General features: G+C 42.0%; 47 protein-coding genes (1 of these 47 running past the window's edge). 25 read left to right on the forward strand and 22 right to left on the reverse strand.

Annotated elements, in window-relative coordinates:
- Positions 1-221 precede the first annotated feature (221 nt).
- Positions 222-1,664: an ATP-binding protein gene (locus H6F42_RS00420; protein ID WP_190397376.1), complete on the reverse strand. Its 1,443-nt coding sequence runs from the start codon at positions 1,662-1,664 to the stop codon at positions 222-224.
- Between the two features lie 213 nt (positions 1,665-1,877).
- On the opposite strand from H6F42_RS00420, the gene H6F42_RS00425 reads away from it, so the two are divergent.
- Positions 1,878-2,354 carry a Uma2 family endonuclease gene (locus H6F42_RS00425; RefSeq protein ID WP_190397377.1) on the forward strand — a complete coding sequence of 159 codons (477 nt, stop codon included), beginning with the start codon at positions 1,878-1,880 and terminating at the stop codon, positions 2,352-2,354.
- Between the two features lie 201 nt (positions 2,355-2,555).
- On the opposite strand, the gene H6F42_RS00430 is transcribed toward H6F42_RS00425, so the two are convergent.
- Positions 2,556-4,487, reverse strand: coding sequence for a DUF2779 domain-containing protein (locus tag H6F42_RS00430; protein WP_190397378.1), 1,932 nt, complete (start codon positions 4,485-4,487; stop codon positions 2,556-2,558).
- Between the two features lie 280 nt (positions 4,488-4,767).
- Here H6F42_RS00430 and rpe point away from each other — a divergent pair, with 280 nt between their 5' ends.
- Positions 4,768-5,457 carry a ribulose-phosphate 3-epimerase gene (gene rpe, locus H6F42_RS00435; protein ID WP_190397379.1) on the forward strand — a complete coding sequence of 230 codons (690 nt, stop codon included), beginning with the start codon at positions 4,768-4,770 and terminating at the stop codon, positions 5,455-5,457.
- A 93-nt stretch (positions 5,458-5,550) separates the two neighbouring features.
- Here the strand turns inward: rpe and H6F42_RS00440 are convergent, their stop codons facing one another.
- The 3 genes from H6F42_RS00440 to H6F42_RS00450 are packed head-to-tail and all read right to left on the reverse strand — an operon-like array spanning position 5,551 to position 9,049.
- On the reverse strand, positions 5,551-6,873 hold the full coding sequence (locus H6F42_RS00440; protein ID WP_190397380.1) for an after-VIT domain-containing protein: 1,323 nt from the start codon (positions 6,871-6,873) through the stop codon (positions 5,551-5,553).
- A 5-nt stretch (positions 6,874-6,878) separates the two neighbouring features.
- Complete coding sequence (locus H6F42_RS00445; RefSeq protein WP_190397381.1) at positions 6,879-7,430, reverse strand: DUF3038 domain-containing protein; 552 nt, start codon at positions 7,428-7,430, stop codon at positions 6,879-6,881.
- Positions 7,427-9,049, reverse strand: coding sequence for an AAA family ATPase (locus H6F42_RS00450; protein WP_190397382.1), 1,623 nt, complete (start codon positions 9,047-9,049; stop codon positions 7,427-7,429). Before H6F42_RS00450 ends, H6F42_RS00445 begins: the two co-directional genes overlap by 4 nt.
- 539 nt (positions 9,050-9,588) lie before the next feature.
- On the opposite strand from H6F42_RS00450, the gene H6F42_RS00455 reads away from it, so the two are divergent.
- The gene (locus tag H6F42_RS00455; protein ID WP_242018283.1) at positions 9,589-10,050 is read left to right on the forward strand and encodes a hypothetical protein; all 462 of its coding nucleotides are present in this window, start codon (positions 9,589-9,591) and stop codon (positions 10,048-10,050) included.
- 244 nt (positions 10,051-10,294) lie between these two features.
- Here the strand turns inward: H6F42_RS00455 and H6F42_RS00460 are convergent, their stop codons facing one another.
- Positions 10,295-11,395: a hypothetical protein gene (locus H6F42_RS00460; protein WP_190397384.1), complete on the reverse strand. Its 1,101-nt coding sequence runs from the start codon at positions 11,393-11,395 to the stop codon at positions 10,295-10,297.
- A gap of 957 nt (positions 11,396-12,352) precedes the next feature.
- Here H6F42_RS00460 and gnd point away from each other — a divergent pair.
- The gene (gene gnd, locus H6F42_RS00465) at positions 12,353-13,777 is read left to right on the forward strand and encodes a decarboxylating NADP(+)-dependent phosphogluconate dehydrogenase (protein WP_190397385.1); all 1,425 of its coding nucleotides are present in this window, start codon (positions 12,353-12,355) and stop codon (positions 13,775-13,777) included.
- Positions 13,778-13,978: 201 nt separating this feature from the next.
- On the opposite strand, the gene H6F42_RS00470 is transcribed toward gnd, so the two are convergent.
- Both H6F42_RS00470 and H6F42_RS00475 read right to left on the reverse strand, forming a co-directional pair.
- Positions 13,979-14,845, reverse strand: coding sequence for an FkbM family methyltransferase (locus tag H6F42_RS00470; RefSeq protein WP_190397386.1), 867 nt, complete (start codon positions 14,843-14,845; stop codon positions 13,979-13,981).
- 359 nt (positions 14,846-15,204) lie between these two features.
- On the reverse strand, positions 15,205-16,407 hold the full coding sequence (locus H6F42_RS00475) for an acyltransferase (RefSeq protein WP_190397387.1): 1,203 nt from the start codon (positions 16,405-16,407) through the stop codon (positions 15,205-15,207).
- A 75-nt stretch (positions 16,408-16,482) separates the two neighbouring features.
- Here H6F42_RS00475 and H6F42_RS00480 point away from each other — a divergent pair, with 75 nt between their 5' ends.
- Positions 16,483-17,604: an anhydro-N-acetylmuramic acid kinase gene (locus tag H6F42_RS00480; RefSeq protein ID WP_190397707.1), complete on the forward strand. Its 1,122-nt coding sequence runs from the start codon at positions 16,483-16,485 to the stop codon at positions 17,602-17,604.
- A gap of 43 nt (positions 17,605-17,647) precedes the next feature.
- Here H6F42_RS00480 and rpsB read toward each other — a convergent pair whose 3' ends face one another.
- The 4 genes from rpsB to H6F42_RS00500 all read right to left on the reverse strand — a co-directional run bounded on the left by rpsB (position 17,648) and on the right by H6F42_RS00500 (position 21,517).
- The gene (rpsB, locus tag H6F42_RS00485; RefSeq protein WP_190397388.1) at positions 17,648-18,427 is read right to left on the reverse strand and encodes a 30S ribosomal protein S2; all 780 of its coding nucleotides are present in this window, start codon (positions 18,425-18,427) and stop codon (positions 17,648-17,650) included.
- A 285-nt stretch (positions 18,428-18,712) separates the two neighbouring features.
- On the reverse strand, positions 18,713-19,561 hold the full coding sequence (locus tag H6F42_RS00490) for an Rpn family recombination-promoting nuclease/putative transposase (RefSeq protein ID WP_190397389.1): 849 nt from the start codon (positions 19,559-19,561) through the stop codon (positions 18,713-18,715).
- 116 nt (positions 19,562-19,677) lie between these two features.
- Positions 19,678-20,364, reverse strand: a complete 687-nt coding sequence (locus tag H6F42_RS00495) for a PIN domain-containing protein (protein ID WP_242018284.1) — start codon at positions 20,362-20,364, stop codon at positions 19,678-19,680.
- A gap of 76 nt (positions 20,365-20,440) precedes the next feature.
- Positions 20,441-21,517: an Mrp/NBP35 family ATP-binding protein gene (locus tag H6F42_RS00500; protein WP_190397390.1), complete on the reverse strand. Its 1,077-nt coding sequence runs from the start codon at positions 21,515-21,517 to the stop codon at positions 20,441-20,443.
- Between the two features lie 198 nt (positions 21,518-21,715).
- Here H6F42_RS00500 and H6F42_RS00505 point away from each other — a divergent pair, with 198 nt between their 5' ends.
- Entirely contained in the window at positions 21,716-22,039 is a 324-nt protein-coding gene (locus H6F42_RS00505; protein ID WP_190397391.1) for an STAS domain-containing protein, read from the forward strand.
- Between the two features lie 179 nt (positions 22,040-22,218).
- Here H6F42_RS00505 and H6F42_RS00510 read toward each other — a convergent pair whose 3' ends face one another.
- Positions 22,219-23,373, reverse strand: coding sequence for a SpoIIE family protein phosphatase (locus tag H6F42_RS00510; protein ID WP_190397392.1), 1,155 nt, complete (start codon positions 23,371-23,373; stop codon positions 22,219-22,221).
- 207 nt (positions 23,374-23,580) lie between these two features.
- A complete protein-coding gene (gene psbP, locus H6F42_RS00515) occupies positions 23,581-24,129 on the reverse strand; it encodes a photosystem II reaction center PsbP (RefSeq protein WP_190397393.1) in 549 nt (182 codons plus the stop codon).
- A 444-nt stretch (positions 24,130-24,573) separates the two neighbouring features.
- Here psbP and H6F42_RS00520 point away from each other — a divergent pair, with 444 nt between their 5' ends.
- The 3 genes from H6F42_RS00520 (at position 24,574) to H6F42_RS00530 (ending at position 27,507) form a co-directional block, all read left to right on the forward strand.
- Entirely contained in the window at positions 24,574-24,765 is a 192-nt protein-coding gene (locus tag H6F42_RS00520; protein WP_199288879.1) for a hypothetical protein, read from the forward strand.
- Positions 24,766-24,985: 220 nt separating this feature from the next.
- A complete protein-coding gene (locus H6F42_RS00525) occupies positions 24,986-27,046 on the forward strand; it encodes an endonuclease MutS2 (protein ID WP_190397395.1) in 2,061 nt (686 codons plus the stop codon).
- 8 nt (positions 27,047-27,054) lie between these two features.
- Positions 27,055-27,507 carry a nitrate reductase associated protein gene (locus H6F42_RS00530; RefSeq protein WP_190397396.1) on the forward strand — a complete coding sequence of 151 codons (453 nt, stop codon included), beginning with the start codon at positions 27,055-27,057 and terminating at the stop codon, positions 27,505-27,507.
- Positions 27,508-27,667: 160 nt separating this feature from the next.
- On the opposite strand, the gene H6F42_RS00535 is transcribed toward H6F42_RS00530, so the two are convergent.
- On the reverse strand, positions 27,668-28,345 hold the full coding sequence (locus H6F42_RS00535) for a response regulator transcription factor (protein WP_190397397.1): 678 nt from the start codon (positions 28,343-28,345) through the stop codon (positions 27,668-27,670).
- A gap of 348 nt (positions 28,346-28,693) precedes the next feature.
- Between H6F42_RS00535 and hemL the strand changes: the two genes are divergently transcribed.
- Together hemL and H6F42_RS00545 are read left to right on the forward strand one after the other, a co-directional pair.
- On the forward strand, positions 28,694-30,001 hold the full coding sequence (hemL, locus tag H6F42_RS00540) for a glutamate-1-semialdehyde 2,1-aminomutase (RefSeq protein ID WP_190397709.1): 1,308 nt from the start codon (positions 28,694-28,696) through the stop codon (positions 29,999-30,001).
- Between the two features lie 352 nt (positions 30,002-30,353).
- Positions 30,354-30,983: a hypothetical protein gene (locus H6F42_RS00545; protein WP_190397398.1), complete on the forward strand. Its 630-nt coding sequence runs from the start codon at positions 30,354-30,356 to the stop codon at positions 30,981-30,983.
- A 58-nt stretch (positions 30,984-31,041) separates the two neighbouring features.
- Here H6F42_RS00545 and lipB read toward each other — a convergent pair whose 3' ends face one another.
- Positions 31,042-31,737, reverse strand: a complete 696-nt coding sequence (gene lipB, locus H6F42_RS00550) for a lipoyl(octanoyl) transferase LipB (RefSeq protein WP_190397399.1) — start codon at positions 31,735-31,737, stop codon at positions 31,042-31,044.
- Positions 31,738-31,913: 176 nt separating this feature from the next.
- Positions 31,914-32,915 (reverse strand): FecR domain-containing protein, encoded by a 1,002-nt coding sequence (locus H6F42_RS00555; RefSeq protein WP_190397400.1) that lies wholly within the window; start codon positions 32,913-32,915, stop codon positions 31,914-31,916.
- 139 nt (positions 32,916-33,054) lie between these two features.
- Here H6F42_RS00555 and H6F42_RS00560 point away from each other — a divergent pair, with 139 nt between their 5' ends.
- Positions 33,055-33,846, forward strand: coding sequence for an ATP-binding cassette domain-containing protein (locus H6F42_RS00560; RefSeq protein WP_190397401.1), 792 nt, complete (start codon positions 33,055-33,057; stop codon positions 33,844-33,846).
- A gap of 8 nt (positions 33,847-33,854) precedes the next feature.
- Here H6F42_RS00560 and H6F42_RS00565 read toward each other — a convergent pair whose 3' ends face one another.
- Entirely contained in the window at positions 33,855-34,862 is a 1,008-nt protein-coding gene (locus tag H6F42_RS00565; RefSeq protein WP_190397402.1) for a PleD family two-component system response regulator, read from the reverse strand.
- A 730-nt stretch (positions 34,863-35,592) separates the two neighbouring features.
- On the opposite strand from H6F42_RS00565, the gene H6F42_RS00570 reads away from it, so the two are divergent.
- The 10 genes from H6F42_RS00570 to H6F42_RS00615 all read left to right on the forward strand — a co-directional run bounded on the left by H6F42_RS00570 (position 35,593) and on the right by H6F42_RS00615 (position 47,804).
- On the forward strand, positions 35,593-36,339 hold the full coding sequence (locus H6F42_RS00570) for a BMC domain-containing protein (RefSeq protein ID WP_190397403.1): 747 nt from the start codon (positions 35,593-35,595) through the stop codon (positions 36,337-36,339).
- Between the two features lie 462 nt (positions 36,340-36,801).
- Positions 36,802-37,110 (forward strand): carbon dioxide-concentrating mechanism protein CcmK, encoded by a 309-nt coding sequence (locus H6F42_RS00575; protein WP_009625737.1) that lies wholly within the window; start codon positions 36,802-36,804, stop codon positions 37,108-37,110.
- Positions 37,111-37,293: 183 nt separating this feature from the next.
- The gene (locus tag H6F42_RS00580) at positions 37,294-37,635 is read left to right on the forward strand and encodes a BMC domain-containing protein (RefSeq protein ID WP_126384540.1); all 342 of its coding nucleotides are present in this window, start codon (positions 37,294-37,296) and stop codon (positions 37,633-37,635) included.
- A 162-nt stretch (positions 37,636-37,797) separates the two neighbouring features.
- Entirely contained in the window at positions 37,798-38,106 is a 309-nt protein-coding gene (locus H6F42_RS00585) for a EutN/CcmL family microcompartment protein (protein ID WP_190397404.1), read from the forward strand.
- A gap of 228 nt (positions 38,107-38,334) precedes the next feature.
- Positions 38,335-40,386 (forward strand): ribulose bisphosphate carboxylase small subunit, encoded by a 2,052-nt coding sequence (locus H6F42_RS00590; RefSeq protein WP_190397405.1) that lies wholly within the window; start codon positions 38,335-38,337, stop codon positions 40,384-40,386.
- Between the two features lie 101 nt (positions 40,387-40,487).
- Positions 40,488-41,378 (forward strand): hypothetical protein, encoded by an 891-nt coding sequence (locus H6F42_RS00595; RefSeq protein WP_190397406.1) that lies wholly within the window; start codon positions 40,488-40,490, stop codon positions 41,376-41,378.
- A gap of 559 nt (positions 41,379-41,937) precedes the next feature.
- Positions 41,938-42,117, forward strand: a complete 180-nt coding sequence (locus H6F42_RS00600; protein WP_190397407.1) for a hypothetical protein — start codon at positions 41,938-41,940, stop codon at positions 42,115-42,117.
- Between the two features lie 190 nt (positions 42,118-42,307).
- Positions 42,308-44,389, forward strand: a complete 2,082-nt coding sequence (locus H6F42_RS00605) for a ribonuclease R family protein (protein ID WP_190397408.1) — start codon at positions 42,308-42,310, stop codon at positions 44,387-44,389.
- A 76-nt stretch (positions 44,390-44,465) separates the two neighbouring features.
- A complete protein-coding gene (locus H6F42_RS00610) occupies positions 44,466-44,780 on the forward strand; it encodes a DUF3067 family protein (protein ID WP_190397409.1) in 315 nt (104 codons plus the stop codon).
- Between the two features lie 243 nt (positions 44,781-45,023).
- Complete coding sequence (locus tag H6F42_RS00615; RefSeq protein WP_190397410.1) at positions 45,024-47,804, forward strand: GAF domain-containing protein; 2,781 nt, start codon at positions 45,024-45,026, stop codon at positions 47,802-47,804.
- A gap of 72 nt (positions 47,805-47,876) precedes the next feature.
- Here H6F42_RS00615 and rlmN read toward each other — a convergent pair whose 3' ends face one another.
- Positions 47,877-48,935 (reverse strand): 23S rRNA (adenine(2503)-C(2))-methyltransferase RlmN, encoded by a 1,059-nt coding sequence (gene rlmN, locus H6F42_RS00620; protein WP_190397411.1) that lies wholly within the window; start codon positions 48,933-48,935, stop codon positions 47,877-47,879.
- Between the two features lie 282 nt (positions 48,936-49,217).
- Between rlmN and H6F42_RS00625 the strand changes: the two genes are divergently transcribed.
- The gene (locus H6F42_RS00625) at positions 49,218-52,727 is read left to right on the forward strand and encodes a P-loop NTPase fold protein (RefSeq protein ID WP_190397412.1); all 3,510 of its coding nucleotides are present in this window, start codon (positions 49,218-49,220) and stop codon (positions 52,725-52,727) included.
- 38 nt (positions 52,728-52,765) lie between these two features.
- Here H6F42_RS00625 and H6F42_RS00630 read toward each other — a convergent pair whose 3' ends face one another.
- Entirely contained in the window at positions 52,766-53,710 is a 945-nt protein-coding gene (locus H6F42_RS00630; protein WP_190397413.1) for an Rpn family recombination-promoting nuclease/putative transposase, read from the reverse strand.
- 115 nt (positions 53,711-53,825) lie between these two features.
- On the opposite strand from H6F42_RS00630, the gene H6F42_RS00635 reads away from it, so the two are divergent.
- Positions 53,826-54,827 (forward strand): metallophosphoesterase, encoded by a 1,002-nt coding sequence (locus H6F42_RS00635; RefSeq protein ID WP_190397414.1) that lies wholly within the window; start codon positions 53,826-53,828, stop codon positions 54,825-54,827.
- Positions 54,828-54,920: 93 nt separating this feature from the next.
- Positions 54,921-55,676, forward strand: coding sequence for a GvpL/GvpF family gas vesicle protein (locus H6F42_RS00640; protein WP_190397415.1), 756 nt, complete (start codon positions 54,921-54,923; stop codon positions 55,674-55,676).
- A gap of 35 nt (positions 55,677-55,711) precedes the next feature.
- On the opposite strand, the gene H6F42_RS00645 is transcribed toward H6F42_RS00640, so the two are convergent.
- On the reverse strand, positions 55,712-57,298 hold the full coding sequence (locus H6F42_RS00645; protein ID WP_190397416.1) for a mercuric reductase: 1,587 nt from the start codon (positions 57,296-57,298) through the stop codon (positions 55,712-55,714).
- Between the two features lie 60 nt (positions 57,299-57,358).
- A protein-coding gene (locus H6F42_RS00650) for a TVP38/TMEM64 family protein (protein WP_190397417.1) crosses the window boundary here: on the reverse strand, positions 57,359-57,671 show its end. 428 nt of this gene lie beyond the right edge of the window; only the last 313 of its 741 coding nucleotides appear in the window; its start codon lies off the right edge, out of view; it ends in the stop codon at positions 57,359-57,361.

Genomic DNA, 57,671 nt, shown 5'->3' on the forward strand with positions numbered 1-57,671 from the left:
AAACTACTGATTAGGTAATCTGAGTATAGGTCTAAGAACTTTCTGTCCATACCTTTCAACCTCTGTCGGAGTCTATCTTTACTCTACTCTGTTTTCCTTCCACGTAACATCAGTCAAATAAGTAGAGATTTGGTTTTAGGCGATCGCGGGTTGTTGAGATTGAGATTGAAGTAGAGGGGTGATCGCTTTTTGATTAATTGTATTTTAGGCGATCGCCCAACCTAAAAATCGAAAGAAGTAGACAATATATTCGCTCCCAGAATATGAGCATAGAGACTAGAGGGACAAAATTCAAACTCTACTCCTTTGTATTGAATGTTTTTATCTGAAATAGTTTGGCTAGTTACCAAAATTGGTTGAGAGATAGCAGGATGCTTGTTGGCAAATTCGATACAATTATCTAGTTCTGCAAGAGTCCTATAGGGGCGATCGCTCCACTTAACTTCAACAATCCACGAAGGCTGTTGATTAATCTTATCTAAATGCACGATATCAATCTCTCCCGACTTCCATCTTGCATAATAAAGTTCAACAACCTTATTGTGTTGCCATTGACTGAAAATTGCAGTTTCAGTCATCGCTCCCATAGCTTCAGAATTTGCATCAATCTGTCCAAATAAAGCTGCCCTCATAGATGGATTAGTTAAGTAAACCTTGAAACATATTGCTCTTTTAAATCTCTTCGCATTGTTGTCTATTCGCTCAACTCGCCGAATTAGGAATGCAGCCTCAAGATATTCCAGATAACGTTTGATCGTATTTTTAGCAACACCAGAGGATTTAGATAATCCATCTAAACTTACCTCATTTCCAGAATTGTAAGCTAGGGTCGTAAATAGTCTATTTAATTCTTGAATGTCGTTAATACCGTAAAGGCTTGGGAGATCTCGGAGTAATACCTTATCGATAATGTCACTTTTGATATACTGACTAGGATTTTGCCTGATAGTTTCCGAAAAAACTGCCTCTGGATATCCACCAAAGTTTAGGTAGTTTATAAACTCTTCATTGAGGGCTTTGATATTTGTAACAGAGTATTCATTTTTCTCTAAATCAAAATCTTTAATTGTCGTAAACTTTATCAGTTCAGATTCTCGCCCAATAAACATTAAGTACTCAGCGAAAGTTAGCGGCGGCAGAACATAATCGCTAAAGCGTCCAGCACCAGACTCATTACTTTTTAACCTTAGTGCGGCGGCAGCAGAACCTGTGGCAATAAAGCGATAGTCTGCATAAGAGTCAACTAGAGATTTAAGATGTACTTCCCAATTACGAAAATACTGAATTTCGTCAAAGAAGACAAACAGTTTTGCATTGCGTTTATGTTCAAAGAGTTTCTGGAAATAATTAAGTATTCGTTCCAAATGAAGTCCAGTATAGATAGGAGTTTCAAGGGAAATATATAAAATATTTATTGCTTCTACACCAGAGTCTAAGAGTGCGCGAATGGTGTGATAAACCATAACTGTTTTACCAACGCGCCTTGGTCCCATTAAAACGATCGCTCGACGAACGTTTATATCCAAAATATTTTCATAAAAAGTCTCAAAGTACTTACGTCGAGGAGTATTTTCGTAAGTTATTTTCCCTTCTACGCCTTGTTCCCACCAAGGATTATCAAACCTAAGTCGGGACAAAATATCTACTTCTGAAATTTCTAGCATAGATCTAAAATAAGATTAGTTAACTAATCTTATTTTATCTTGACTTTACATTTAAGGTCAATCAACTAATCTTATTTTTGCCTTGTAGGTTTAGCGATCGCAGAAATTTAATTGCGTAGCGATCGCCTTACAGCATCTAAAAATTCAATTTAAAATGGGGGCGAACGCTTTTTGATGGGTTATGATTACACTAATTGCTCTAGGTAATTGATTATGAAATGGGAAGAAGTTTGTGAGAATAAACAGCTACAAGATTTACCCTTCAAAATTGAGTTGAATAAGTGGGGGCAAATCGTTATGAGTCCTGTCAAAATCAAACATTCTTTTCATCAAGGAAGAATCCAACGTTTATTGGAGTCTTTATTAAGTAATGGAGAAGTAATGCCAGAATGTGCGATCAATACTACAGACGGGGTTAAAGTTGCTGATGTTGTTTGGTGTTCGGAAGCAAGATTTGACAAAATCCAAGATGAGGTATCAGCATCTATAGCCCCAGAAATTTGTATAGAAGTTAAATCTATTGGTAATATTTTGGGTGAAATGGAATTCAAGAAAAATCTTTATTTTGAAGCCCAAGCTCTTGAAGTATGGCTATGTAATGAGCAAGGTGAAATAAGGTTTTATAATGAGCAGGGAGAATTAGAGCAATCCTTGTTAGTCCCTGATTTTCCGAAGCAAATTAAACGGTAGTTTGTTTTTTATTTTTAATGGGTTAGATTTTAGACGATCGCGGATTTTGAGATTTATTGGGAGGCGATCGTTTTCATGTTAACTCCAGAAATTATCATTTATACAGGGTGTGAATATCGTGATCAAATTCCCACAAATCAGGAAATTTATATTGTGGATAATCTTCTGTAACTTCCTTAAGAGCATCCTTCCAAATATTATCTAATGAGAATTAGCATTGCTGCATAAATTATGCCAATGCGTCCAAATAATTACCATTGCCATCGTGTCAAGGCGACAGTATTGATAAAGCAATTCTTGCCATTGCGATCGCATTTCTGGATTGTGCAGACAAAGCTCACGGCTTTCACCATACATTAAATCTTGATAGGCAAGCATAGCCCCCGCGCCTTCATTAACAACATAGGTGCGATCGCCAATTTGCAATTCAGACAGAACATCGTAGGGGCTTAAAATTTCACCATCAACATCGCGAAAATATTCCTTAAACCAAGGAATTTCATGCAAATAGGAATTAGTTTTCCAAACGGCAGGAAGAACGCATTTGAGCGAAGTTCTTCCCTTCATTAATGGGTGAAAGTAATACTTCAGAGTTAAAGCATTCATATCTACTAAGGTGGATTTACCCTTATGCCCACCTTTGTGATTCAGCTTCGCGGTATTCGCTAGCCATGTCTGCAACTCAGGATTTTGATAGTCATAGGCTTGCATTTGATAATAGATATCGCGCAAAACACTATTTTCATGGGTAGCCCATGTCAAAATCGTGCCGCGATCGCCTAGACATTCCATGAGAGATTCCGCAAATTGGAAATTCGGGAAATTATTGTCCAGATCGAGCCATTCTGTTTGGACAGGTGGCGCGTCAGGTTCAGAAATCGTGTGACAACTCCATTGGAAGGCAACCTGCTCATAGGGTTGCCTTCCTGCGCGATAGGGAATCGCCATCCGTGAAGTCTCAAAATCAATAAAATGAATGGGATATTCGATCTCCTGCATAATTTTAGGAAGATGTTCCGAAATCCATTCTTTATTTTTTTGAGTATATTCAATCTGAATTAGCTGACGATAGCTGTAGGTATAGTCATTGAGTTCATCTAGAGGCACATCAAACATACTTACCTTCTTTTGTTGAATTAGTTCATTCACTAAAGGCGTATCATTCCCACCAATTCTTCCCATTTGATAAAGATCTAAGACATGAAATTCTTCATCGGCAAGATCACCCCAACATTCTTTAAATCCATCACGCGAGTCGCGATCGCTAGCGCGATATTCGCAACCTTTACAACTTTTGCTGATCGGTGCAAAAATTTGGGTCGATCGCTCTATTAGATAATTAATATATTTTTGTGCTGAAGCGATCGTTGGCTCGATTAGTTCATCAACTTCCGCAGCAATACTCACTTTAGTAAGAAATTGATCTTGATGAATTTGTTCAATATCACCAGTAAAGTTAACCTTAATTCCATTAAATTTAGAAAGGGAATTGCGATGGGTAGATAAACGCTGAATTTGAAAATAGGAAGCAAGATTATCGATGCTTGTAGTTTTGGCTTTATCAGGAACTATTAAATAAGGAGATATCACCACTTCCAGATTGGGAAGATGCTCTGCTAGCATTTCTTGCAAAATCCCAACTTGATAGGAAACATCTTCAATGATATGTCTCCATTCGCCGCCGACCTTGCCTGTCCGCTTATTGCGAAAGAGCGAAAGATTACGATATTTAATCAAATCCTCATGGGCGCTACTATCAAAAGCCTTAGATTTGATTTCAATAATTTCAAGGCGATCGCCTTGCTTAACGAGAATATCCGCACGCGCCAACTTATGTTGAGAATAGAAAACAGGCTCAAATAGAACTACATTTTCTTGTTGTAGATAATTGATTGTTTCTTGAACAGCGTGATTAATATTCTCTTGGGAGCTAAAATTTGCCGAAATATAAATACCTTCAGGATAAAGAAGGTGAGCGATCTTACTAATGATAAAGTTCCCATCTGATAAGATTCTGGTGTAAGAATCGACGCGATCAACTGTTGGATAACCTAACTTTTTGTAATAGAGTTTGGTTGAGCAACTGCGGGCAGTCTTGAGATCGGATTTCGTCAGATAAATTGGATGGGACATACTGCCTAAAAAACTTCGCTTTATAAATCTAGCACGAACAATCATTAAACCAAAGGTAGAGGCGGCGCTTCGCGCCGCCTCTACCTTTGGTTTAATAGTTTTGCTGTAAAGATTTTTGATGACTCGACAAAGTAGCGTCATCAAAAATCTGGTTCTTTAAACTGTAATTCTGGCGCTTAAAACTGCTAAATTTAACTAATAATTAAGGTAAGACTGTACTTAAAATTACTTTTACCTACTGTTTTTTAGATCTTTGTTAAGCTAAGCCCCCGTAAATCATATGCCTAAAAAGTCCACAGTTATTTCCCCCTCGATCCTGTCTGCTGACTTTAGCCGTTTGGGTGACGACATTCGTGCAGTTGATGCGGCGGGTGCAGACTGGATTCACGTTGATGTGATGGATGGTCACTTTGTCCCCAATATCACCATTGGGCCATTAATCGTTTCGGCGATTCGTCCTGTCACCACTAAAATTTTAGATGTGCATTTGATGATTACTGAGCCAGAAAGATATGTAGCTGATTTTGCTAAAGCTGGTGCTGATATCATCACTGTCCATGCTGAGCATACTGCTTGCCCTCACTTGCATCGCAATCTTTCTCAAATTAAGGAACTAGGTAAACTTGCTGGCGTTTCCCTTAATCCTTCTACACCTTTGAGCTTTATTGAGTATGTTCTCGATCTTTGCGATTTGGTCTTGATCATGAGCGTTAACCCCGGATTTGGTGGTCAAAGCTTTATTCCTAACGTAATTCCTAAGATTGCGAAGTTGCGTCAAATGTGTGACGATCGCGGGCTTGATCCTTGGATCGAAGTCGATGGTGGTCTGAAGGCAAATAACACTTGGCAAGTTTTGGAAGCTGGTGCAAATGCGATCGTCGCTGGTTCCGCAGTATTTAATGCTCCTGATTACGCGAAGGCTATTACCGATATTCGCAACAGCAAGCGTCCTGAATTGGTCACCGCTTAAAATTTTTTGAAAACGTTGCCCAGCAACGCTTTCAAAAATATCTTGATTTAGTTTTGAGCAAAATAACAAAAGCCTCGCGACGCGAGGCTTTTGTTATTTTTGGATTTGCAATACTAGGCGAATTTTGCCTGATGCAGGATTAGCCGATCGCCACTTTCTGACTAGATTTTCAATTGAGGCGATCGCCTGAGTATTTTTAAGCGTTGAGGATGGGATATCTGTAGAGATATTCACGACCTGTCCATTGCTAATTTCTAACTCGACAATGAGAGTTCCTTGAGATTCGAGGCTAATAGGCTCCTGTTGCAGATATTTGACCAAATCGTTAGTGATCTCGTTGGATAGCTCTGATTGAATTTGCAGAACTTTAATGTTAGTGGGGGTTATGTTGTTTGTTCTTGCGGCAGCAGGGGGTACGATTTTAGGAGATGAGGCAGCAGGGGAAACTGGCGATGACTCAGCGATGGTAGTTCCCGCCTGATCCTTGTTAGGAATTTCAGAAGGCTTAGATGATTGGGTGGCAGGGCTATTTTCTAGGGTAATTCCAGAGGGTACTCCCCCGTTAATGCGGAATTGATCGCTTACTTTGCCATCAGTACTACCAGTTATGACTTCTGGGGCGATCGCTACTCGATCTTGGGCGACTTTACGCTCCTCTCGAATGTCATTCCTAGACCTAGATGGACTTGGAGCCGATCGCTCATTGGGGGCGATCGCGCTATTTGGGTTTGATGTAATGCTTGGTAAATTATTTTGATTATTAGGGGATGTAGGCGATCGCAAGGCATCATCGCCAGTCTTAGCCGATCCCGCTACCTTGGCGCTATCTTTGGATGTACTTTCAGGCTTGGAGTTGGTTACTGCGGGAGGATTAGCAGCTTCGGGGGGCAATGCGTTAGGCGTAGAGGCAACTTGAAATGCTGGTTGATCGCCAAACCGAGGCGAAATTAAGCGAATTGTGCCGATACTAACGCCCATGATGGCGATCGCTGCCGCGATTAACTTTAGCCAATTTGGGCTGAGGCGGCGCACTTCTAAGACTACATTGGGCAAAATCACAAACTCATTGGCACAGAGTTCTAAACTTTCGTAGAGATCGAATAATTGCAGGGTAGAAAGTTTGAGCTTGGATAGTTTGGGAATATTAATGGCATGATCTAGCTTCCCAAAATCATCTTGCGCGAGCCAGCGATCGCAATATTGAGTGATTACTTCGATTAAGCTAGCAATTTGTTGCTGGTTGCCTTTAATCACCTTATTGCCATTGGCTAACTGCAACCGAAAGCGCAAATTTTGAGCCACGATCTGCGATTGCCAGTCAGATAAAGGCGATCGTTCAGTCCAAACCTCTAGCAAGCAGGTGGGTAGCTCATAGCGACGATTCAAGATATTTGATTCTGCTGCTGAGTAGGTCATGGGTTTTATTGACTGCGCTCAAATAGGGCAACCCAGAGGCGGCGTGAGCCAATTTGAGAGCTATAAAAAAGTAAATCTATTAATAATTTTAACGCTAATTTCTGGATTGCGTCGGGTTTAGCCTGTTCTTCCTCAGCCATGCGTTCTTGATATAAAGTATTAAAGCGATCGAGATAATCCCCGAGAATCGGTTCACGATAGGGAAGGCGTTTTAGGGCAGTACTTTTTTCTAACTGAGCAACCGCATTTCGGATGGCAAACTGTTGCTGTGAGGCTAGAGTACAACTAATTAAAGTCATCGCTCTCGCCTCATCGACATCTAGTTTTTTTCGTCCTTTGCCCTTGCGTAAGGGGCTAGCCTGCCGCAATCGCCATAAGGTAATGCGATCGCTAAGGATTTCTTCTAATCCCAGCTTTTCGGCTACGACAAGCATTTCATCGGAGCCAATACCCGTCAAAGCTTCCAAGGCAAGCAACACTAAGTCCAAATGCGCTTTAATCGCCTGCAATTGCGGCAAATCTGGATTATCGAAGGAAGTTGCGGGATGAGAAGTCATGATTCTGAGTTGGATTTAAGCTGAGGTAATGGCGGTAAGGGTAAAGGACGATGTTTGTTCTTGGACTTTTCCAGTGCAGATTTAGTTGCGGATTCCACCACATTAACATCACTAATCTCCGCAAATTCTCCCCGTGATGCACTTCTTGCCCTACCTTGGGTTGCCCATGCTTGCATAAAGCTAATTTGCTCTCTGGCGGTACTGGCGAGGGGATAGGTATCTTTGATGGCGGCGAGAATGTCACTGGTCATCACATCCCGTTGCTCATGAAAAGCGCGATACATCCCTTCGACGATCGCCTGTTCGATCTCCGCGCCACTAAATTCCTTGGTGATTTCCGCCATTTTATCAATATCAAAATTGCGGATTTCCATTGGTCGAAAGCGCTTGAGATGCAATAAAAAGATTTCCTTGCGTTCTGCATAGGTGGGCAAATTGATAAAAAACAATTCATCAAATCGACCTTTTCGCAATAGTTCGGGAGGCAAGGCATTAATATTATTTGCCGTAGCAACTACAAATACAGGGCTAGATTTCTCCTGCATCCATGTGAGCAATGTACCTAACACACGCTGGCTCGTTCCCGAATCACCCATACTATTAGCGATACCGCCAAAGGCTTTATCAATTTCATCAATCCAGAGAATACAAGGTGCAAGAGCTTCGGCTAGCTGGATCGTCTGACGGGTGCGGCTTTCGGACTGTCCAACTAAACTCCCAAATAACCGCCCCACATCTAAGCGAAGCAACGGTAAGCGCCATAAATTCGCGATCGCCTTAGCGCATAAGCTTTTCCCCGTTCCTTGGATGCCTAATAATAAAACACCACGCGGATTTGGTAAGCCAAAGGCGCGAGCCTCATCGGAAAAGGCTTGCTGACGCTGCATCAACCATAATTTAAAATTATCTAAGCCTCCAATACTATCCAAAGTTTCATTGGGAGTAAAAAATTCGAGAAATTCCGTTTGCCTGATTCTTTTTTGCTTTTCCAACAAAACCCGATCAATATCCGATTCATTGAGAAAATGCTTTTGGACGATGGACTTAGAAAGCGTATGGCAAATGCGATCGCGAGTCATCCCCATGCAAGCCTTGACCAACTGCCCAAGGCTATTCCCTTCCATTCGCAACTGCTCAGGTGGAATCATCTGCTCAATAATATGCCGAATCTCGGTAGTCTCAGGCAATGGGAAATAGAGTACCGAAACTTGCTCTTCTAATTCCGAAGGCATTTCTAGCAATGGACTCAGCAAAATTAGCGTTTTTCGCGAATTCCGAAAACTGCGGTAAAGATTACGAAGTTGCCGCACCAAAATTTCATCTAAACGTTGGGTTGCTAAACGTCGATGTAAATCACGAAATATATAAATTGTGGCTGTTTGGCGATCGCTATTTTCCACAATTTGCAAAGCTTGCAGCAAATTGTTTTTCCCCTCCTGATTATGTTCAAACCCTCGGACTAAGTCGTAATAAAGTGTCTGACGTGGCGGCGTACATTCCTGTGCAACTTGAGCAATCGTCTTTTCGGCACGCTCTTCTTCCCATGTCACGACATAAATGATCGGACATTTAGCACGGATTAGCAGACTCAATTCTTCTTGGAAGTTAAGAGGTTTCATTAGTGAGGAGGATCTTGGAGCGATAACTTTGAGCTATAAAAATATGTCCCGCGTGTTTTTATAGCAGTTTTTCGCGCAGTACTCAAACTAATATAGCTGTCGCCCGCCACCTTGTACCAGATCACAAAATGGCTCCGCCATTTTGTGCTTTTAAAATCCTTACTGAGTTTGATTTTTAATTCCCAAAAGTGTGTCAACACTTTTGGGAATTGATATTATACCAAAGCACAAAATGGCGGAGCTATTTTGTGCTTTTAAAATCCTTGCTGGGTCTGGTTTTTGATATACAAAAGTGTTGTCGCACTTTCGTAAAACTGGGTTCATTTCCAAAAAGAAGAGTGGCGCAAAGCACCACTCTTCTTTTTTGGAAATCAGCGTCAATTTATAGATTTGTTATAATAAACAGTAGAACCTAAAAAATTTAGAAGTAGTTTTTAACTTACCAAACCGCCAACCATAAAATAAAACTTACGAAAAATAAAATCTAATCCGTGATCCCAACGCTTGATCTCAAATATGCTTACTCCATGGTTCTGGGAATGCTAATTGCATTGACAGGGGTATCCGTGTGGCATCGCATCGCCCCTCTACCCTCCCGCGAACCTTCCGAAACCATTGAAGTCCAAAAAGTCGTTATTGCTCCTTTACCCACCACCTTTGCCCGCCCTACTCTCAATGATGGGACAAACATTGGCAGCCTCAGAGTGGGCAATCGAACCGATCGCCCTGTGCGGATTGTCTTATTCTCACGAGTTACTGCCCAGAATGTCTGGCAAGCGATTGAGCCGCTGAACTGGGATTTCGCGCCTAATGAGGGCGGTAAAGAAGGTTTATTACTATCATTACCTAATTACAAAATCGCGATCGGTAAAGGTGATGTAATTTTTGCCTTTGCGACCGATGGTTCCCGCACCTATTGGGGACCCAACATAGTCGGTGAAACCGATGCCCCATTTTGGGACAATCCAAATAAAGAGTGGAGCATGGTTTTACAACCCTAAAACAAAAAGAGAGAGGCTTTGCCTCTCTCTTTTTGTTTTATAGCTGTTGCCATTCTTGTTAGGACACAAAACCAGAAGACGAGTTGCGGCGCGAAGCGCCGCAACTCGCTTCTTGGGTTTTGATTTGTCCTAATGCAAGTGACCGCAGCTATATACACATTTTCCAAAGTGGGGAATTATAAAATCAAATCCCCTAATAAAACCCCAAAAGATGGCGAAGCCATTTTTTGGGGTTTTATTACATTTATTCAGTGGGATTTTTGCGTTTAATCAATGGACGCGGCACTGGTGGGCGATCTTCCGTAGAAGAAAACTTGGGACGAGGCGGATAAATACCACCATCGTTCATATCACCAGCTATTGAGGGCTTGTAAGGACGATCGCTATAGGGGCGATCGCCATACTTTCGGGGGGCAAACTTGCCGCCACCACCTACCCGTCCCTTCGATTGAGGACGACGCTTACCTTTATAAGGCACATGCCCAATAAACTCACCATCAATAATTGTTAAGACATCCCCATGTCTTTGGACATTCACACTCCAGAACTGACCAATGGCATCATCAGGCAATAGCCCTGTAAGCCTTACCTTAAACTTACTATATTCTTTAGCCACCTTATCTTTCTGCTTATCAAATTTCTGCTCAGTACGGCGAACCTTGACAATTACTGAATTATCTTCAACAGATTGACTCGATATCTCTCCCCTAACCGAGAAGTAACCATCTTGAACATTAGGATCAACTTGGATATCAGCTTTCCCCAATTCAACAGGAGCCCATACCCCAGCGATCTGCACATGTAACTTACCTGCTTTATCGTTGGTGCGGGGATAGACTACCCACAAATATTCGCGATCGCTTTGGAGCCGTTTTTTTACAATAGAAATAATTTTTCCAAGCAATACAGCATCTACTTGAGAACCATCTGTTGTCAGGATATGTCCCTTAGCAAAATTATCCTCATTGGCTATATATCGCCCATAGATCACACCAATCGCTCTATATTGCAGAGGTTCAGTTGCTGGTGGAATTGGTTGCAGACAGACTTTGTCCTTATCATCCTCAACTGGCTCAGGTGCTTCTTTTGACTCAATGACCCGATTAACTACTTGAGTCTTGACTTTTGCCGTTACAGACACGGATTTAGAAACAGTTTTAACCTGTTCATCAATCTTAGCAACCTTCATCTCTTCAGCTTGAATAGTCTCAGCAGATTTAGGAGCAATAACTTTGACAACTTCTAATTTAGGCAAATCTTTAATCGGAGGTTTAGGTGTAACGGATCTCGTTAAGGGTTTACTATTTGAGTCATCGGATTGGATTGGCTGATTGATTTTACTCATGAGAACCTCCAGAAAACTAAGGAGCCTAATGCGGACTAGACCTTACTGGGAAATCGTTAGACAAAATATGTCAATAAAGTTCAAAATTATTTTACGCGATGTATAAAAATTTTGAATTGAGTTATTACCCCAGCTAAGGCTGAGATAGCGACATACTTTATAATCTACCTAAATTAAGTTCCGCAAAAAATGAAATATTAGGTAGTCTAACTTATCCCCTTACTAATTGGTCTGACTAGGTCAAACTTAACTAGCACTTTGATTTAATACAGCCTTTAGTTAGGATGTACACTTAGACATCTTAACTCACCTAAGCATACACTGTTCTGTCTCAGCGCTATACATAGTTTGCCAAGTTTCAGGCATATATCATTTAGGCACGTATAAGAACTTAACTTAATGTAATCAGTTAGCGATCAAGGCGATCGCATTCGCAATTTTGCAATCATTTGTTCGTTATTTACACCCTCTTTTTAGGCTGCGTGTATTACAGATAAATTTTGAGAAAGCTTGCAAAGCAAGCTTTCTCAAAATTTATCTGGGTTTTAAAAAAGTGCCTCGCACTGTATATCTTTTGTGATAGCTCTAAATAGCTAAGGAGAATTACGCCCCAAAGTTCGGTAATTCTCCTTTCGGTTTTAGCTTTGTCTTGATATTGCTTACTATCTCTATATATTAAGGATTTACAAAGGATTTGCGATCCCCGCTAAATCAGCGCTTACGATACTTTTGTTATTCAATGCAGAAAATATTTACTGTAATTGAAAATTTACAGCAGATTTTAATCAACCAAACCACTACAAATATTTGAAAGTGCTGTACTGCAACAGTTTCAAATATTTTGGTCTTGAAGTGAGTAGAAGGTGCTGTAAATACATCCCTGCAATTTATGCATGGCTAGAAGAGCAGAAGGTGTGGATGATATCTGCCGATGTTTCACAGAATAGAGAGGACTTTATGGCATCTGACAAGCAAAGTTTTGGATTGATCGGTTTAGCTGTGATGGGTGAAAATCTCGCTCTAAACATTGAGCGTAATGGGTTTTCGATGAGTGTTTATAATCGAAGCCGCGATAAAACCGATAAATTCATTACCACTCGTGCGGCTGGTAAAAATTTCAAGGCTACCTATACGATCGCAGATTTTGTCGCTTCCCTAGAGCGTCCCCGCAAAATGATCATCATGGTCAAGGCTGGAGGGCCTGTGGATGCCGTGATCGAAGAACTAAAACCATTTTTAGAAGAAGGTGACATTATTATTGATGGCGGAAACTCCCTCTATGGCGATACCGATCGCCGTACCGAGGAGCTAGAAAAGATCAATCTCAAATTCATCGGCATGGGAGTAAGTGGCGGCGAAGAAGGTGCGCTCAATGGACCAAGCATGATGCCTGGTGGTCAGAAGTCTGCCTATGCTGAGATTGAGCCTATCGTCACTAAAATTGCGGCTCAAGTCGATGATGGACCTTGCGTAACTTACATTGGTAAGGGCAGCGCAGGGCATTACGTGAAGATGGTGCATAACGGCATTGAGTATGGCGATATGCAGCTAATTGCCGAGGCTTACGATCTCCTAAGTACTGGTTTGGGTTTAACCGCAAGTGAATTGCATGAAACATTTACGGCTTGGCGTAGTTCTGAGCTAGATTCTTATTTGATTGATATTACGACTGATATTTTCACTAAGATTGATGACCTGACGGGTGATGCACTGGTCAATAAGATTTTGGATGCGGCTGGACAGAAAGGGACGGGTAAATGGACAGTACAAAGTGCTTTCGATCTGGGAGTGCCTATTCCTACGATGATTGCGGCTGTGACCGCGCGGGTAATGTCTTCCTACAAAGAAGAACGGGTGGCAGCCTCAAAGGTGCTAACTAGTTCCACCTCTGGTAAGTATGAAGGCGATCGCCAAGAATTTATCGATGCAGTTCGAGATGCCCTCTATTGTTCCAAAATTTGTTCTTACGCTCAAGGGATGGCGTTATTGGGAGCCGCTTCCAAGGAATTTGGCTATGATTTAAATCTGGGCGAAATTGCCCGTATTTGGAAGGGTGGTTGCATCATCCGTGCTGCATTCCTTGACAAAATCAAATTGGCTTTTCAACGTAATCCCAATCTGCCGAACTTGCTAGTCGATGAGGACTTCAAGCAAACGATTCTTACCAAGGAGTCGGCATGGCGCAAGGTTGTGATTGCGGCGGCTCAATTGGGTATCCCGATCCCCGCCTTCAGTGCATCTCTCGATTATTTCGATAGCTACCGACGCGATCGCCTACCTCAAAACTTGACACAGGCTCAGCGCGATTACTTCGGCGCTCATACCTACGAGCGCACCGATAAGCCCAGAGGCGAATTTTTCCACACCGAGTGGATGAAGTAAATTTCTACTTTTCTCTAAATTGCCATAAGTGATCTAAGTGCTCAGTGTAAGTTTTAATTTGCACTGGGCGCTATGTATTATTAGTGTAAGTAGCTATAGCAATCCTATTTCATTTGTGAGAAAGACAAGAGACTTAATCCCCTTTTTTGCTTCTGTTTCTCATGACTCATTTAGGATTGCTATAGGCATAATTAAAGCTAACTAGAATGATATCCCTAGAGCCTGATATGGGGGAGATGTTTTACATCTTTCTGCGGCTTTTGAATAATTCTTAATCCATAGATAATTATTACTTTTATGATCAAGTTTTGGTGGTGTAAGTAATTCTCTTGTAAATGGATTATAGCTAGCAGGAACAAAGCCAGAAATTTGAAGTAATGATTCTATTTTAGGATTAACTGTTTCCAGCATAATAGCTAATAGAGAATCACATTTTAAGATGTTTAATGCTCCTTGAATTACTTCTTCCTCAAATCCCTCAACATCAATTTTAATCACACTGGGTTGTAGGGTATTAAGGAGATCATCTAGAGATTTAACAGGTACTTCTATTGATTTTCCTGAATAAGCTTCATCAACCACTTTGTTCATCGTATCGTTGTCTGAAGAAAATATCACTGAGCCATTTTCTTTGCCCACAGCACAACAAACTGAATCAACTAAAGAATTGATTTGATTAATATTTACATTTTGTAGTAAATGATTAAAGGTTTTGGGAACTGGCTCAAAAGCTATACTTTTTGCCCCAACTACTCTAGAAGCTAAAACTGTATAGGAACCAATATTTGCACCTACATCCACAAATAAATCGTCTTGCCTTAATACATGCAAACAAAACGCCATATCCCAAAACTCATGAAGTCCTGTATAAATATTGCCTGTTGCGCCAGTCATTCCCAATTCAACTATCAGCTTTGCGTTGCCCATAAAGGGCATGACTACGGGCATTCTTAAAATTCTTGCTCCAACTTGCCACTTCAGCCATTGTTTAATAGCTAAAGATAGATTTTGGGAAGCTAGAGGGTGAGCAGAAATAAATCGTAAAGTTCTGAGTAATGATGAAATCACACATTTATCGAAGCGGAGTTTAATAATCGAATTTTAATATGAAATACGCGATGTGCAACTAAAGAATCAGGAATCAAGTAAATCTTTAAACTGTAAAAGATGAAGAGAATAACGATTGAGCCAAAAAAAGAGTATGAGCAAGAATTTTGCGATTAAGGCGAGTAGAGAGATGCTCCCTCCTAATTTGCACAAGTTATTTATTTTTCATTCCTTACCTATATCAGCAAAACTACGACAACGAGATGCACGGCAGGAATAACATAGTGGTATTGGAATGCCAGCCGCCAATGTTGTTACTCCTATTTTCTAACTCTTTTGGCTGTGAGTTTTTTTTGCAATTTCTTGGTTACACATCACGTTTAATAATTTAAATTAAATCTTTTTAAAATTTCAGAACTAACAAATTTTCTTACTTGGTTAGTTTTTAATTCTGTAAATTTTGATATGATGCTTGCGTATTTCAATATTAGTAATGAAATTAGCACATGGTATAAAATATTTTCAGGAGTGGGTTTCCACTTCAGATGCAATCCCAAACACAGGAATACATTCATTAGAAAATTGAGAATAGGAGCATGGACGAGATATAGTGTGTAAGATAATCCAGCAATTTTTTTTGAAAAATTATTTATAAAATCTGCTTTGAAGCTGTTATCAGAACTATCAATTATTATTTCTCGAACCTTAGAAGTGTCTATCGAAGATATAGTAGTAAAATAAATAATCAAAGAGAATACAGAACCAATTAATAATTCAGTCCAGAAATGTTTGCCTGCATTTTCTTTGAAAACTATCAAAATTATACCAATTAAAATTAATGATATTTTTTTATAATTCTTTGTAATAAAACTAAGAATTCTTTTATTCCTAGGTCTTGGCATAAAAATTGGAATAAATCCTAGCAACCATATAGTAAAGTATCTAATTATACTAGGATTTTTGAAATACAAAATAATTAAAATTGGTATAGTAAATCCTAAAAGAATTATTCTTGAATAGAGCTTATTATTGTAAATAAGCAATAGTAAAAGTGGAAAAATTATGTAGTACCAAAATTCATAACTTAAAGACCATAGAGGATAATTTGAACCAAAATTATTAACAAAAATATTTTGCAAAAAAAATGTATTTCCTAAAAAAGATATCAAATCTATATTTCCAAAGTTAACAGTTTGAATGGAAAAGTTATTAGATATTTTTTCAGATAGGATATCCCAGAATAATGTTAAAAACAATGATGGAATTAATACCACTTCTAATCTTATGATTCTATCGGTTAGATATTTTATCCAAGACCATCTTTTTGTGCTTAGCATTTTTAATATACTTCTAGATATAAAAAAACCACTAAGTACAAAAAATAAAATAACTGGAATCCTCCCAAATCCTGTTAAAAAATAAAATGTTGATACGATAAAATTAGATGAGTAGAAAGGGTCTAAAGAAGCATACGAAGTAAAAAAGGTATCTTTTACGTGATGAATCATCACAAATAGAGAAGCTAAGCCCCTTAACAAGTCTAAAAAAGAAGATTGCTCTCTATCTAAATCACTTAGGTTCATAAAGTAAATTTTTTAGATAATTATAGCGGTAGTAACAGCAGCAGGGTAAAAATGTTTGATATTTTGAAAAGCAAAATATTAGCGATCGGCTTGATGAGTGGGACATCGGTAGATGGGATTGATGCAGCGTTGGTGGAAATCAGCGATCGCCAAGGTATCCTTACCACTAACCTACTCGCAGGTCACACCTATGAATATGACGCAGATCTGCGAAAAGAAATCCTTGCAGTTTGTGCGGGGGAACCGCGATCGCTACAACAAATATGTGAGCTAGACGATCGCATTGCCGAGAGTTTTGCTCAAGCAGCGATCGCGATTATGGAAAAAGGCGATCACCTTCCCGATTTGATAGGATCCCACGGACAGACTGTATTTCATCGCCCACCCGCAAATCAAAAAATGGGTTATACGATGCAACTAGGGCGAGGTGCGTTAATAGCTGAGTTAACAGGGATTAAGACTGTCAGCGATTTTCGGGTTGCGGATATTGAAGTCGGGGGGCAAGGTGCGCCGCTAGTGCCGATGGTGGATGCTTTGTTGTTATCTCACCCTAATAAATATCGCGCTTGTCAAAATATTGGCGGTATCAGCAATGTCACCTATTTACCACCTAATGCAGGTTCAATTCCAGAACAAATATTTGGCTTTGATAATGGGGCAGGCAATGTCCTCATGGATATGGCAACCCAAAAATTATTTGGTCAGCCCTTTGATCGCGATGGCGCGATCGCGCGTCAAGGTAAACCCAATTTAGATTTAATCAATCAATGGCTAGAGCAGGAATTTTTTGCGACCACACCCCCCAAATCAACGGGGCGTGAATTATTTAGTCCAACCTATTTAGAAAAATGTTTAAGTGAGTTCCAAGGTTTAAGTAATTACGATATTCTGGCGACACTAACAGAATTTACGGCAAGGGCGATCGCCAAAAGCTATCATGATTTCCTGCCTGTATTTCCTGAGGAAGTTCTAGTCGGTGGCGGCGGTGGACGTAATGGCTATTTGATGGAGCGTTTACAGGATTTGCTCAAACCTGCGATCGTGCAGCGTACCGATGCCTTTGGTTTGAGTGGTGATAGTAAAGAGGCGATCGCCTTTGCAGTATTAGGATATTTGCGAATTAAAGAGCGCTATGGCAATTTGCCTAGCGTTACAGGTGCTAAGAGATCGGTGTTACTAGGCAAAATTTTTCCATAAAAAAAGCGGCGCATCGCGCCACTTTTTTTATGGATGAGAAGCTTTAAGCTTCTGCACCTTCTTCATCACCAGTGATGATTTCTTCATCAACATAGGCTTCTACTTCTTCAGCCGAGATTTCATACTCGATTTCTTCGATATCGCCATGACGACCTTCGTAGATTGCGTCTGCAAGCTTACCAACGATCAACTTGATCGAGCGAATTGCGTCATCGTTTGCAGGAATCCCGATATCAACGCTATCAGGATCGCAGTTGGTGTCAAGCAAAGATACGATGGGAATACGCAACTTTTGGCATTCTTGCACCGCGTTGTATTCGCGCTTGTGGTCAACGATGATCACGATATCGGGTGGCTTACGCATCAACTTGATGCCACCAAGATACTTGCGGAGCTTTTCCATTTCGCGGCGAAGGGTAGATGCTTCCTTCTTAGGTAAGCGATCCAATGCACCACTTTCATCGCGACGTTCGAGATCCTTGAGGCGATCAACACGGGTTTTGATGGTTGTCCAGTTGGTGAGCATTCCACCCAACCAGCGTTGGTTGATGTAATAGCTACCGCAACGGGCTGCTTCTTGAGCAATCAGACCAGCAGCTTGACGCTTGGTTCCAACGAACAATACTTTTTTGCCTTGCTCGGAAGCTTGGCGCAAATAAGCGTAGGCTTCTTCGAGGTATTGTGCAGTTTGCACAAGGTCAATAATATGAACGCCATTACGCTCGGTGAAGATGTAAGGCTCCATCTTGGGGTTCCAACGACGGGTTTGATGACCGAAGTGAACGCCCGACTCTAGCAATTGGGCTAGGGTTACGACTCCCATTTAAATTTTCTCCTGTGTTCGGGTTTGTCCTTGCGCCTGAGATGGAATTTAGTAGTTACAAGTAACTCTAAACACCCGAAACCTCAAGCGTGTGTTTTTTAACAGCTTGTCTAGGATAGCGCATATATGGCTAGATAGCAAAAGAGGCGATCGCCTCTTTTGCTACCGTCGATTAAGGTTTGGCATATTATCCATAAACCTTAAAAAGCTTGCAAATCAAGCTTTTTAAGGTTTATGGAGGGTTTTAAGAACAAGCACGAGGTAATTGATGGATACCTTATTCACCTAAATCCTATTAATAGCTTCATAGGATAAACCAGTCGATTCAGCAATAACTTCTATAGCTATATTCTGATCTTTCAATGCTTTAGCAACTTTCTCAATACCCTTTTCAATGCCTTTCTCAATACCGACTTTTTCTCCTTCTTCAAAAGCAGTATCAAAAACATTTTTTACTTCGAGATACTGGACTAAGCTCTTTTTGTATTGTTCGTACTGTTCTATATTTAAGTGTGATATTTCTGCAATTTCAAAACCCTTCTGAAAGATTGGTTCATTCAATATTGCGGGTATATGATTAAAACTTTCTAGGTTTTTTAAAAAATATAACCATTTATCGAAATGCGTTACCAATTCATTTTCTTGTTTATTGAATAACGGCATTTGCAAAAATTTAAAGTTTAATTTATCAAAGAAAATATCACCATCTTGGTCTTTTAAACATACATCGCGTCTAAATTTTGGCGTTGTATGTTCATCGTATTCAAAATCTAATATAGCTATGAAATAGATTGGTAGTAAATGAAAATTCCAATCACCTTTTTCAGATTGTTCTCTAATTGGAAAGGTGGAATAAAATAAGGCCCGATCTTTAAAATATTTAATTTTTGCTTTTTGCATTTCGACAATAAATTTATCGCCAGTTTTGCTTTCGCAATAAATATCAAAAATCGCCTTACGCTCTGTGACTGTATCGGCTAAGTTTTCAGGATTTTTAAATGCCAACTGCTGGATTTGATGATGTATTGGTAAAAGTTGATTGAGAAAATCAATGAGTAAATCTTTGCTACCTTCTTCGCCAAAAAGTTTTTTAAATCCAAAATCCGTATAAGGATTAAAGTATTTCGCAACCATAATCACTTCTCCAAGATTATTTTAATAAAGTATTCACTGAACAACTATGTATTTAGAAAATCTCATCTAAATATTTTCTGTGTAAATCAAATATGCTCTTAAGAACCTTTAATATATCATATTTGTTTTAGTATTTCTTTTATTTTATGATCATTGTAAGACACCTTGTTACCTGAAATTGTTATAGCACTCTGTGTAGTTAGTAAGCTAAAAATATCTGCTGGTGAATGAGGTGAATCTTTGAACTTATTTCTAATGTTATTCATCAGAGTATCTATACTTGCTGGTCTATTTTGGCTATAGGTAAGAAGATGGGTGCAATATATTTTGAGTGGTGAAACTAAAACTGTAGATTCATCTGTATTTTTTGTAGATGTAGTGGTTTTATTTTCTTCTTTTTTGGTACTTATCCGCTCAGCCGAACGACCCTGACTTTTAAGTAAATTGACAACATGATCTAAATCAGTATCATTTGAAATGATTACAAAATGAGTTTCCTTGTGCAACTGTTGCATTAAAACACCAGCAAAAAAGCAAATGCCAAAGTCTGCTGCATTTTTGCCGCCATTTGTCATTTTGAAAATCTTGAGCTTGTTTGAAATTACTGTTGTACTTAATGGAATAAGCCAATCAAGAGGTATTTTTGCTCCTGTTTGTGCATAGCAAATTACAACTTGAGAGAATTGTTCTAATTTTTCTTGCAGATGAGAAATTTGATCAGGACAATTTTCTAAATCAATCAATAATACTCTGCCTACCTCATCATCATCTTGATTGGAATTGTGGCTATCTTCGATCATCATTCTTTATAAATATTAAGTTGAGCCACAGTCTTGCAAACTCGTAAATCAGTTGCGAGACTGCGCTAAAAAAATTATTTTACGATTGGACTTTAGCCGCGATCGCCTTAGCAATCTCTTTTAATGCCTTAGCCGAAGCCGAATCAGGATGACCTAACACAATTGGCACACCGCGATCGCCACCTTCGCGAAGACTGATTTCTAGAGGAACACAACCAAGCAACTCCACACCAAGCTCATCGGAAGCCTTCTTACCACCACCAGAGCCAAAAATGTCGTACTGTTTATCGGGCATATCAGGCGGAATAAAATAGCTCATATTTTCGATGATGCCTAAAACGGGAATGCCCATATTTTGGAACATTTTTAAACCCTTACGAGAATCTAAGAGCGATACAGTTTGCGGTGTAGTCACGATCACGGCTCCCGCTAATGGTACAGATTGCGTGAGGGTTAGTTGGGCATCACCCGTACCGGGGGGCATATCCACAATTAAATAATCCAGTTCGCCCCAATTTGCTTGATAGAGAAACTGCCGAATCACACCATTAAGCATTGGACCCCGCCAGACTACAGGCTGATCCTTCGCAATCAAAAATGCCATCGAAATCGTTTTTACGCCATAATTAAAGGCTGGCTCCACAACATCAGTGCCATTCTCAGCCTTTACCACCTTTACCTGAGCAGCTTCGACACCGAGCATTAAGGGTACATTGGGTCCATAAATATCCGCATCAAGTAGACCCACCTTTGCGCCCATATCAGCAAGAGCTACAGCAATATTTACGGATATCGAGGTTTTCCCTACGCCGCCTTTACCACTGGAGATGGCAATAATATGTTTTACACCTTCGATACCTTGCAGGGCATTAGTGGGAGTTGCGGGAGTTGCGATCGCGGAACTATTGGCAATCACCTTTACCCAAACATCGGTAACTGTAGCGATCGCCTTAATCGCGGTTTTACATTCTTGGATTAAGGGATCGCGCTTGGGGCTATTGGGATCATTTAACAAAAGCGTAAAGCTGACTACCCCATTGGACTTAATGGCTATATCGCGCACCATATCCAATTCGATAATACTTTTGTGGCGATCGGGATCGATGATGGGTGTTAATACGTCCTTTATCGCTTGCAAGTCGTGTAAATCAGCCATAGATTTAGAAAATTAAAAATTAAAAAAATTGCTTATAGTGTCAAGATTTCATTAAAGCCCAAATAAGAGCCAAAGTTATCGATAAAGATTTATGCTTATGTAGAGATATTCTCTTACAGCATGGATTAAATATGCTGGGTCTATTAGTTATCTTTGGTTATCTTTGGTAAGTAATTCTCTAGGTCAGGAAATAAATAAATGAGTAATGAAGTAAAAATTATCCAACCTTCGGGAAGGCTTGATGTTACAACTGCGGCTGATTTTCGCCGCCAAGTTAACGATATTGCCTCTATTCCGCTTCCTCCTAAATACTTATTAGTAGATCTGCAAGAGATCACTTTTATGGACAGTTCTGGGCTTGGAGCATTAGTTTCGGCTTTAAAATCTATTCGTAACAGTAACGGGGAAATGGTAATTTGTGGGGCTAACGATCAGGTTCAAATGCTCTTTGAACTGACAAGTATGACTAAAATTTTTAAGATTTATCCATCTGCTGAAGAATTTAAGGCAACTCTAGCCTAAATTTTTAAGGCAATTTTCAATCAACCAAATCTCAAGATATTTTTTGAAAGTATAGCTGTGGTCACATGCATTAGGACAAATCAAAACTAGAAGTGAGTGGCGGCTTCTGAGGTTTCGTGTCCTAACAAGGCTGGCTATAGCTATATTTACTTGAGAAAGATTATCTAAAAATTTTCACTTTAGACATGAAATTCTACTTCGAGCAAAGATAAATCATCTTCAAAGGGACGATTATTTGCGGCGGCTTTGACACAGCTTAAAATATGCTCGATCCTTGATAAGCGATCGCTAGGAGTATGGATAAAAGCATCGATTAAAGCATTAAATCCCCAAATACTATCATCTTCTTGCGGAATCTCGTATACACCGTCACTAAATAGATATAGACGACTATCTGTGTCAATCTCGCAGGTTTGATCGTGGTAATCAATATTAGGCATCATCCCAATCGGTAAGCCAGAGGTTTTGAGCAGCTTGATTTTAGGGATATCGTCATTAGAAATTAAAACTGCGGGTGGATGACCACCGCTAGCATAGACAAGTTGGTGGGTTTGCTTGTTATATACCCCGTACCAAATAGTGAAATACATTTCGTTATGTACTGACATCTGAAATGTATTATTCAAGTCACGGAGTACTTGGCTTGGGCTAGAGAAATTAGTATTTTCCTGAGATGTAATGCTATTTCTCAAACTGCGGGTACGCATGATATTTAAGACTGATACCGATAGCAAAGCAGAGCCAACCCCATGCCCCGACACATCTAGCAAGTAAAGGGCTAAATGGTCCTGATCTAGCCAAAAATAGTCAAAGCTATCGCCTCCAAGTTGAGTGGAAGGCAAAAAGCTCGATTGAATGGAGATTTCGCCTTCGATTGGTGCAGGTAAAAGCGATCGCACATATTGAGAAGCTTGAAATAACTCCTGCTCAATTACCTGCTTTTGGCGTTGGAGTTCTTGAGTCGCTTGATAAAGCCTAAGCCCCGCTCTCACCCTTGCTCTTAGTTCATTAATGCGTGGTGGCTTGCTTAAAAAGTCATCTGCCCCCATTTCTAATCCCTTAACCAAATCCCCTTCTTGATCACGAGCAGTGAGCAAGATCAAATAGATGCTCGACAGTTTGAGATTGCTTTTGATCTGGCGACATACCTCTAGCCCATCCATAATCGGCATCATCCAATCACAAATGATTAGGGATGGATTGACTTCTTCAGCCTTAGCTAAACCTTCCTGTCCATCTTTTGCCAATATGACATCATAACCCTGACTCTTGAGAAATCTCTGAAGAGTCATTCTCATAGTGGGATCGTCATCAATGATGAGAATTTGAGGCATATTGAATTATCAAGATTATAAATCACCGTTAAGTGATGAGATTCTTCGATTCTCTAGATTGATACACCACTTAGGGTGCTAATAAAGAACCAAATTTTTTATAGGGCAGCATAGCTACTCTATAAAAAATTTGGTTCCTTATTTTACTCTACTTCTCTTACGCAACTGACAAAACAGCTAGACTGCTTTGCTTACTCATGTAAGTAGCTATTCCGCAATACTGAAGGACTTAGCAACTCTTGTAAATAAGTCTTTGACCTTATCCCATCTTTTTTCTGAGCTAGAAATATTCATGGTGTAAAGGTTGCCACGATTAGTTGTGACGGTTACGAGATCGTGGCGAGGTTCGCCTTGAAGACGCTTAACCGCGTACTCAAAGGTGTAGTATTTGCGATCGCCATCTTCTCTTTGGACTGCTTTTAGCAACTGGGCTTGGCGACCAGAGCCATCGGGAGCAACTACTCTTTGTTGAACTCGCAAGCCGATCGCATCCACCTCACCGATTTCTTCTAAGTTTTTAACAGTCTCAAGTTTGCTAATTGCTACAGAGACGTTTTCGGAAGGCTCAATGATGTCATGAAATAAAATGTCAATCGCTGAATTACCTTTAGTTTCAGTCCAGCCATTGGGATACAAAAAGCGGTAGCCATCTTTACTATCTGCAAATGGCACTAGCCCACTGGTCGGAGTACTAGCACAACTGGTAAGAAATAGGGCAAGAACCACAAGCAATGTAGAGACGGCACGTTTGAGCATAATTTAGAAAATGAAGATTAAGTAAAGGGAATAATTAAGGTTTTTTGATAAAAAGTCTTAATAAATCTTATCAAACAACAGTTGATAGTTAACAGTTTAACTGCTTTAGACGGTCTACCCCTAATAGGATACAGCACCATCGCAAACAATTTTTGGATAGATTTCTGGTCAAAAGCAACGCGAAGGGATTGTAAAACCAAAAGATAATTGCATCATAAGCTGACGCAATTATCTTTTGGTTTTATATCAGATTTGTAAAGTATTGCTTCAAAAGATTACACTTATTAACTAAAGGTATATTGCTATAACGGCTGTATGATAAGTTCTATACCGAAAGTCATAGAAAGAACTTGATTTAAGTCAATTCAATTTCGACACTTAAGTTTAAAAATCAACATTTTAATTCATATACTCAGTTCAAATAATCAAACGAGAGGTAACGTGGTGACTAGCAATAAATCTGTAACTCTTCAACAAGGCGATTTGAGTGACTATGTAACACATTTACAGTTGCATATGGCTTTGCAAGCTCGCAACCTCGTTCCAAATTTGAGTAGCGATCGCGCTCAAGATAGCCGCAGCAGAATGCTTTCAAGCAGTCAGGCTGATTTTGAGAAATTAGCTTCTCGCTTGTAAAATTTAAAGCTTTTAAGTAGCTAGGCATAATTAATTACAAACCAAAACCCATAAAGTTTCGCTCGTACGGGGCGCGACTCTATGGGTTTTGGTAATTTATACCGCCAGACAAGAGGCTTAAGCCTCTTGTCTGGCAAATTTTTTGGCACAATAGAAAAGTATTGCTTCACAGCAGTTAGCCCGCCTAACTGCCCTATGTCTATAAGTATTTTGAGGTGTCATGCAAGCTGAGACGTTAGAACTGTTGGAATGGAATCGTTTATGTCAGCATTTATCAACATTCACAACGACGAAGCTGGGGGCGATCGCGGCTGTACATTTGCCCATACCTGAGCGCTATGAAGAAACATTGAATCTGTTATCGCAAACAAAAGAAGCCTATGCCCTAGAAGAACGCAATGCGGGGCTTGCACTAGATGGGATTCAAAATATTACCGAGGCAGTATTACGCGCCGAGAAACAGGGGATATTGTCGGCAAATGAGCTATGGGCGATCGCCACGACTTTAGCGGGAGCCAGAAATTTGCGCCGCCAGTTAGATAATGCCGATTACTGCCCCAATTTACAGATATTAACTAGCGATTTACGCACCTATCCTGATATTGAGCAGGAGATTTATCGCTGCGTTGATGAAGGCGGCAATGTTTTAGATCGAGCTTCGGCGCGTTTAGGGGAAATTCGCGATGAATTAACTTCAGTCCGCGATCAGATTTTGACAAAGTTGCAAAATATCATGCAGCGTAATGCTAGCTCTTTGCAGGAGCAGATTATTACTCAGCGCAACGATCGCTATGTCCTCTCAGTCAAATCGCCTCAACGCGATCGCATTCCGGGGGTAGTACATGATACCTCTAGCACGGGCATGACCCTATTTGTGGAGCCGAATTCTGTAGTACAGTCCAACAATCGGTTGCGGCAATTGCTCAAAATGGAGCAAACCCAAATCGAGATTATTTTGGCGGCGCTAAGCTCTAAGGTCTCCGATATCGCCGAAGATTTGCAAAGATTATTAATTATTGTTACCAAAATTGACCTAGCCGTGGCTAGGGCTAGGTATGCCTATTGGCTCAAGGCAAATCCACCCCACTTTGTCGAGCATGGTACAAATGAGGCGATCGTCCTGCGGCAATTGCGACACCCCTTGCTAGTGTGGCAACAGCAAAACGAAGAAGGGCGAGAAGTCGTACCTGTGGATGTGTTAGTTTCGCCCCAGATTTCCGTAGTCGTGATTACGGGGCCGAATACGGGGGGCAAAACTGCCACCTTAAAAACCTTTGGCTTAACCGCACTCATGGCAAAGGCGGGGATGTATATTCCTGCGCGGGAGCCTGTGGAACTGCCTTGGTTTGATTTGGTGCTTGCTGATATTGGCGATGAGCAGTCCCTACAGCAAAATTTATCGACATTTTCGGGACATATTCGCCGTATTGGGCGCATTCTTGACGCAATTTCTGATCAATCTCTTGTGCTGCTTGATGAAGTGGGTGCGGGCACTGATCCCTCGGAGGGCAGTGCGATCGCCACCGCTTTATTGGAATATTTTGGCGAACATACGCGCCTGACGATCGCCACTACCCACTTTGGCGAACTCAAGGCTCTGAAGTACCAAAATCCCAAATTTGAAAATGCTTCCGTGGAATTTGACGATGCCTCCCTTGCGCCGACCTATCATCTACTGTGGGGAATCCCCGGGCGATCTAATGCCTTGGCGATCGCGGGGCGGTTAGGATTACCCCAAGATATTCTAGAAGCAGCCCAAGTGCGGGTGGGCATCGGTTCTGCCGAGATGAATGAGGTAATTGCCGAGCTAGAAGCCCAACGCCGCGAACAAACCCAGAAAACCCAAGCCACCGCCCATCTTTTGACTGAAACCGAACGTTTGCATCAAGAAATTTTGCAACGTGCCGAGCAGATGCGATCGCAGGCTAAGGAATTGCGCGATCGCCAAGAAAAAGAAGTCGCCGCCGCGATCGCCCAAGCCCAAAAAGAAGTCGGTCGCGTCATCCGCAAACTCCAAAAAGGCGAACAAAAGGGCGAACAGGTGGCTACCGATGTCCAACGCACCGAACAACGCATTGAAGAGTTAACCAAGCGACATATGCCCGTTGTCCCCGAAGAAAAAATTGAGGTACAGATAAAAGTAGGCGATCGCGTAAGAATTCCTAAATTCGGCAAAGTCGCACAGGTTTTGACCGCACCCAATAGTTCAGGAGAATTTTCAGTGCGCTTAGGTCACATGAAGCTTTCCGTCAGCCTCACAGATATCGAAATTATTAAATAAAACTCCCTATGTCCCAATTTTTTCAGTTTGAAGCCGATTTTGTCGCCTCCTTGCGTTGTATCCCCATGCAGGTACGCTACAAACTAGATACAGTGGGCATCAAACTCAAGCTGAACCATTGGCATAGTTTCTCCATTGAGGAGAGAAAAAATTTGGTAGAGAGACCCTGCAATACCGCCGAGGAAATTAAAAATTATCGCGAACATTTGCGATCGCTCGTTTTTAATCATTTCCAGACATATCCCCCTGATTTACCCATCGAGTCAGCACCTCTATGGATGCAAATAAATTCTATTCCCCAGTCAGTCTCTGATCATGCTCAAGAATTACATCTAGCGATCGCCCTATCCCAATGGCAAACTCTCTCATCGCTTCAACGCTTTGCCCTTATCAAGCTCAGTACCTCAAATCACGAAAACAACAATTTTCTACCTGCTTTAGAGGAATTTAATCTGAGATAGAACCAAAAAGCTAAAAATGGCTACGCCATTTTTAGCTTTTTGGTTCTATTAACTCCAGAAGCGAGGGACGGCGCACTCGCTTCTTAGGTTTTGTGTTTTAACAACCCAAAAAATAAATAGAGTCGGTGCAAAGCACCGCCTCTATTTATTTTTTGGGATCTTATGAGAGTTGACTTAGACGATAGCCAACACCATGAATAGTCTCAATCAAGTTGTGAGGAGCGCCAGCACCCTTCAACTTATTTCGCAGACTCTTAATAGTCGCATTAATCGTATCTTCCCTAGGTGGATCAGTAAGTGACCACACATGTTCGACAATCGTAATGCGCTTCAAGACTTGACGACCGTGATGGAGCAACAACTCTAAAATGTTGTACTCCTTGGGAGTCAAATGCACTGATTGACCTGTATAGGAAACCTCGTGCATTCCGGGATCGAGTTGTAGTTCCCCCCAACGCAGAACAGTGGGTTCGGCAATTTGGGCGCGACGCGATAAAGCACGAATTCGAGCCATCAACTCAGGAGGATCGATGGGCTTAACGACATAATCATCAGCACCCGCATCTAAGCCCTGAACCTTGTCAGAACTCATATCGAGCGCAGTCACCATCAAAATCGGAACATTGTTACCGTGGGCGCGTAAACGACGACATAGGTTAATGCCGTCTAGCTTAGGCAACATGACATCTAGCAGAATGAGGTTGTAATCGTCAGCTTGAGATTTCTCCCAGCCTTCCTCCCCATCTCTGGCGATATCTACAACACAGTGCTGACCAGTTAGAATTTCGGCTAACGTATCAGCTAAATTGGCATCATCTTCTACAAGGAGAATTCTCATTGGATCGAACAAGTCTTAATTATTTTAAGCTTCGACAGGTAAGTGATTACTATGTTAGCAGATGTGGTTTCAGGTCTATGAAGAATATAAGTTTTTCAAACTTTGCCAACATATTTTTTTGCCTGTTTCCTTGAATTATATATAAAATATAGAAGATTTTTTCGTGTATCAAAAGTTTTAAGCAAAGAAGCTACTCCCTAAAACCCAGAGATTAGTGGTGCGGCGCTTCGCACCGCACCACTAATCTCTGGGTGGGCTCCGTGTTATTTCCTTGATTTAGGTGACGCTGGTATCGTTGCTGAGTTAAATTGGGTCAGGAAAGAGTTAAAAAATCTTTGTTAAAAAATGATCGCCAATTTATCTACCTTTAAAACAACCGCTTCCCAAGAAATTTTTGCCAAAGCCAAAGACCTAATGCCGGGCGGTGTAAGCTCGCCAGTACGGGCTTTTAAGTCAGTGGGTGGTGAGCCAATCGTATTCGATCGCGTTAGTGGTGCTTATGCATGGGATATCGATGGCAACAAATACATCGATTACATCGGCTCATGGGGACCTGCGATCGTTGGACATTCTCACCCAGAAGTCATAGAAGCATTACATAAGGCTCTAGAAAAAGGCACCAGCTTTGGTGCTCCCTGCGTTCTAGAAAATCAACTTGCCGAAATGGTAATTGAAGCAGTACCTAGCGTAGAAATGGTGCGCTTTGTTAACTCTGGCACTGAAGCCTGTATGTCAGTACTACGCTTGATGAGAGCCTTCACTGGACGTGACAAAATCATCAAGTTTGAAGGGTGCTATCACGGTCACGCGGATATGTTTCTAGTTAAAGCTGGATCAGGTGTGGCAACTCTGGGTTTACCCGATTCTCCGGGTGTACCTAAATCCACTACAGCCAATACCCTTACTGCTCCCTATAACGATCTCGAAGCCGTTAAAGCCCTATTTGCTGAAAATCCTGATCAAATTTCTGGCGTAATCATTGAGCCTGTGGTCGGTAATGCGGGTTGCATCGTGCCAAAGGATGGCTTTTTGCAAGGTTTGAAGGATCTTTGTCATGCCAATGGCGCTTTACTGGTATTTGATGAAGTCATGACAGGTTTCCGTTTGTCCTACGGTGGCGCACAGGCTCGCTTTGGGATCACTCCTGACTTGACGACCATGGGTAAAGTGATCGGTGGTGGCTTGCCCGTGGGTGCATACGGTGGACGCAAAGATATTATGTCGATGGTGGCTCCCGCAGGTCCGATGTATCAGGCTGGCACTTTATCGGGTAATCCTTTAGCCATGACCGCAGGAATTAAAACTTTAGAAATCCTCAAGCGTGCTGGTTCCTATGATTACCTAGAGCAGATCACCAAGAAATTGGCTGATGGGATGTTGGCGATCGCCCATGAAACTGGTCATGCGGCTACAGGTAATCTCGTGGGCGCAATGTTTGGGATGTTTTTTACCAGCCAGCAAGTCTATGACTACGAAGATGCTAAAACTAGCGACACTCAAAAGTTTGCTAAATTCCATCGCGGTATGTTGGAGCATGGGGTGTATCTTGCGCCTTCACAGTTTGAGGCTGGGTTTACCTCGTTAGCTCACACCGATGCGGATGTTGCCGCAACTTTAGAAGCAGCCCGCGCAGTCTTATCTCAAATCCCTGCTTAGGAATGAAAATTTATAGCTGTTGCCATTCTTTTTAGGACACAAAGCTAGAAGCGAGTGGCGGCGCGATGCGCCGCCACTCGCTTCTGGGGCTTTGATTTGTCATAATGGAAGTGACCACAGCTATATTAAACCTATAAATTGTTGGGACGGACTTCGCTCGTCCCAACAATTTATGGGTAGTTCGGTTACAGCTTTCACAGAAATTCATTTACAATATCTACTAATCTTTCTAGGTCTACATAACGAACCATTACTTACTTTAGTTACGTTATGTAAAGCAAATGAACCATAATCACGTTCAATTCGTCTTCCTAGAATGTCGAAGCATTGAACTTTCCCCTACAAAAATCCGATGCTGACAGACAACTCCACTGCTAGTACTAAATCTATTAATAATGGTAGTTATGGAAGCCCACAAGCTCCTTTACCAAAATCTGACTATTACATGAGCTTACACAAAGAGCTAGATCACCTCGAAGAGATGGTTCTCGAAAGTGGTCCTCGGGTAATGGGACATACGGTCATTGATGAAGAAAAGTTATGTCAGCAAATCGATCGCGTAAGATTTTCTGTGCCAGAGTCGATCGCTAAAGCCGAAGAGATCTTGATCTATAAGCAAGACCTCATTGCCGAGGCGCAGCAATATGCTGAAGATTTAATCAAGGCTGCGGAGTTACGGGCTAGCCAGTTATTAGAAGAGTCCTTAATCATTCGACAGGCGGAGCAAGAAGCCGATCAAATTCGACGGGAACTCCAAGAGGAATGTGATCAGATGCGATCGCAGACCTTGAATGAAGTTAACCAGATGCGAAGACAGGCTCAAAAAGACCTTGATAATTTGCATCAGAGGGTGACTACTGAGGTGCAGGATATGCAACGTGGGGCTGACGAATATAGCGATCGCGTACTAGGTAATCTGGAATCCCAGTTAATCGACATGATCAAAATTGTCCAAAATGGGCGAAAGGAATTACGCCTCTAAATTAATTCTTTGCCCAAAAAAGGGAGTTGCTAAGCAACTCCCTTTTTTGGGCAAAGAATTAAAGGTCAGGGGTTGTTAAAGAAGTAATAAATTGCATTTCCAAATTAAATGTTTCCGCGAAGGTTTGGGCGATCGCCTTTTTTACCTCTACAAAATCCACATTAGATACAAATTGATTGAGATTACAAACTTGGCAATCGGTGATTCCGCAGGGAACAATGCGATTAAATCCTGTTAAGTCCATATTTATATTAAGCGCAAAGCCATGCATTGTAATCCATTGACTTACTTTAATTCCAACTTGCGCGATCTTTTGTACTTGACCAGCATTATCAATCCACACACCCGTTAAGCCTTGAATACGCTGCGAAGGCACACCAAATTTTGCTAAGACTTGAATAATTACTTCTTCTAATTGGCGCAAGTACCAATGCAGATCGCGTTGATGGTGATCCAAATTCAAAATAGGATAAGCGATAAGCTGCCCGATCGCATGGTGCGTAACTTCACCACCTCTCTCAATGCGATGACATTCAATCTGAGGATCATCGAGATTGAATTTAAGAAATTCTAAACTTGAACCTTGACCAAGGGTATAAACCGCAGGATGTTCCATCAGCAATAGCACATCAGCTAAATCCTTGCCTTCCCGTCTGGCTTGTTTGCGCTCCCCTACTAGCTCTTTTTGCCATTGCCATGCGGTTAGATAGGGAATAGGGCGATCGCCTTGATAGAGCAAACAAGTTCGGCGCATAGAAAAGTCCTATATAACAATAAGAAAAGCGCCATGATGGCGCTTTTCTTATTGTTATATAGCAATGCAAGTTTTGCTTAGCACCATCTCAAGATTTTTCAAAAGAAGAAATGGCTACGCCATTTCTTCTTTTGAAAAATATCAAAGAGGCTCGCTTAGCGAGTCTCTTTGAGGATCTAGAACGGGAATCTAGGTAAACTTGGGATAGGAATGTTCGGTGTAGGAATTCCGGGAATGGAAATAGGGAAATTTACTCCAGGAAAAAGTCCTTCAAACACTGACCTGACTTTATCTAAGCCAGGAATCTGATTAGTGAATCCTTGGAATAAATCTCCTTGCAATAAGGTAATAAACTCATTTTGTGTCAGTTGCTGGATAATTCCTAAAGCACCTCTAGGATCAACTTCTACCTTTTCTCCAGCCTTTAAAACTACTTCGTCAGGTTGGGTCGGTTTAGAACTATCCTCCACCTTGAGAATAGGTTTATCACTTGTAGGTGAAGCATTGAGAGGCTCTAGGGGACGAGCTTTTTGAGGATTATCTTGAGGCAAATTGATCTGCGTATTATTATTACTGGGGATAGTAGTAAATTGCTTAGTCTTAGGGGAAGTTATAGAAGTACTAGGCTTTGTGGGGGAATTCGTGGACGGTGGCGTTGGTTTAGCTGTAGGTTTAGTTTGAGTCGGTTTCTCCGATTCATCATCACTATCAACTAGAGGAGTAGCATTACGTTTAACCACAACTTCTCCCTCTAACACCTTGACCTGTTGATTACCTGACTCATCAACTTCTAGTAAATAGGTCGTACCTCTAACTCCAGTCGTAATACCCGACGAACAGGCATTAACCGCACCGTTAATTAAAATCGTTCCGCGCCGTAGATTGGCACATTGCCCAATTTTTAGCACTGAATTAGCGGATAATCTTGCCACAGCCCCCGTGTTAAACAATAAGGCTGTGCGTGAGTTACCAGTGCGGACTTGCTGTGACTGTCGAGCCACATCGCTAACCGAGGCTCGTCTATTTTGGATAAATACCTGATTACCATCAAGGATTTCCTGCACCGTAGCTTGAGAGGCTTGGGCAGATACAGGAGCAATTTGTGGGGCTGCTAAAGCAAAAATGCATAAACCTGTAAAGAAAAAGGCAAGTCGCTTTTGTTGGTGAGGTAATCTCATTCTAAGAAAATTCTTTAAAAAGTCCCATGAAAACATGTTTAATTGGTCTCCCAAGTATTGTACAAATGAGTTTTTCGCAACACTGACTCGTAAAGCCTCTTAGTTCACTCCGATCGCTAATCGCCAAGACAGCTCCATCATGCAAAAGGTTTCTTCAACATCCAAGGCGATCGCCAGTAATGTGGCGATCGCTACAGAGCAAATTAGTTATCAAACTAAATTTCGCACACTTTTGACAAATATTTCAGTAGCGATCGCCCAAGGTAGCAAAACTGCACTAATTGGCGCAACGGGTTCAGGAAAAACAACCTTTTTGCGCTTGCTCAATCGTTTAACCGATCCATCGGTTGGGACTATTTTACTGAATGGTAAAAATATTCAAGAAATCCCCATTCAAACTTTGCGGCGAAGAGTAATGCTGGTTCCACAGGAACCGAGCTTATTAGGAATGACTGTTAATGAGGCGATCGCCTATCCGCTCAAGCTCCAAAATTTGCCCCAGAGCGAAATTGGGGCGCGATCGCAAAAATGGATCGACAAATTACAAATTGATCGCAAATTATTAAACCGCTCCGAGCTAGAGCTGTCTCTTGGTCAGAGACAATGGATGGCGATCGCCAGAGCTTTAACTATGGAATCAGAGGTACTTTTACTAGATGAACCGACTTCAGCATTAGATCGAGGCTTAGCGCATTTATTGTTAGATACCCTAACCGAGCTAACTCAATTACCTAAGCCTGTAACCGTAGTCATGATTAACCATCAACTTGATTTACTCCAAGCATGGTGCGATCGCCTAATTTGTCTGCATAAAGGGGAATTAGTTCAAGATACGGAGGCAAGTCTCACTAATTGGTCAGAGATTGATAATTTATTGAGACGCGATACAAGTTCAAGTCAAAACGCGGAAATAGAAGATGACTGGGATTAATTCTAGAGTTACCCAATCCTGTAGGTTTGATTTCTTCCCAATTCCTTAGCTCGATACAAAGCATAATCCGCCGCCGTTAATAATACCGCAGGTTGAGAATCGGTCTTAGGAATTAAAGAAGTCAAGCCCATACTCAAAGTTACACAATCACTAACTGCCGAATCCTCATGGGGCAGAGCCAACTCGCACAGCTTGTCGCGAATTAAATCAGCTATGGACATAGCGCCTTCAATATCAGTGTTTGGCAAAACCAACACAAACTCCTCTCCACCATAACGAGCCGCCAAGTCCGCAGGTCGGCGCACCGATTGCTTAATAATCATCGAAACCTTTCGCAGGCAATCATCTCCAGCAATATGCCCATAGGTATCATTGTAGTTTTTGAAGAAATCAATATCGCACATGATCAACGACAAAGGCATCTGTTCCCTTGATAACCTCTGCCATTCCTGAGCCAAATATTCATCAAAGCAACGACGATTTGCCAATTGAGTCAAGCCATCCAAATTAACTAAACGTCCTAACTTCTCATTAGCTTCTTGTAAGAGGGTTTCGGCAATAATGCGATTGCGAATTTCTTGAGTGAGAAGTTCGTTTTGTTCCTGTAGCTGTCTTTGTAATCTCCGCAAAGTCAATTGATTCTCGATTCTGGCTAATACCTCAGCAATCTGAAAAGGCTTAGTAATATAGTCCACACCACCGACCGAAAAAGCCTGTACCTTATCTAAAACTTCATCACGGGCGCTAATAAAAATCACGGGAATGTCGCGAGTAAGCTCATTTGACTTAAGATGCTGGCATACCTGAAACCCATTCATATTAGGCATATTGATATCCAATAAAACCAATTCAGGTAGATCTTTTTCTAAGGTCAATAACGCACTAGAACCATCATTTACACCACGCGCTTCATATCCCTTTCGCGTCAGCATAGTTAACAGCAATTGCAAGTTAGGCGGCGTATCATCTACAACTAAGATGTACTCTTTTTTGGTTACGGCTTCGAGCAGTTGCATTTGGCTATCATCAGAACATCTTGAAAGTTTAAACGTAATTTAAAAACATAATTTAGAAACGCAATTTTTAGATTTGCTAATTCATGGGATTTTTTTAGGATTTACTCATTCTAAAATCATGTGGTTTAGTGTTAGTAAATTCGATTATTAATTGATGCCCAATTAAATCTAATACTTGCTTTTATTGTCACAGCAACTAAACTTTAAACTATTTTCCCATTAAAACTGTATTAAGAATATCTAGATTTTTCTTATTAATTTACTTGGATTCTGGATTTTTTAGGACAATAGTTTTTTAATTATGCCTAGCTACTTACGAGATAGACTTTTTAATATATAGCAATCCTAAAGAGTCATGAGAAATAGAAGCTTATAACCAGAGGCTTAAGCCCCTTACCTATTTCACTGGTGATAATAATGCACTCCTTCAAATTATTTAATCTTACAAATAAAATGTGACTACTATATGCAGATTATGCTGCATTCTGGCGACAAGTGGTCAGAATGCATCTTGACCTAACTTTAGGCTAAGATAAACAGCAATAATGACTATTTTCAGGGCTGTAATCAAGATAAGGTAAGACGAATACCAGCTTTCAAATATAGTTGCGGTAACGATTATCACTACTCTATTAAGCTGATGACTTAATTTGCTTGAGTACTGCTATAAATGAAATTTACATAGTTAATTTACATAGTTTTTTATGTCTTTCTATCCTCGTGTTAGCTAATGTCCAGTAGTACATCTCAAAGAATCGATCTCTCAGGAAGCGCTTTGGGGATGGTCTCAACTATTAGCTTTCCTGCAATCGTCGGCACTGCTGACATGATGCTCAAATCAGCAACAGTAAGATTAGTTGGCTACGAAAAAGTCGGTAATGGCTTCTGCACAGCAATTGTGCGCGGTCAAATTACAGATGTACGGATGGCTGTGGAAGCTGGTGCTGAAACAGCTCGGGAATTTGGTCAATTAGTTTCGACCATTGTAATTCCGCGACCATATCCCAATCTAGAAGCAATTTTACCTATCAGTAATCGTCTTAGCCAACTAACCGATGGGCGTTATAGTCGCCTGAGCAATCAGGCGATCGGCTTATTAGAAACTCGCGGCTTTCCTGCCATGGTTGGCGCAGCCGATATGATGCTTAAATCCGCAGATGTGCATCTGGCGGGATATGAAACCATTGGTGCAGGTTTATGCACGGCGATCGTGCGCGGTAATGTCGCCGATATTGCGATCGCGATCGAAGCAGGTATGCATGAAGCAGAAAGAATTGGCGAGTTTCACACCCTGATGATTATTCCTCGCCCTCTTGAGGATCTTGAGGAGACCTTGCCAACTTCCGATTATTGGATTGAGACTCCGATTCCTGTAAATATCCCCATGGCGGCGCTCCAACAACAAGAAAGAGAATTAATTCAACTGCCTAACCTCGAAATCGCCGAAGTAGAAACTATTTCCATAGGCGATCGCTAGGGAAATAAGTCCACTTTATAGGCACTATTTAGATTTATGATGACGGCTTATATTGTCAAATGTACCGACACTCGTTATCGTAGATATAAAGATAGAATTGAATATATTCTTATTATTCAGTTTCTCTGATTATTCAGATTTAGAATGGATATTTCCGTAGTAATAAATACTTATCTACTAAAATTTATAATATTTTTTATGAATTTATAGATAGTCAATTGCACAGAAAGCCACAAAATATCTGTTAATTAGCTGCGAGAAGTTAGCTGCATTAAGTCAGCTACAAAAGTGCGCCCAACCTCATCTCATTTTTATTTTGTTTTAAAAATTTGAAATTTGATGTTTTAAGCGAACCGATCGTAGCTAAGATCAATAGTTGCGCTCGTGCATCTACATATGATTTATAGATAAACCGCGAGAACTTCAGTTTTTTAGAGAGTCGTAAGGACACTGGCTTAAATTATGCCGATCGCTATTGGAATGATCGAGACCAGAGGCTTCCCCGCAATTGTTGAAGCGGCTGATGCTATGGTCAAAGCTGCTCGCGTAACCCTTGTAGGTTACGAAAAAATCGGTAGTGGGCGGGTCACTGTCATCATCAGAGGTGATATCTCTGAGGTGAAAGCATCCATCGCTGCTGGAGTTGAAGGTGCAAATCGAGTTAATGGAGGCGAAGTTGTTTCGACTCATACCATTGCTCGACCACACGAAAACCTAGAGTATGTACTACCGATTCGCTATACGCGAGAAGTAGAACAGTTTGCTTTTTAAATTAGCTTTTTTGATTCCTCTTTTGGTCAAGTCTAGACATCGTTAAAGTTTTGTTTATTCTTTGTTTATTCAAAGCTTTAACTCTGCTCTATTTAAATTTTCCCAAAACCACAGTTTCAAAAAAGTATCAAAAGACTAAATTTTCATTATTTCGTTATTTATTTTTCTAGGAGAACATGAATTATGGCGATCGCAGTTGGAATGATTGAGACTCTTGGCTTCCCTGCCGTTGTAGAAGCCGCCGACGCTATGGTGAAGGCAGCTCGCGTAACCTTAGTTGGCTACGAAAAGATCGGCAGTGGTCGCGTAACCGTTATCGTTCGTGGTGATGTATCTGAAGTGCAAGCTTCCGTAGCCGCAGGTACTGACTCTGTAAAGCGCGTAAACGGTGGACAAGTTCTTTCTACCCACATCATTGCTCGTCCTCACGAAAACCTCGAATACGTTCTACCAATTCGCTACACCGAAGAAGTCGAGCAGTTTCGTGACAACGTAAATTCCATCCGTCCAATTAACCGTCCATAGGCTCGGTCTTGACTAGCGCAATAGCTCTAGAGTTCGCTCACACAATTGCTATTAGCTCTATCAATAGCTTAATTTACAGGGGCTTTATCTCGTACTCTCCTCGAATTCCTTAGCCACTCCATATTCATCAGCAGTTAATTCTGCACAGGTACTAATTACAATATGCAAATTGCTAAAGTTTGCGGTACGGTCGTCAGTAGCTACAAAGAGTCCAACCTATCTGGAACTAAGTTTCTGCTTTTGCAACTTGTTGATCTCCAAGGGCAGTTACTTCCAGACTATGAAGTGGCAACCGATACAGTGGGTGCTGGCGTAGATGAATGGGTATTATTTACCCGTGGTAGCGGCGCGAGACAGGTACGAGATAGTGCAAGCCGACCAATTGATGCGGCTGTGATTGCCATCATTGATACGGTCAGTCTTAGCGATCGCACTCTCTACAGCAAAAAATACAATGAGAGAATGCTGTAGCTCTCTAAATTAAGTAAAAGTTAATTATTGATAGATCGGCAAATTAATAAGCACATTAATTTGCTTAATTAATGACAAATTAATGCCAACTTATTAGATAGCGCTAGTTATTAATAATTCTCCAACGTTGTAGCTTAAGTTTTTATTTGGAGGAGCGCTTTTCGGTTACTTAATAACTTTGATTTTCATAATCAAGATATGAGTGAAACTTAAAAGCGCAGATTCACTATGGTAGTTCGTAGCTTTGCTGCCCCACCTACACCTTGGTCTAGGGAACTGGCAGAACCCAAAATCGATCCATCCGCCTACGTTCATTCTTTTTCCAATTTAATTGGCGACGTTCATATCGGCGCTAATGTTTTGATTGCTCCTGGCACATCCATACGTGCTGATGAGGGCAATCCTTTTCATATTGGCAATAGCACAAACGTTCAAGATGGTGTTGTTATTCACGGGCTTGAGAAAGGTCGTGTAATTGGCGATGACGGTAAAGAATATTCCGTCTGGATTGGCAATAGCACCTCAATCACCCACATGGCGCTAATTCATGGGCCAGCGTATATTGGGAACAATTGTTTTGTTGGGTTCCGCTCGACCGTATTTAATGCGCGAGTTGGAGACGGATGCATTATTTCCCTTCATGCTCTTGTCCAAGATGTAGAAATTCCTGCGGGTAAATATGTTCCTTCTGGTGCAGTGATTACAACGCAGCAACAAGCCGATCTGCTACCGAATGTGCGGGAATCGGATCAAAATTTTGCAGCTCATGTTGTCGGTATCAACGAGTCCTTGAGACAAGGTTATCGCTGTGCTGCTGATATTGCTTGCATTACGCCGATTCGCCAGCAACAAGAGAAATCACCACAACTAAACAGAAATTCTCCATCAGGTTTTAATAAACAGCTTAATACGCAAATTAATAAGCAAAATTCTAATCAAACTAATCACAATCTTACCGATATAAACGCAGAGAGGAATGGATCTATGGCTGGGGATTTAGCGCAGCAAATACGACAACTTTTAGGTCAAGGCTACCATGTGGCGGTGGAGTACGCAGATATGCGTCGCTTCCGCAGCGGATCTTGGCAATCTCATGCAATTCCAAATACATCTGAAGCAACAACAGTTATTAATGCTGTACAGGCGGCTCTGGTTGAAAATGAAGGCGATTATGTCCGCTTAGTTGCGGTCGATCCCAAGGTAAAGCGCCGTGTTTCTGAAACTATTATCCAACGTCCCACTGACAAGGCGGCGGTAATCAGCAATAGCGCACCTACCTCTAGTAATAGCTATAGCGCTCCTAAAGCAACTGCTAACGGTAGTGCAAATGGTAATGCTGATGTTTCGGGTCAAGTGCGTCAGCTATTAGCTCAAGGCTATCGTATCAGCATCGAATATGCAGATGCTCGGCGTTTCCGCTCGGCTGCTTGGATGACAGGTCCTGCGATCGAAGCCACTAGCGAAGCCAGTGTCATTTCCGCCTTGAATAGCATTCTTGCTGAGCATGAAGGCGAGTATGTTCGTTTAGTCGGAGTCGATCCTAAGGCAAAGCGTCGAGTCCTCGAAACGATCATTCAACGTGCCGACAGCAAAGCCGTCAGCATTGGTCAATCCAATGGTGCGCCAGCCTACAGCGCTCCTCCTGCTGCTAGTAATAGCAATGGCAAGGGTGCATCTAGCGATGTAGCAGGTGCTGTACGTCAATTGCTGTCTCAAGGTCATCGCATTAGTGTGGAACATGCTGATGAGCGTCATTTCCGCACTACTTCTTGGCAGACACTTCCTGCGATTACGGCTACCAATGAAGCCGCCGCGATCGCCTCTTTGGAAAATTACATTGCCGAATATAGCGATGAATATGTGCGTCTTGTAGGTGTAGATACCAAGGTGAAGCGCCGTGTAGTGGAGCTACTCGTACATCGCCCCAATGGTCAGCCTGTAGCCGCAACTCGCACTGCTGTAAAAGTCAGCAGCCCTAGCAATGGCTCTTCCTATAGTGGCAACAGCATTGGCAAGATTAGTGCAGATATCGTATCTCGCGTGCGTCAACTTTTAGCTCAAGGCTATCGCATTGGCACTGAACATGCAGATGAGCGTCGTTTCCGTACTAGCTCTTGGTATAGCTGTTCTCCCATTGAGTCTGCTAATGAGTCCGAAGTTATTCGTGCTTTAGAAGCTTGTTTGGCGGAGCATGGTGATGAGTATGTGCGTTTGCTAGGTATTGACCCTAAGGCAAAGCGTCGCGTATTTGAAGGAATCATCCAACGTCCTGCTAAGTAAGTGTTTAGAGAACCTCGCTTTGCGAGGTTCTCTACTTTAAGTAGTTGCAAGCTAGGAGCTTGTCCAGACTACGATTTTGAGAATTAGAAAGTGTAAAAGCCATGCAATCAAACTACTTACCACCTTTAGAACCAATCGGAGATTTTCGCTCCTACGTGTGTGGGGATGTAGTGATTGATGAAACGGCGGCGATCGCTTCGGGAGTTTTAATCCAAGCGGATCAGGGGAGCCATATTAATATTGGTGCTGGCGTTTGCATTGGGATGGGGGTAGTGATTCATGCCCAAGGCGGACTCTTAGAAATAGGTGCTGGTGCAAATTTAGGGGCGGGGGTGCTAGTTTATGGCTCCAGTAAAATTGGTGAAGGGGCTTGTATTGGCGCTTCTAGCTCCATTGTTCGCGCCGTAATTGCAAAGGGGGCGATCGTGCCTCCCTGCTCTTTGATTAGTGGCTTAGATCAAAGTGCAGTTGAGAAGAAAGCGAGTCCTGCGATCGCGCAGGAATTAGAAAAAAATGCAGAAATTCATAAAAGTTATAGTTCTCCAACTAATTATTCCTTTACCCATACCTACTCACCTGCTAAACCCTTAAATAATCAAAGTACTGGGAATTTTGGATTTAGCCCAAATGGGATGAATGAAATAAATTCTAGTAATTTGGAAAATCCCGAGAACATTGTTGAGCGATCAACTACAGAAACCTATGTGCATACTAGCGTCACGGCAACTGCGGAAAGTGTGATTGCTAATTCAGTTGAGCGTACTGTCACTGAGACCCAAATGGAGATCCCGACGGAAGCGATCTCGGAACCATCTATGGAATCTGCTGATGGGGCGACTGATATGACAGGAAATGAATCTCTGGAAGCAGTTAACGAAGAGCCGACCAGTCCTGATGTCACGGCTTTAAGTACAGCAAACTCGGCTCAAGCCAAAGCCTATGCTCAAGCCCAAATAAATCGCTACATTAAACGACTTTTCCCTCTAAACTAACAATGCAAAGCGCTGTAGTATCCCCACACAAAATGACTAGGTCATTTTGTATAGCAATGTAAGTTTTGCTTAGGACATAAACCCCAAAAAGCGAATTGCGGCGCGAAGCGCCGCAATTCGCTTTTTGGGGTTTTGGTTTGTACTGGCTAACTCTTTCTTTGCTATAAATTGGCAAAAAAGGAAAGGCGGCGCGATGCGCCGCCTTTCCTTTTTTGCGATAAATCACCCCATTAGTGCTTTGCACAATTAAAGTCAACCGATAAAGTTAAAAGAACATTTCGTCTAAAAATCTTTACTTTTGTATATTTGACTACTTGTTTGTAATCTTAAATCAACCAAAAGTGATAGAGATCACATCAAACTGGATATTTAAATTACATTTTTATTTGAATTTTCCGAGTATTATCAACCACACCGAAGAGATTTTTTGTATATAAACTTAAGATCTATTGGGGTAAAACAAATTTTTAGATGGATATTAACCAAGATACAGGAAACAAAAAAATCTAAGCCTGAGTCATTGGAGTCGTTGAGACAAGATTGTTGGAGGAATATGAAGATGAACAGCACATTTAGCCTTAAATCTAGTATTGCCTTGCTAGTTTTAGGAGTTGCAATGCTTGCAGCGCCTAAACAACCAGCAAAATCAACATTGGCGGTACTTAGTAGTTACCAACCAGAAATTGCGGCTTCGGCGGTTGGCGCGATCGCTAGTTCGATGCAGTACGAAGTTGTTTAATCTGCTTAAAAGTTTGGGAAAGTGCCGCAAAGCGACACTTTCCCAAACTTTTAAGAATTGAAGGCGGCGCATTGCGCCGCCTTCAATCTTTTGGATAAGCAGCACTTGCATTGTTATAGTTGACTGCAAATTACGGGTAAAAAGGTAGAATACTAAAGAAAATTTTTGGCTTTGGTGACAAGGGGCTATTTTGGAAAAAGGTACGCTAGTCGAAGTGAAATTGCATGGCGATCGCCGCCTTGTCGTAATTGATCGTCCTGAAGGGAAAAAACACTTTCAAGCGATCGATGAAAATGGGAATAGCCACACCATCCACCCCCGTGAAATTAATTTCATTATTAAATCTAGTGGGGAAAATTCTAGCTTTACCCATAGTCAAATTTTGACATTTTTACAAAAAGTTGAGAACTTCCTCGATCCTTCGAGCCTTGAAGTTGCTTGGGAAATTTTGATTGAAGACAATCAATCTACCAATCCCCACGATCTTGCCCTGCTCTTATTTTCGGAAAATTCGGCAGTTACCGCTTACGCTTCCTACTGCTTGCTTAGTAATGACAAAATTTACTTTAAGCAAAAGGGCGATCTCTACGAACCTCGTTCCAACTCACAGGTAGCCGAGCTAAAACATCAAGCTGAAGCCGCCGCCCAACGCGCTAAGTTAATCGAAGAATTTCAGGCTAAGCTCACGGCTAAGCTATCGGGCGGTGAAGTAGCATGGACAAGTAGCGATCGCAGTCGCTTAGATTGTTTGGAACGCTATGCCCTTCATGGCGATGAAACCACCGATAAAGCTGCTGCCCAAGAGCTATTAAACTTTGCGAAACGTTCTAAAAATGAACAAGCTGCTTTTCAAATGCTCGTTGATTTAGGGATTTGGGACGAACATGAAAATCTTAATTTGCTCCGCAGCCAAGTCCCCATTCGTTTTGCCAATGAAGTGATGGCCGCCGCCCAAGATTGTCTAAACAATCCTATTCCCGATCAGATGGAGCAAATACGTCGGGATCTCACACATTTGCATGTGTACACAATCGATGACATTAGCACTACCGAAATTGATGATGGGCTGAGCATTGAGACTCTTGCTGATGGCAGCAAGAGAATTTGGATTCATATTGCTGATCCGACCAGATGGCTTGATCCTGAAAGCCCCTTAGATAAGGATGCGCGTAAGCGGGGTACGAGTGTGTATCTGCCTACAGGGGTGATCCCAATGTTTCCCATTGAGCTAGCGGCAGGTCCAATGAGCTTAATTCAAAGCAAGGTCTGTTATGCGCTATCCTTTGCGGTGGATCTCGATGAAGGCGGGGCAGTTACCTATTATGAAATTGTGCCTAGCTTGGTAAAGCCCAATTATCGACTCACCTATGAAGATGTTGAAGAAATGCTGCAACTAGGGGTAGAAGACGATCTCGAACGCCTTGCCATCTATGCGCGTCTACGCAAAAAATGGCGCGTTGCTCAAGGCGCGATCGAAATTCATTTGCCAGATACCAGCATTAAAGTTGACTCTAAAAATGGCGATCGCCTTACTCTAGATCTAATGGAGGATACCTTCTCTCGCCAGCTGGTTGCCGAGATGATGATCCTCGCAGGCGAAGTTGCCGCCAAATTTGCCCAAACCCATAGTATCCCCATCCCCTATCGCTACCAAGAGCAACCTGAGTTACCCCCCCTCGATACCTTGATGCAATTGCCATCGGGTCCCGTGCGAGAATTTGCGATCTGTCGCTGTATGACTAAAGGTTCGTTAGGGCTGTATGCTTCCCGCCATTCAGGGTTGGGGCTAGATGCTTATGCACAGGTGACTTCACCGATTCGGCGCTATAGCGATCTGCTAGCCCATTGGCAAATTAAAGCTTTTTTGCGGGAGGAGCCATTACCCTTCACCGCCGAAATGCTGACGGGAATATTGCAAGCGATCGATCCTGCGATCTGGGATGCAAATCAGGTCGAGCGGCAGTCGGTGCGCTATTGGAGCTTGGAATATTTGCGCCGCAATAAGGATGTGGTGTGGGAAGCGCTGATGCTTGATTGGCTGCGCGAAAATGAAAAGCTTGCCCTAGTGCTGATCGAGGACTTAGGTTTGAAGCTGCCCATGCGAATTACTCGCCAAATTCAAGTAGGTGATAATCTGCGGATCAAAACCTCTGATGTTGATCCCCGCAAGGACATTATTTATTTCCAAGAAGTTCAGCAATCGACTTCTCCCCTAGAACTAGAAATGGAAAGAAATAGCGATCGCCTCGAATCAGAATATGCAACCCTCTAGATCAGGAAGGTGCGGCGCGAAGCGCCGCACCTTCCTGAAGATTTTTTTAAAGATTTAGAATAAAAATGTAGGAACTATGACAGGCTCGGAACTGCGTCAGGCGATCGCTAATAAATGGGATTATTCCTATGATGTCCAACTACGGAAAACTCAGGGCAAAATCTTTTTGCAAGTCATGTGGCGCTATCAAGAACAGCAGTCGTTTTCCATGAGCGAGGCAGAATTTTTAGAGCATCTCGATGCGATCGCTAGCTATCTTAGTGATTGGGGCGTAGTCGAACAGGTGCAAAAGTTTATCGAAACCACCAAAGAACGCCCCCGACTTGGTAAAGCCGTCAGTATACCTCTCCAAATTGGTGAGCGATCGCTCGAATGGTTGATTGAGAAATAATTACAAATTTAAGATCATCATTGAGTAGACATATCATACATGTCACACATGTAGATAAAACTTCGATAAAAGTATGACCTGTTGCTGACTTTCTAAGCTAAAGATTGTACGCTTATGATGAAATATTGTTTGTTGCCTTATTTCATAAACTTTTTCAATAAACTTTTCTAATAAACTTTTAGTTTAATCAAGAATCCACTACGCCGCTAGCCATACTTAAGTCAAAATCGTCAGGGCAAAAATATGAGTCAAGCAGGAGCTAACCCATGGGATCGCCAATTTGTTAACCTTGGGCGGATCATGCAGTTCTTGCGTGATGAAGATAGTATCGACAATTTATTAACCGCTACTCTCGACTATCTTCGAGATAATTTTGAGTACAAACTTATCTGGATCGGGCTTTATGATGAAGAGAATCATCGCCTTACAGGTAAAGGTGGCACGACTCCTGCGGGTGAGATTAAATTTTTAAAGGAACGTTTTGCCCTGAATGCTGGTGATCTCCTCGATCAGGTAATTTTGCAGCGTAAGCCCGTCCCGATCGCTGATCTCCGCCAAGAAAAAAGAAGTGGCGAATGGCAAAAATTAGCTCAGAAATTTGATATCCAAGGCACTTTGCTCTGGCCGATCTACCATCGCGATCGCAGTTTTGGCGTAGCTTTACTCGGCTCAAATCTCTGGAATGTTACTCCCCGTAACGAAGAAAGAGCCAGACTTTCGGTCGTACTGGGAACCCTCGGCTCTACCCTCAGTCGGCTAGATGCCGAATGGCATTATCACAATACCAAACGTCCTGATGAGCCACTATTGCAAATCCTCTCAAAAATTCGCAATATACCGACGCTCAACGATCGCCTTGAAGAAATCGTGCAGGAAACCCATGGATTTGTGATGCCCGACCACACCAATATTTATTGGTTTGAACGCGAACATCAATACTTTTGGCGGCGCATCGCCAATCGTCAAGCTGGGCCCAAGGGTAAACAAGCCGTAGATAATACCGCAGGGGTCACCGTTCAAAATGCCCCGGGGCTATATCAAGCTTTGTCTAAGGATCAGCTAGTGGTCGTTGTGGATGCGAAGTCCATGACTAAAGGCGAAATTAGCAATCGCGTCATGGAACAATTCGGCGCTACCTCCGTAATTATTGCTCCAATCTTCTTTCAAACAGAGCTTTTAGGCTTTTTATCGGTAGAGGGGGATGAGCCACGTCTTTGGACAGATGATGAGCGTAATTTTGTGCGTGGTGCGGCGCAACTTGCGGCGATTACGGCTCCCTTCGAGGAAATGGAAGTCACTCTCGATCGCATTGCCTCCGATCAAATTCTGACCGCAGGTATTGCGAGAGCCATTTATTCAGATAGTGACTGGCAAACTGCCTTAGATAAAGCTGCCGAACAGTTATGTCAAAGACTGGGGCTAGAACGTTTTTGGGTTGCCTCCTACGATCAAGACAATGACGTGTTTAAGATCGATTTCCAATACCATCCTAAAAATCGTCGTCCTATTCCCAATCTGCTGGCGGGATTAGCCCCTGTGGATATGCAAATGCTAGAGCAGTCTCCCGATGCATCAACGGTTGAAAATTTAGATAGTGATTTTAAGTTTTTATCATGGCGTAATTCCTTGATGGATTTAGATGTGCGTTCCATGATTATTAGTAGTACCTCGGTGGGCAAATCCCTAGAAGGGATTCTTGCGGTAGCTCACGAAGCACCCCGCACATGGTCGCGCCCAGAGAAAGAAATGGTGCAAGCGGTAGCCCAACAAATCGGCTTAATCGTTCACCAAAATGAATTGCAACGTCTTTCCGATGAGCGTCAAAAATCCCATCAAGCCGTGCAGTTTGGTTTAGTAGCCCTCCAACAGGCTAATACCCTCGAAAAATTGCATCATACGGCTACGCAGTTAATGGCACAGGTGACTCAATCGCCCCTTGCCATATTGGTGGTGTGGATGCCCGGTCGCCAAGGGGGACAGATTGCGTCGGTATTTGCGAGTCGTGATGAATACCAACTTTCGATTACGGAGACTTTAATTGCGATCGAAGAGGATCAACTGGTGCAATGGACGACTCAAAGCGAGGGGATTCTGCCCCTAAGTGTCCATGATTTACCCGAATCCACGAAGGCTTGGCTCAATGCCCCTGCTCTGGGTCATATGATGGTCACGGCTCTCAGAACCACGCCCGACCATCAGCCTACGGGGATGATTTTGGTAGCCGATCGCGTCGGTAGGCGTTGGATCGATCGCCATTTACAGGCTTTTAATATGCTGGCTAATCAGTTGGCATGGTCACGCCGCCATTTACTCCTAGTCGAGCATCTCAAGCACAATCGCCAAGAATTAGAACGCCTCAACTGGTATAAGCACCGTCGTCTTGAGGATATTTATCGAACCGTTAGTACAGGGGTACAGCGTTTACTAGATGCTGATGCTAGAGCTAGTAGCACTGGCGGTATTAATAATGTCACCTTGCAAAGTTCTCTCAAACAATTACAGGGTTCGCTATCGCCATTACCCCAGATTATCCGCAAGGAGCAGTGGCGCTTGCGTCCTAATTACGAAACCGCACCGCTAGCAGGGATGCTCAAACGCGCCTTAGAACGAGTGGATTCGCTGGTTAAGCAAAGGCAAATTTGGTCACAGGTACATAATCAAGCCAATGTGGTCGTGGGTGGTGATATTGCCAAAATGGAGATGATTCTCAATGAATTATTGCTATTTGCCTGTGGGCGATCGGAAGTGGGCGGACGGATTGATCTCTGGTGTCGGCAAATTGACGAGAAACTCCTTGAATTATCGATTACGGATTACGGGGTAGTTGATGCGAATTTGCTCCAAGAATTACACCAAGGTAGAGCGATCGATCCCCTTTCGCCTTCCTTATTAGATCAACCTCCGGGGTTACATCTCGCTATTTGCCAAAATCTAATGGTAGAGGCAGGGGGCGAGTTAGCCCTCTATCAGTTAGAAGATAATCGGATTCTCAGCCGCCTAATTTTGCCTCTATCGAGTTCTTAAACAAAAAAGGATGAGCTTTGCTCATCCTTTTTTGTTTAAGAACTCAAAGGCGGCGCGAAGCGCCGCCTTTATTTATTTGGTGTGTTGTCCTCGTAATTGCCCACAGGCAGCATCTGCCTCTAAGCCCCTAGTGCGCCGCACACTTACGGCAATCCTTGCGTCCTCTAGCACTCGCACAAAGGTCTGAATAGCTTTTTCGGTAGGACGTTGATAATCGGCATCGGTCACAGGATTATAGGGAATCAAATTAACATGACTCTGAAAGCCACGAATTAAATAGGCTAGTTCTTGCGCTTGCTCAGCCGAATCATTTACTCCCGCCAGAAGTGTATATTCAAAACTAATTCTTCGACCAGTGATTTCCACATATTCACGGCAGTCGTCCATTAAAGCTATCAAGGGATAGCGATCGGCGGAAGGGATAACTTGGGCGCGAACCTGTTGGCTAGGAGCATGGAGGCTGACCGCAAGGGTAACTTGCAAATGCTCATTTGCGAATCGTGGAATTTGATTGGGAATGCCAACGGTGGAAACGGTGATATTGCGCTGACCGATGCCGATGTCTTTGTTGAGTACCGCGATCGCCCCCATTAGATTTTCAAAATTGAGTAATGGCTCACCCATGCCCATAAACACGATATGGCTAACCCGTTGCTGCATCACTTCTTGAACGGTTAGGACTTGGTCGATAATTTCATGCTTTGCCAAATTACGCTGAAAGCCGCCTTTGCCTGTGGCGCAAAAGTCGCAAGCCATCGGACAGCCAACTTGAGAGGAGACACAGACGGTTAGGCGTTTGCTGGTGGGGATGCCCACAGTTTCCACAATTTCGCCATCGGCTAACTTCAGCAAAAATTTCTCTGTGCCGTCGCGAGTTTGCTTATGTAGATGAATCTGCGATCGCCCAAAATCTACGGTCGGATTTGCCGCAAACTGTTCGCGCCATGCCTTCGGGAAAACCGTAATATCTGCCAAGCTCCGCGCCCCTTTTTCGTAAAGCCATTCATAAAGCTGTTTACCACGATAACGGGGTTGTCCTTGGGATTCGACCCATTCTGTAAGCTCCGCTTGCGATCGCCCCAGTAGTGGTAGGACTTTAGTAGCAGGATTTGGCAAAGTATTGGCAGTCATGGCGGCTTGGCAAGTTTTTCAGTTATCTTGATTCTAGCTTAGAGAGATCAACACTTTGATAGCTCAGCTTTACTTCCTATGCTTCCCTAGATGCAACAGCAAACAGAATTATTTCAATCAAAATTGAAGATTAAAAATGTTAGGGGTAGAGCATTTGCGGTAATAGTTATAAACTATTACCAAAATTTCTATACGCAAATGTTATATCCCCCATTCGCTTTGATTGATAAATTTTCCCTGCGTTGTGAGGTTAGGGCATAGCATTCCCAAATTAAAACCATCATGAATCCCGAACTATCCTCATTAGCGGAATTGATGCAGCAAAACGCAGTACAAGACGCGGAAATTTCTGAAATATTTAACATAGGCGCTGAAATTGCTGTTGAAGAAACTACCGAATCTGAAGGCTCTAAGGCTGAAAGCCCTGTTGCAGAAAAACCTGACTCGATAATCGACAGTCCTATATTCGCTCGCCTTGAGAGCATAGTATTCTCAACTGCATTCTCACCCGATGGGCGCAAGATCATCGCAGGGCTACGCGATGGCACTTTGCGACTATTCGATACAATTTCTGGCGCTCCGATCGACGATCCTTTCCAAGGGCATGAGGATAGAGTCTGGTCAGTAGCCTTTAGCCCTGATGGCAAAGCGATCGTTTCGGGCAGTGTTGACAAGACGCTGCGGTTGTGGGATTTGCAGGGTAATCCAATCGGCACTCCTTTCCGAGGGCATGAGGATAGAGTCTGGTCAGTAGCCTTTAGCCCTGATGGCAAGGCGATAGTTTCGGGCAGTCAGGACAAGACGCTGCGGTTGTGGGATTTGCAGGGTAATCCAATCGGCACTCCTTTCCGAGGGCATGAGGATAGTGTCTTTTCAGTAGCCTTTAGCCCTGATGGCAAGGCGATCATTTCGGGCTGTGAGGACAAGACACTGCGGTTGTGGAATTTGCAGGGCGCTCCAATCGGCGCTTCTTTCTTAGGACATGAGAATAGAGTCTGGTCAGTAGCCTTTAGCCCTGATGGCAAGGCGATAGTTTCGGGCAGTGAGGACAAGACGCTGCGGTTATGGGATTTGCAGGGCAACCAAATTGGGTTACCTTTCCAAGGGCATAAGGATAGTGTCTTTTCAGTAGCCTTTAGCCCTGATGGCAAGGCGATCATTTCGGGTAGTTCTGACAATACGCTGCGGTTGTGGAATTTGCAGGGCAACCAGATTGGGTTCCCTTTCCAAGGGCATGAGGATAGGGTCATATCAGTAGCCTTTAGCCCTGATGGCAAGGTGATAGTTTCGGGCAGTGAGGATAATACGCTGCGGTTGTGGGATTTGCAGGGCAAGGCGCTACCTAACTTGGCGGCTCGTGTGAAAACGGTTGAGTCAACGTTTCCTGATAGCGTTGTAAACGATTCATCTCACGGGAAGGATTGCCTTAACGTTAAGGATGAAATCGAAGCGCTGGCAACGGTACTCATGCTCCGCAGCCTAAAAGCGCCTGTGGCTGTGGGAATTTTGGGCGGATGGGGAAGTGGCAAGTCGTTCGGTATGAATCTAATTCAGCAAACTGTAGTGAAAATCCGCAATCAAAAACTCGATAGTGCCAAAGCATGGGGCGATATTGACTCTTCAAATGATAAGAAACGAATCACGTCTTCTTCTCTATCTCCCTTTGTAGGGCATATCTATCAAATCACTTTTAATGCATGGACTTATGCCAAATCCGACCTTTGGGCAAGCCTAATGCAAGAGATTTTCTATGAGTTAAACCGTCAGATTGCTTTAGAACAAAAAATTGGCAAATTTCTAAACTCCCAAAAACAAGAAAATTCTGAAGAAGCCTTACTTGAAGAAGTTGGCTTTTGGGAAATTCTTTACATAACCAATGAAGATAAACGCAGAGATTTTATTAATTCAAACCTCAAGGATTTTAAAGACCAGAAAGACTCCGACTCAAATAACTATTTGTGGAATGTTCTAGATGAAAGCAAAGATCAAGAAAAAGAAAGCTTGGAAAAGTCGGAGCAAAACTTGCGAAAAAAAGAAGAAGATCTACAACTTCAATTCAAAATTGCCGAGAATGAGGTAAATCAACAACTTGCTCAGCGTCGGGTAAATGCTTTCTGGAAACCGATTTTTATTGCCATCGTTCAGATTCTTTTTTCCGACGAAGACATCAAAAAATATGAAAAAGTAGTTGCTGATTTTGCCAAAACTGGTAAAGCGACTAGAGAGACGTTTTCATTGATACGGAAAGTAGCGACCAGTTGGCAAGGCTTAATCGCTCTTTTTGTTATGACTTTTTTGATTGTTTTAATTTTAGAACAGGATGTGAGGTCTGCAATCATCTCGACAACTCAACAAGCATGGATTCAATCACTCAGAGAGGCAATTCCTGCAAGTCTTCAGGTGCTAACTGTTATCGCAGCGACTGTCACCACGCTCTTGCCCGCCTTAAAAGCGTTAGGCAATTACCTCAAGGCTGTACAGACAGAACAAGCAAAAATTCAAAGCGAACGTGACTCCTTGATAAAACAAAAGCAGCAAGAAAAAGCTAAAGATAAAAACCTTGAGAAAGAAATTGCTGAATTGAAACTGCAAGTGGAAGAACAACGACAGCGAGTAGGACTAACCGCTAAATATTCTTCGGTAATGGACTTTGTAAGCGACAGACTTCAAGTTGACGACTATGGTAAGCGCTTAGGATTGATGGAACAGGTTAGAAAAGATCTAGCATCTATTTCCGATCGCCTTACCGATTGGGAACATAACAAAAAAGAATTAAAAAAATTCTTCCCAAGGGGACCAATTAGAGTCTTTCTCTATATAGATGACCTAGATCGTTGCCCACCAAATCGCGTTGTCGAAGTCCTAGAATCAGTCCAACTCCTGCTCAACACCCAACTCTTCATTGTCGTGCTGGGCATCGACGATCGCTATATTGCTCGTGCTTTGGAACAGGTCTACCAAGGCGTACTCAAGCGTGGCGCTAAACCCTCTGGTCTAGACTACCTCGAAAAAATTATCCAGATTCCCTATCGAATGAGACCAATTTCTAAAGCAACAGTTGAAGGATATCTGCGCCCACAATTAAAAATTCGCCGTCCTAATGCTGAAACAGTAACAGAAGTGACTGATAAACAAACCACCGCTCAATCAATTGCAAAAACTGACTCAGAACCAAGAGTAAAAAGAGAGCTTTCATCAGATAGAAATGAAAAATTACCCTCTCAACCCATAGTTTCTGACAATACTGCCGCAAAAATCGAAGCCATCGCCAAAACTATTGAATTTGACGAAGAAGAGTTTCAACTGTTGCTAAACTGCTGTAAACACGTAGACATCACACCCCGCACCGCGAAGCGATTGCTTAATATCTACAAAATCTTGCAATTTATATGGTTAACTCGCAGTCAGAAAATACTGCCAAAAGATCCACCCACAGATCTAGACAAGCGCATCGTTATGTCATTTCTCGCCCTCTCAGGCAGATATCCCGAATATATGCGAAACCTCTTTGAAGAAATTGACGTACTCTTTGAAGAGGCAGACTGCGATCCCCTTGAAATTTATCTAGATAAACTACTTAAACTCATCAAGCCCATAGCAACACAAAGCGATCGCTATGCCCAAAGAGAATGGCGCAAATTTACCAACGACATCAAACGAATGCTCGAACCTGATGATGTAGAACATCCTCCTAAACTCAAGATCGATCGCGATGTTTTTGACCTCATGCTCTCCTTCTGCTTTGTCGGCGACATCGGCTACGATCCCGATGATTTCGAGACAAAGATTTAATCTCAAATCAACAACTATTCTTACGCCTTAAGTTCATATTACCCTTCGTTAATATTGCGTAACCAATTATGTAGATCTTCCCAACTATCTAAATCAAACAAGGCTTCACTTAATACATCTAATAGTTCTGGTGCTAGCTGAAGTACTAGCAATTTAATTTCATCTGGTATAGTTCCTATTTTTCGAGAAAGTTGTTTTAGCAAAATTAATCTCTTACCCTCTTCCCTGCCTTCTTCCCTGCCTTCTTCTCGAGCTGTTTCTATGACACCTTTCAGGTCTCGATAGTACTTTAAGCTATTTTCATAAGCATTTTTCTCCTCTTGAGAAAAACTTGTAATCTGAGCAACTTCAAACAACTGCATAAATACATTTTCTTGCAGTGGTAAGGGGGGTTCTTCCAATTCAGGCAAATGTTTTAGCAAATATAACCACTTATCAAAATGGTTGTTTAGTTGATCAAGCGATTTTTTGAATTTTGGTAATTCTAGATAAATAAATTTGAGTTTTTCGTAGAAAACTTTGCAAACTTGATCTCTTAATTCAACGATATGTAAGAAATCGTCATTATTTTTATCTTCATCAAAAATAAAGTCTAAAATGCCAATAGTATAAACTGGCTCTAACTTGTAGTTCCAATCCCCTTTTTCTGCTTGTTCTTGAATAGGAAAGGATGCGTAGTAAATGCTGCGATCTTTAAAGTAATTATGTTTGGCTTTTTGCATTTCTACAATAAACTTTTCTCCTTTTTCGCTTTCGCAATAAAGATCAAAAATTGCTTTGCGATCGCTTGGAGTATTGCCAAGATTTTCTGTGCTACGGTAGGTTAGATTTCTGACTCGATGTTGGGGTGGTAATATTACATTTAGAAAATCAATCAATAAGTTTTTGTTTGGCTCTGTTCCAAATAGGCGCTTGAAGCCAAAGTCTGTAAGTGGGTTGATATAACGATCACGTCTAGGTCGGTTGGTAGAAGAATTAGACATAATATTTTTTATTTAGTTATTTGTTTATGGAAATTATGGTTTAAGAATGTTTGATAATTGATTCTAACAGATCGCAAAACTCGCAATTTTCACTAGAATTGAGTGCAAGAAACTTATGAAACGTCGTCAGCTTTTAGTTACATTAGGTAGCGCTTTAATTGGGTTACCCATCCTTGGATTCTTGATTAAAGCGATCGCTCAATCTAAAACCCCAGCTTCATACGACCCAGCCGCAGCGCAATCTCCTCCAAATATTCCTAAGTCTTCAAAAGATTCTCAAGACCCCAAGAACCTTGCTGATGCAAATACAGAAATTACTTTAGAAACTACCGAGGAACCTTTACTCCGCTTTGCAGCGATCGCAGATAATGGCTTTGGTAGTCCTGACCAGATGGCAGTTGCCAAGTCAATGTGGGAAACTTATCAGCAAAAGCCCTACGCCTTTGTCTTGATGGCTGGTGATAACATTTATTCCTATGGTGAGATCAAGTTAGCCAAAGCTTATTTTGAGGAACCCTATGCACCTTTGCTCAAAGAGAACGTGAAATTTTATGCAGTGCTAGGCAATCACGACATCATCAAATCGAATAATGGTCTGGATCAGATAAATTATCCACTCTTTAATATGAGCGATCGCTACTATTCCTTCACTAAAGGCGATGTCAATGAAGGAACTGTGGAATTTTTTGCGATCGATACAAATCGTAATGCGCCTTGGGAGGCTCAACTTGCGTGGCTCGATCAGCAATTAGGCAAAAGTACGGCTCCTTGGAAAATTGTCTATGGACATCATCCACTCTATTCATCAGGTCGGCATGGAAGCGATCCTGAATTAGCCTCAATGCTTGAGCCAATTTTTTCTAAACATAAAGTTACTTTGTACCTATGCGGACATGATCATGGTTATGAGCGATTTAAACCCATAAATGGCACTACCTATATTGTGAATGGCGGCGGCGGCGCACCTTTGTATAAATTTACGGGATCACCTCAAACGGCTTTTGTGAGTTCGCAGTTTAGCTTTATGACCTTTGATGTCTATCAAGATAAGATCATCACCAAAGCGATCGCTACCGATGGCAAAGTATTTGATCGCGCCATAGTTACCAAGATATAAATTCGCACGGCAAATTTATATCTTGGTAACTATGGCGTTTGATGCTTATCATCAAACAACCTATAGTAAATTTATCTTCACCAGTTAATCTCCATGAGCTTATATCTGTACGCAATTTTGCAAGCTGAAAATCTAGATCTGATTCAAAATATTGATCTCAACGGGATGAATAGTCAGCCCATTCAGTTTCATGCAATTCCACCTTTTGCGATCGTCTACAGTGAAGCTCAACAGGAACGATATCTCGCTAGTCGAGCCAATCTGCTTGCCCATGAGACGGTTTTAGAATCGCTTATGAAGGCGATCGATCCCTATCAGGCTGTACCATTGCCCTTGCAATTTGGTCTAGTTGTCGAAGAATGGGAAGAGGTGCAACGGGATCTTCTCATTCCTTACGAAGACCAACTTAAGGGATTGATTAATAACTTAATTGGCAAAAGGGAAGTAAGTGTCAAGCTCTTTTGGAATCAAACGGAAGAGTTAAATCTGGCAGTACTGGAAAATCAAGATTTGCAGAAGCGGCGCGAAGCTCTAGTTGGCAAAATGCTAAGCATGGATGAAGCTATTTCCATTGGGCAGGACTTAGAAGCCGCGATTGAGCAACGTCAGCAGGTGATCGTTAAGACTTTTTTAGAAACTTTAAAGCCTCTGTCCTATGACTATGCAGAAGGTGAACTACTGACGGAAAATATGATTTATAACGGTTCATTTCTCATTGATTGGAATAAGGAACCTGAGTTTGCTGCAACCGTTGAAGCGCTTGACAAGCAATTTGAGAATCGTCTCCGAATTCGCTACAACGATTTCACTGCTCCCTACAATTTTGTAAATGTAGATCGCGAGCAATAAGATAATGGCGGCGCGAAGCGCCGCCATTATCTTGTTTAACTAAGTTTAGTTAATAGCTTTAATAATGATTGCGTCTTAGGAGTTAGTAAAGTTTTACGATATGCATCGGCGGCTTTTTTGATCGCATCGGCTTGCGTCGGATAGGAATGGATCACGCTAGATAATTTATTTAGTCCCAACTTAGAGGCGATCGCCAAAGTAATTTCGCTAATCATTTCGCCAGCATGACTTGCCACAATGGTCGCGCCTAGAATGCGATCGCTACCCCGTTGATGCAAAATTTTGACAAAGCCTTCCGTTTCGCCATCATAGATAGCGCGATCAACAGAGGAAAATGGAATCTTAATTTCGTTGGTTTCGATACCTTGAGCCTGAGCATCTTTGGCATATAAACCCACATGGGCAACTTCAGGATCGGTATAGGTAACCCAAGGCATGACCAGATCACTAAGTTTGCTTTTGCCTAAGCCAAAAGGAGAGAACAATGCATTTTTAATGACAATGCGGGCGGCGGCATCAGCAGCATGGGTAAACTTCCAATCCATACAAATATCCCCTGCGGCAAAAATACGGGGATTGGAAGTTTGCAAATAGTCATTAACTAAAACCCCTTTACGCAGATCATAGTTTATACCTACCGCTTCTAGGTTTAAGCCTTCGACATTTGGCGATCGCCCCGCACCGATTAAGATTTCATCAACTTCAATTTGATGATTAGTTCCATTTTGTTGATAGTGAATAGCTTTGCCACTGTTAGTTTTTTCTACCTTGATAATTGCCGTATTCAAAGCTAAATTAATTCCTTCATCTTCAAATCTGTGCTTGAGGATTTCCGCCGCCTCCACATCTTCGCGATTGAGTAAATGGGGATTTTTATGCAATAAAGTCACCTCACAACCCAAGCGATGAAAGGCTTGTGCTAATTCGCAACCAATTGCACCACCACCGATTACCGCTAATCTTTTGGGGCGATCGCCTAGAGAAAAGACTGTTTCGTTATTCAAATAACCGACTTCTGCAAGTCCTGAGATCTTGGGAGTTGCCGCCCTTGCGCCTGTGGCGATCGCTGCTTTTTTAAATTTTAATTTGAGAGTTCTATTAGCACTATTAGAATTATTAGAGCTGACAGAAATTTCTTTTTCATTGACAAATTGAGCCGAACCTAAAAATACATCCACTCCTAAATCTTTAAATCTAGCGGCTGAGTCGTGGTGACTAATGCTAGCGCGAATTTTTCGCATTCTCTCCATTACTGCCCCAAAATCAATATCCACCTCATGGGGCGGATTAATGCCAAAATTCGCTGCCTTGCGAATATCAGCAGCTACTCGTGCGGAGCGAATTACACATTTAGAAGGAACGCATCCCACATTCAGACAATCACCACCCATGAGATTTCTCTCAATTAAGGCGACTTTTAACCCAATTTTTAGCCCTGCGGCTCCTGCGGCGATCACCAAACCCGCCGTTCCTGCGCCAATCACGACTAGGTCATAGATATCAGCTGGCTGCGGATTTATCCAGTCAAGGGGATGCACATTCGCAATCAAAGCCCGATTGTAATCATCCACAGGCTGAATGAAATCTTCATAGCTAGACGAATATTCTGAAGAATTAGTCATGATGGATGGTTAGGGATTGATTTACTTTTAATTTTAGAATGAGAGAGGCATTGGGATTGATTAAGGATCTAGCGTTTTCGTCAGAATTCGGTTAGCAATCCGAGTAACTTGGATAGTGACAGCGATCGTGGCGATTAAACCAGTAATTTTAATACTCCATTGAGCCATGAGAGCTTGGGGATTATTAACATAATCCGTCTGTGGCGCACCTAAAATCGCCACATCCCCAACTAAAGCTCCTAGATAAACATACATAATCGTTGCGGGAATCATCCCTATCGAGCCAAGAATGTAGTCCCTGAGGGCAACGCGAGTCACTCCAAAGGCATAATTAAGCATATTAAATGGAAAAATTGGTGATAGTCGAGTTAGA

This window comes from Pseudanabaena sp. FACHB-1998, assembly GCF_014696355.1.
In the GTDB taxonomy this organism is placed as follows: Bacteria; Cyanobacteriota; Cyanobacteriia; order Pseudanabaenales; family Pseudanabaenaceae; genus Pseudanabaena.

What these genes read in the sequence shown, in the direction of transcription:
- H6F42_RS00420 (WP_190397376.1), bottom strand. Translation starts at nt 1,664, where the DNA reads ATGCTAGAAATTTCAGAAGTAGATATTTTGTCCCGACTTAGGTTTGAT.
- H6F42_RS00425 (WP_190397377.1), top strand. Translation starts at nt 1,878, where the DNA reads ATGAAATGGGAAGAAGTTTGTGAGAATAAACAGCTACAAGATTTACCC.
- H6F42_RS00430 (WP_190397378.1), bottom strand. Translation starts at nt 4,487, where the DNA reads ATGTCCCATCCAATTTATCTGACGAAATCCGATCTCAAGACTGCCCGC.
- rpe (WP_190397379.1), top strand. Translation starts at nt 4,768, where the DNA reads ATGCCTAAAAAGTCCACAGTTATTTCCCCCTCGATCCTGTCTGCTGAC.
- H6F42_RS00440 (WP_190397380.1), bottom strand. Translation starts at nt 6,873, where the DNA reads ATGACCTACTCAGCAGCAGAATCAAATATCTTGAATCGTCGCTATGAG.
- H6F42_RS00445 (WP_190397381.1), bottom strand. Translation starts at nt 7,430, where the DNA reads ATGACTTCTCATCCCGCAACTTCCTTCGATAATCCAGATTTGCCGCAA.
- H6F42_RS00450 (WP_190397382.1), bottom strand. Translation starts at nt 9,049, where the DNA reads ATGAAACCTCTTAACTTCCAAGAAGAATTGAGTCTGCTAATCCGTGCT.
- H6F42_RS00455 (WP_242018283.1), top strand. Translation starts at nt 9,589, where the DNA reads ATGCTAATTGCATTGACAGGGGTATCCGTGTGGCATCGCATCGCCCCT.
- H6F42_RS00460 (WP_190397384.1), bottom strand. Translation starts at nt 11,395, where the DNA reads ATGAGTAAAATCAATCAGCCAATCCAATCCGATGACTCAAATAGTAAA.
- gnd (WP_190397385.1), top strand. Translation starts at nt 12,353, where the DNA reads ATGGCATCTGACAAGCAAAGTTTTGGATTGATCGGTTTAGCTGTGATG.
- H6F42_RS00475 (WP_190397387.1), bottom strand. Translation starts at nt 16,407, where the DNA reads ATGAACCTAAGTGATTTAGATAGAGAGCAATCTTCTTTTTTAGACTTG.
- rpsB (WP_190397388.1), bottom strand. Translation starts at nt 18,427, where the DNA reads ATGGGAGTCGTAACCCTAGCCCAATTGCTAGAGTCGGGCGTTCACTTC.
- H6F42_RS00490 (WP_190397389.1), bottom strand. Translation starts at nt 19,561, where the DNA reads ATGGTTGCGAAATACTTTAATCCTTATACGGATTTTGGATTTAAAAAA.
- H6F42_RS00495 (WP_242018284.1), bottom strand. Translation starts at nt 20,364, where the DNA reads ATGATGATCGAAGATAGCCACAATTCCAATCAAGATGATGATGAGGTA.
- H6F42_RS00500 (WP_190397390.1), bottom strand. Translation starts at nt 21,517, where the DNA reads ATGGCTGATTTACACGACTTGCAAGCGATAAAGGACGTATTAACACCC.
- H6F42_RS00505 (WP_190397391.1), top strand. Translation starts at nt 21,716, where the DNA reads ATGAGTAATGAAGTAAAAATTATCCAACCTTCGGGAAGGCTTGATGTT.
- H6F42_RS00510 (WP_190397392.1), bottom strand. Translation starts at nt 23,373, where the DNA reads ATGCCTCAAATTCTCATCATTGATGACGATCCCACTATGAGAATGACT.
- psbP (WP_190397393.1), bottom strand. Translation starts at nt 24,129, where the DNA reads ATGCTCAAACGTGCCGTCTCTACATTGCTTGTGGTTCTTGCCCTATTT.
- H6F42_RS00525 (WP_190397395.1), top strand. Translation starts at nt 24,986, where the DNA reads ATGCAAGCTGAGACGTTAGAACTGTTGGAATGGAATCGTTTATGTCAG.
- H6F42_RS00530 (WP_190397396.1), top strand. Translation starts at nt 27,055, where the DNA reads ATGTCCCAATTTTTTCAGTTTGAAGCCGATTTTGTCGCCTCCTTGCGT.
- H6F42_RS00535 (WP_190397397.1), bottom strand. Translation starts at nt 28,345, where the DNA reads ATGAGAATTCTCCTTGTAGAAGATGATGCCAATTTAGCTGATACGTTA.
- H6F42_RS00545 (WP_190397398.1), top strand. Translation starts at nt 30,354, where the DNA reads ATGCTGACAGACAACTCCACTGCTAGTACTAAATCTATTAATAATGGT.
- lipB (WP_190397399.1), bottom strand. Translation starts at nt 31,737, where the DNA reads ATGCGCCGAACTTGTTTGCTCTATCAAGGCGATCGCCCTATTCCCTAT.
- H6F42_RS00555 (WP_190397400.1), bottom strand. Translation starts at nt 32,915, where the DNA reads ATGAGATTACCTCACCAACAAAAGCGACTTGCCTTTTTCTTTACAGGT.
- H6F42_RS00560 (WP_190397401.1), top strand. Translation starts at nt 33,055, where the DNA reads ATGCAAAAGGTTTCTTCAACATCCAAGGCGATCGCCAGTAATGTGGCG.
- H6F42_RS00565 (WP_190397402.1), bottom strand. Translation starts at nt 34,862, where the DNA reads ATGCAACTGCTCGAAGCCGTAACCAAAAAAGAGTACATCTTAGTTGTA.
- H6F42_RS00570 (WP_190397403.1), top strand. Translation starts at nt 35,593, where the DNA reads ATGTCCAGTAGTACATCTCAAAGAATCGATCTCTCAGGAAGCGCTTTG.
- H6F42_RS00575 (WP_009625737.1), top strand. Translation starts at nt 36,802, where the DNA reads ATGCCGATCGCTATTGGAATGATCGAGACCAGAGGCTTCCCCGCAATT.
- H6F42_RS00580 (WP_126384540.1), top strand. Translation starts at nt 37,294, where the DNA reads ATGGCGATCGCAGTTGGAATGATTGAGACTCTTGGCTTCCCTGCCGTT.
- H6F42_RS00585 (WP_190397404.1), top strand. Translation starts at nt 37,798, where the DNA reads ATGCAAATTGCTAAAGTTTGCGGTACGGTCGTCAGTAGCTACAAAGAG.
- H6F42_RS00590 (WP_190397405.1), top strand. Translation starts at nt 38,335, where the DNA reads ATGGTAGTTCGTAGCTTTGCTGCCCCACCTACACCTTGGTCTAGGGAA.
- H6F42_RS00595 (WP_190397406.1), top strand. Translation starts at nt 40,488, where the DNA reads ATGCAATCAAACTACTTACCACCTTTAGAACCAATCGGAGATTTTCGC.
- H6F42_RS00600 (WP_190397407.1), top strand. Translation starts at nt 41,938, where the DNA reads ATGAACAGCACATTTAGCCTTAAATCTAGTATTGCCTTGCTAGTTTTA.
- H6F42_RS00610 (WP_190397409.1), top strand. Translation starts at nt 44,466, where the DNA reads ATGACAGGCTCGGAACTGCGTCAGGCGATCGCTAATAAATGGGATTAT.
- H6F42_RS00615 (WP_190397410.1), top strand. Translation starts at nt 45,024, where the DNA reads ATGAGTCAAGCAGGAGCTAACCCATGGGATCGCCAATTTGTTAACCTT.
- rlmN (WP_190397411.1), bottom strand. Translation starts at nt 48,935, where the DNA reads ATGACTGCCAATACTTTGCCAAATCCTGCTACTAAAGTCCTACCACTA.
- H6F42_RS00625 (WP_190397412.1), top strand. Translation starts at nt 49,218, where the DNA reads ATGAATCCCGAACTATCCTCATTAGCGGAATTGATGCAGCAAAACGCA.
- H6F42_RS00630 (WP_190397413.1), bottom strand. Translation starts at nt 53,710, where the DNA reads ATGTCTAATTCTTCTACCAACCGACCTAGACGTGATCGTTATATCAAC.
- H6F42_RS00635 (WP_190397414.1), top strand. Translation starts at nt 53,826, where the DNA reads ATGAAACGTCGTCAGCTTTTAGTTACATTAGGTAGCGCTTTAATTGGG.
- H6F42_RS00640 (WP_190397415.1), top strand. Translation starts at nt 54,921, where the DNA reads ATGAGCTTATATCTGTACGCAATTTTGCAAGCTGAAAATCTAGATCTG.
- H6F42_RS00645 (WP_190397416.1), bottom strand. Translation starts at nt 57,298, where the DNA reads ATGACTAATTCTTCAGAATATTCGTCTAGCTATGAAGATTTCATTCAG.